Annotated in this window: 57 protein-coding genes, 1 other RNA gene and 1 riboswitch (2 of these 59 only partly in view); of the genes, 21 read left to right on the top strand and 37 right to left on the bottom strand. The window is 60.6% G+C overall.

Annotated features, from left to right (window positions below):
- The 6 genes from QQF73_RS02380 to QQF73_RS02405 all read right to left on the bottom strand — a co-directional run.
- Positions 1–468, bottom strand: the beginning of a protein-coding gene (locus tag QQF73_RS02380; protein WP_285367097.1) for a DUF3426 domain-containing protein. Its footprint begins 795 nt before the window's first position; only the first 468 of its 1,263 coding nucleotides appear in the window; the start codon lies at positions 466–468; its stop codon lies beyond the left edge, outside the window.
- 61 nt (positions 469–529) lie between these two features.
- Positions 530–1,426 (bottom strand): 50S ribosomal protein L11 methyltransferase, encoded by an 897-nt coding sequence (gene prmA / locus QQF73_RS02385; RefSeq protein WP_219867027.1) that lies wholly within the window; start codon positions 1,424–1,426, stop codon positions 530–532.
- Between the two features lie 29 nt (positions 1,427–1,455).
- Positions 1,456–2,802: an acetyl-CoA carboxylase biotin carboxylase subunit gene (accC, locus tag QQF73_RS02390; protein WP_219867026.1), complete on the bottom strand. Its 1,347-nt coding sequence runs from the start codon at positions 2,800–2,802 to the stop codon at positions 1,456–1,458.
- Between the two features lie 18 nt (positions 2,803–2,820).
- Positions 2,821–3,282, bottom strand: a complete 462-nt coding sequence (accB, locus tag QQF73_RS02395; protein WP_219867025.1) for an acetyl-CoA carboxylase biotin carboxyl carrier protein — start codon at positions 3,280–3,282, stop codon at positions 2,821–2,823.
- 27 nt (positions 3,283–3,309) lie between these two features.
- Positions 3,310–3,750, bottom strand: coding sequence for a type II 3-dehydroquinate dehydratase (gene aroQ, locus QQF73_RS02400; RefSeq protein ID WP_218635672.1), 441 nt, complete (start codon positions 3,748–3,750; stop codon positions 3,310–3,312).
- A gap of 298 nt (positions 3,751–4,048) precedes the next feature.
- Positions 4,049–5,662 carry a diguanylate cyclase gene (locus QQF73_RS02405; RefSeq protein WP_219867024.1) on the bottom strand — a complete coding sequence of 538 codons (1,614 nt, stop codon included), beginning with the start codon at positions 5,660–5,662 and terminating at the stop codon, positions 4,049–4,051.
- 194 nt (positions 5,663–5,856) lie between these two features.
- On the opposite strand from QQF73_RS02405, the gene QQF73_RS02410 reads away from it, so the two are divergent.
- Positions 5,857–7,842: a bifunctional diguanylate cyclase/phosphodiesterase gene (locus QQF73_RS02410; RefSeq protein ID WP_285367099.1), complete on the top strand. Its 1,986-nt coding sequence runs from the start codon at positions 5,857–5,859 to the stop codon at positions 7,840–7,842.
- Between the two features lie 21 nt (positions 7,843–7,863).
- Complete coding sequence (locus tag QQF73_RS02415; protein WP_219867022.1) at positions 7,864–8,916, top strand: DUF2333 family protein; 1,053 nt, start codon at positions 7,864–7,866, stop codon at positions 8,914–8,916.
- 69 nt (positions 8,917–8,985) lie between these two features.
- On the opposite strand, the gene ppa is transcribed toward QQF73_RS02415, so the two are convergent.
- From ppa to rpiA, 3 genes are all read right to left on the bottom strand, one after another.
- Positions 8,986–9,513: an inorganic diphosphatase gene (ppa, locus tag QQF73_RS02420; protein ID WP_219867021.1), complete on the bottom strand. Its 528-nt coding sequence runs from the start codon at positions 9,511–9,513 to the stop codon at positions 8,986–8,988.
- 115 nt (positions 9,514–9,628) lie between these two features.
- A complete protein-coding gene (locus tag QQF73_RS02425) occupies positions 9,629–10,768 on the bottom strand; it encodes an acyl-CoA dehydrogenase family protein (protein ID WP_285367101.1) in 1,140 nt (379 codons plus the stop codon).
- Between the two features lie 144 nt (positions 10,769–10,912).
- Positions 10,913–11,593 (bottom strand): ribose-5-phosphate isomerase RpiA, encoded by a 681-nt coding sequence (gene rpiA, locus QQF73_RS02430; RefSeq protein WP_285367102.1) that lies wholly within the window; start codon positions 11,591–11,593, stop codon positions 10,913–10,915.
- 137 nt (positions 11,594–11,730) lie between these two features.
- Here rpiA and ilvA point away from each other — a divergent pair, with 137 nt between their 5' ends.
- Both ilvA and QQF73_RS02440 read left to right on the top strand, forming a co-directional pair.
- Positions 11,731–13,266, top strand: coding sequence for a threonine ammonia-lyase, biosynthetic (gene ilvA, locus QQF73_RS02435; protein WP_285367103.1), 1,536 nt, complete (start codon positions 11,731–11,733; stop codon positions 13,264–13,266).
- A gap of 186 nt (positions 13,267–13,452) precedes the next feature.
- A complete protein-coding gene (locus QQF73_RS02440) occupies positions 13,453–13,617 on the top strand; it encodes a hypothetical protein (protein WP_219867017.1) in 165 nt (54 codons plus the stop codon).
- On the opposite strand, the gene QQF73_RS02445 is transcribed toward QQF73_RS02440, so the two are convergent.
- The 6 genes from QQF73_RS02445 to QQF73_RS02470 all read right to left on the bottom strand — a co-directional run bounded on the left by QQF73_RS02445 (position 13,587) and on the right by QQF73_RS02470 (position 17,087).
- The gene (locus tag QQF73_RS02445; RefSeq protein ID WP_219867016.1) at positions 13,587–14,234 is read right to left on the bottom strand and encodes a 5-formyltetrahydrofolate cyclo-ligase; all 648 of its coding nucleotides are present in this window, start codon (positions 14,232–14,234) and stop codon (positions 13,587–13,589) included. The genes QQF73_RS02440 and QQF73_RS02445 overlap by 31 nt on opposite strands.
- A 4-nt stretch (positions 14,235–14,238) precedes the next feature.
- Positions 14,239–14,420: non-coding RNA, 6S RNA (gene ssrS, locus QQF73_RS02450), on the bottom strand.
- Positions 14,421–14,494: 74 nt separating this feature from the next.
- Positions 14,495–14,791, bottom strand: coding sequence for a cell division protein ZapA (locus tag QQF73_RS02455; protein ID WP_219867015.1), 297 nt, complete (start codon positions 14,789–14,791; stop codon positions 14,495–14,497).
- Positions 14,791–14,997 (bottom strand): TIGR02449 family protein, encoded by a 207-nt coding sequence (locus QQF73_RS02460; RefSeq protein WP_219867014.1) that lies wholly within the window; start codon positions 14,995–14,997, stop codon positions 14,791–14,793. The genes QQF73_RS02455 and QQF73_RS02460 overlap by 1 nt, the downstream gene beginning before the upstream one ends.
- A 102-nt stretch (positions 14,998–15,099) precedes the next feature.
- Positions 15,100–16,374, bottom strand: a complete 1,275-nt coding sequence (locus QQF73_RS02465) for an ABC transporter permease (protein ID WP_219867013.1) — start codon at positions 16,372–16,374, stop codon at positions 15,100–15,102.
- Entirely contained in the window at positions 16,371–17,087 is a 717-nt protein-coding gene (locus QQF73_RS02470) for an ABC transporter ATP-binding protein (protein ID WP_219867012.1), read from the bottom strand. Before QQF73_RS02470 ends, QQF73_RS02465 begins: the two co-directional genes overlap by 4 nt.
- A gap of 71 nt (positions 17,088–17,158) precedes the next feature.
- Here QQF73_RS02470 and QQF73_RS02475 point away from each other — a divergent pair, with 71 nt between their 5' ends.
- Positions 17,159–17,680 (top strand): DUF3299 domain-containing protein, encoded by a 522-nt coding sequence (locus QQF73_RS02475; protein ID WP_219867011.1) that lies wholly within the window; start codon positions 17,159–17,161, stop codon positions 17,678–17,680.
- Between the two features lie 2 nt (positions 17,681–17,682).
- Here the strand turns inward: QQF73_RS02475 and QQF73_RS02480 are convergent, their stop codons facing one another.
- Positions 17,683–18,210 (bottom strand): ZrgA family zinc uptake protein, encoded by a 528-nt coding sequence (locus QQF73_RS02480; RefSeq protein ID WP_285367106.1) that lies wholly within the window; start codon positions 18,208–18,210, stop codon positions 17,683–17,685.
- Positions 18,211–18,348: 138 nt separating this feature from the next.
- Between QQF73_RS02480 and QQF73_RS02485 the strand changes: the two genes are divergently transcribed.
- Genes QQF73_RS02485 through QQF73_RS02505 form a run of 5 tightly spaced genes read left to right on the top strand, consistent with a single transcriptional unit; the run spans position 18,349 to position 23,755 of the window.
- Complete coding sequence (locus tag QQF73_RS02485) at positions 18,349–18,948, top strand: UPF0149 family protein (protein WP_219867009.1); 600 nt, start codon at positions 18,349–18,351, stop codon at positions 18,946–18,948.
- A gap of 26 nt (positions 18,949–18,974) precedes the next feature.
- On the top strand, positions 18,975–20,294 hold the full coding sequence (gene pepP / locus QQF73_RS02490) for a Xaa-Pro aminopeptidase (protein WP_219867008.1): 1,320 nt from the start codon (positions 18,975–18,977) through the stop codon (positions 20,292–20,294).
- Positions 20,295–20,298: 4 nt separating this feature from the next.
- Positions 20,299–21,579 carry a 2-octaprenyl-6-methoxyphenyl hydroxylase gene (gene ubiH / locus QQF73_RS02495; RefSeq protein ID WP_219867007.1) on the top strand — a complete coding sequence of 427 codons (1,281 nt, stop codon included), beginning with the start codon at positions 20,299–20,301 and terminating at the stop codon, positions 21,577–21,579.
- Entirely contained in the window at positions 21,572–22,795 is a 1,224-nt protein-coding gene (locus QQF73_RS02500) for an FAD-dependent monooxygenase (protein WP_285367108.1), read from the top strand. Before ubiH ends, QQF73_RS02500 begins: the two co-directional genes overlap by 8 nt.
- 39 nt (positions 22,796–22,834) lie before the next feature.
- Entirely contained in the window at positions 22,835–23,755 is a 921-nt protein-coding gene (locus tag QQF73_RS02505) for a DUF808 domain-containing protein (RefSeq protein ID WP_285367109.1), read from the top strand.
- 1 nt (position 23,756) lies between these two features.
- Here the strand turns inward: QQF73_RS02505 and QQF73_RS02510 are convergent, their stop codons facing one another.
- The 9 genes from QQF73_RS02510 to ubiE form a co-directional block, all read right to left on the bottom strand.
- Positions 23,757–24,476 (bottom strand): 16S rRNA (uracil(1498)-N(3))-methyltransferase, encoded by a 720-nt coding sequence (locus QQF73_RS02510; protein ID WP_219867004.1) that lies wholly within the window; start codon positions 24,474–24,476, stop codon positions 23,757–23,759.
- On the bottom strand, positions 24,473–25,258 hold the full coding sequence (gene tatC, locus QQF73_RS02515; protein ID WP_219867003.1) for a twin-arginine translocase subunit TatC: 786 nt from the start codon (positions 25,256–25,258) through the stop codon (positions 24,473–24,475). The genes QQF73_RS02510 and tatC overlap by 4 nt, the downstream gene beginning before the upstream one ends.
- Positions 25,255–25,734, bottom strand: coding sequence for a Sec-independent protein translocase protein TatB (gene tatB / locus QQF73_RS02520; protein WP_285367110.1), 480 nt, complete (start codon positions 25,732–25,734; stop codon positions 25,255–25,257). Before tatB ends, tatC begins: the two co-directional genes overlap by 4 nt.
- Before the next feature lie 11 nt (positions 25,735–25,745).
- Positions 25,746–25,982, bottom strand: coding sequence for a Sec-independent protein translocase subunit TatA (gene tatA, locus QQF73_RS02525; RefSeq protein WP_219867002.1), 237 nt, complete (start codon positions 25,980–25,982; stop codon positions 25,746–25,748).
- A 90-nt stretch (positions 25,983–26,072) separates the two neighbouring features.
- Entirely contained in the window at positions 26,073–26,402 is a 330-nt protein-coding gene (locus QQF73_RS02530) for a phosphoribosyl-ATP diphosphatase (protein ID WP_219867001.1), read from the bottom strand.
- Positions 26,403–26,414: 12 nt separating this feature from the next.
- Positions 26,415–26,831 carry a phosphoribosyl-AMP cyclohydrolase gene (gene hisI / locus QQF73_RS02535; protein ID WP_285367114.1) on the bottom strand — a complete coding sequence of 139 codons (417 nt, stop codon included), beginning with the start codon at positions 26,829–26,831 and terminating at the stop codon, positions 26,415–26,417.
- Positions 26,832–26,858: 27 nt separating this feature from the next.
- Positions 26,859–28,502 carry a ubiquinone biosynthesis regulatory protein kinase UbiB gene (ubiB, locus tag QQF73_RS02540; protein WP_285367115.1) on the bottom strand — a complete coding sequence of 548 codons (1,644 nt, stop codon included), beginning with the start codon at positions 28,500–28,502 and terminating at the stop codon, positions 26,859–26,861.
- Positions 28,499–29,140, bottom strand: coding sequence for a ubiquinone biosynthesis accessory factor UbiJ (locus tag QQF73_RS02545; protein ID WP_285367116.1), 642 nt, complete (start codon positions 29,138–29,140; stop codon positions 28,499–28,501). Before QQF73_RS02545 ends, ubiB begins: the two co-directional genes overlap by 4 nt.
- Positions 29,140–29,931 (bottom strand): bifunctional demethylmenaquinone methyltransferase/2-methoxy-6-polyprenyl-1,4-benzoquinol methylase UbiE, encoded by a 792-nt coding sequence (ubiE, locus tag QQF73_RS02550; RefSeq protein ID WP_219866997.1) that lies wholly within the window; start codon positions 29,929–29,931, stop codon positions 29,140–29,142. Before ubiE ends, QQF73_RS02545 begins: the two co-directional genes overlap by 1 nt.
- 125 nt (positions 29,932–30,056) lie before the next feature.
- On the opposite strand from ubiE, the gene QQF73_RS02555 reads away from it, so the two are divergent.
- On the top strand, positions 30,057–30,335 hold the full coding sequence (locus QQF73_RS02555; protein WP_219866996.1) for a polyhydroxyalkanoic acid system family protein: 279 nt from the start codon (positions 30,057–30,059) through the stop codon (positions 30,333–30,335).
- Positions 30,336–30,353: 18 nt separating this feature from the next.
- On the opposite strand, the gene QQF73_RS02560 is transcribed toward QQF73_RS02555, so the two are convergent.
- A complete protein-coding gene (locus QQF73_RS02560) occupies positions 30,354–31,103 on the bottom strand; it encodes a DUF8198 family protein (protein ID WP_219866995.1) in 750 nt (249 codons plus the stop codon).
- Between the two features lie 79 nt (positions 31,104–31,182).
- Complete coding sequence (locus QQF73_RS02565) at positions 31,183–32,106, bottom strand: alpha/beta hydrolase (protein WP_219866994.1); 924 nt, start codon at positions 32,104–32,106, stop codon at positions 31,183–31,185.
- Positions 32,107–32,429: 323 nt separating this feature from the next.
- On the opposite strand from QQF73_RS02565, the gene QQF73_RS02570 reads away from it, so the two are divergent.
- The 4 genes from QQF73_RS02570 to QQF73_RS02585 all read left to right on the top strand — a co-directional run bounded on the left by QQF73_RS02570 (position 32,430) and on the right by QQF73_RS02585 (position 38,786).
- Positions 32,430–33,833 (top strand): WS/DGAT domain-containing protein, encoded by a 1,404-nt coding sequence (locus tag QQF73_RS02570; RefSeq protein ID WP_228743336.1) that lies wholly within the window; start codon positions 32,430–32,432, stop codon positions 33,831–33,833.
- Positions 33,834–34,005: 172 nt separating this feature from the next.
- Positions 34,006–35,112 carry a porin gene (locus tag QQF73_RS02575; protein WP_219866992.1) on the top strand — a complete coding sequence of 369 codons (1,107 nt, stop codon included), beginning with the start codon at positions 34,006–34,008 and terminating at the stop codon, positions 35,110–35,112.
- 253 nt (positions 35,113–35,365) lie between these two features.
- Positions 35,366–36,535 carry a nitric oxide-sensing protein NosP gene (gene nosP / locus QQF73_RS02580; RefSeq protein ID WP_228743335.1) on the top strand — a complete coding sequence of 390 codons (1,170 nt, stop codon included), beginning with the start codon at positions 35,366–35,368 and terminating at the stop codon, positions 36,533–36,535.
- Entirely contained in the window at positions 36,513–38,786 is a 2,274-nt protein-coding gene (locus tag QQF73_RS02585; protein WP_285367119.1) for a hybrid sensor histidine kinase/response regulator, read from the top strand. The genes nosP and QQF73_RS02585 overlap by 23 nt, the downstream gene beginning before the upstream one ends.
- Here the strand turns inward: QQF73_RS02585 and QQF73_RS02590 are convergent.
- On the bottom strand, positions 38,764–39,441 hold the full coding sequence (locus QQF73_RS02590) for a response regulator transcription factor (RefSeq protein ID WP_228739507.1): 678 nt from the start codon (positions 39,439–39,441) through the stop codon (positions 38,764–38,766). The genes QQF73_RS02585 and QQF73_RS02590 overlap by 23 nt on opposite strands.
- 265 nt (positions 39,442–39,706) lie before the next feature.
- Here QQF73_RS02590 and QQF73_RS02595 point away from each other — a divergent pair, with 265 nt between their 5' ends.
- The 3 genes from QQF73_RS02595 to QQF73_RS02605 are packed head-to-tail and all read left to right on the top strand — an operon-like array spanning position 39,707 to position 42,151.
- Positions 39,707–40,699 carry an ABC transporter substrate-binding protein gene (locus QQF73_RS02595; RefSeq protein WP_219866989.1) on the top strand — a complete coding sequence of 331 codons (993 nt, stop codon included), beginning with the start codon at positions 39,707–39,709 and terminating at the stop codon, positions 40,697–40,699.
- The gene (locus QQF73_RS02600) at positions 40,696–41,487 is read left to right on the top strand and encodes an ABC transporter permease (protein ID WP_219866988.1); all 792 of its coding nucleotides are present in this window, start codon (positions 40,696–40,698) and stop codon (positions 41,485–41,487) included. Before QQF73_RS02595 ends, QQF73_RS02600 begins: the two co-directional genes overlap by 4 nt.
- Complete coding sequence (locus tag QQF73_RS02605; protein WP_219866987.1) at positions 41,480–42,151, top strand: ATP-binding cassette domain-containing protein; 672 nt, start codon at positions 41,480–41,482, stop codon at positions 42,149–42,151. Before QQF73_RS02600 ends, QQF73_RS02605 begins: the two co-directional genes overlap by 8 nt.
- Positions 42,152–42,179: 28 nt before the next feature.
- Here the strand turns inward: QQF73_RS02605 and QQF73_RS02610 are convergent, their stop codons facing one another.
- The 4 genes from QQF73_RS02610 to QQF73_RS02625 are packed head-to-tail and all read right to left on the bottom strand — an operon-like array spanning position 42,180 to position 45,886.
- The gene (locus QQF73_RS02610) at positions 42,180–42,983 is read right to left on the bottom strand and encodes an ABC transporter permease (RefSeq protein WP_219866986.1); all 804 of its coding nucleotides are present in this window, start codon (positions 42,981–42,983) and stop codon (positions 42,180–42,182) included.
- Positions 42,980–43,705, bottom strand: coding sequence for an ABC transporter ATP-binding protein (locus QQF73_RS02615; RefSeq protein WP_285367122.1), 726 nt, complete (start codon positions 43,703–43,705; stop codon positions 42,980–42,982). The genes QQF73_RS02610 and QQF73_RS02615 overlap by 4 nt, the downstream gene beginning before the upstream one ends.
- Positions 43,702–44,676 carry a YVTN family beta-propeller repeat protein gene (locus QQF73_RS02620; protein WP_219866984.1) on the bottom strand — a complete coding sequence of 325 codons (975 nt, stop codon included), beginning with the start codon at positions 44,674–44,676 and terminating at the stop codon, positions 43,702–43,704. The genes QQF73_RS02615 and QQF73_RS02620 overlap by 4 nt, the downstream gene beginning before the upstream one ends.
- A gap of 34 nt (positions 44,677–44,710) precedes the next feature.
- Positions 44,711–45,886, bottom strand: coding sequence for an ABC transporter substrate-binding protein (locus QQF73_RS02625; RefSeq protein WP_285367124.1), 1,176 nt, complete (start codon positions 45,884–45,886; stop codon positions 44,711–44,713).
- Positions 45,887–46,148: 262 nt separating this feature from the next.
- Between QQF73_RS02625 and pedF the strand changes: the two genes are divergently transcribed.
- The 3 genes from pedF (at position 46,149) to QQF73_RS02640 (ending at position 49,597) form a co-directional block, all read left to right on the top strand.
- Positions 46,149–46,577: a cytochrome c-550 PedF gene (gene pedF / locus QQF73_RS02630; RefSeq protein ID WP_219866982.1), complete on the top strand. Its 429-nt coding sequence runs from the start codon at positions 46,149–46,151 to the stop codon at positions 46,575–46,577.
- A gap of 75 nt (positions 46,578–46,652) precedes the next feature.
- Positions 46,653–47,621, top strand: a complete 969-nt coding sequence (locus tag QQF73_RS02635; RefSeq protein WP_285367126.1) for a substrate-binding periplasmic protein — start codon at positions 46,653–46,655, stop codon at positions 47,619–47,621.
- 200 nt (positions 47,622–47,821) lie between these two features.
- Positions 47,822–49,597, top strand: a complete 1,776-nt coding sequence (locus QQF73_RS02640) for a PQQ-dependent methanol/ethanol family dehydrogenase (protein ID WP_285367128.1) — start codon at positions 47,822–47,824, stop codon at positions 49,595–49,597.
- Between the two features lie 99 nt (positions 49,598–49,696).
- Here the strand turns inward: QQF73_RS02640 and QQF73_RS02645 are convergent, their stop codons facing one another.
- From QQF73_RS02645 to QQF73_RS02665, 5 genes are all read right to left on the bottom strand, one after another.
- Positions 49,697–51,685: a TRAP transporter permease gene (locus QQF73_RS02645; protein ID WP_285367130.1), complete on the bottom strand. Its 1,989-nt coding sequence runs from the start codon at positions 51,683–51,685 to the stop codon at positions 49,697–49,699.
- Positions 51,686–51,781: 96 nt separating this feature from the next.
- The gene (locus QQF73_RS02650; RefSeq protein WP_219866978.1) at positions 51,782–52,942 is read right to left on the bottom strand and encodes a TAXI family TRAP transporter solute-binding subunit; all 1,161 of its coding nucleotides are present in this window, start codon (positions 52,940–52,942) and stop codon (positions 51,782–51,784) included.
- 397 nt (positions 52,943–53,339) lie between these two features.
- On the bottom strand, positions 53,340–54,125 hold the full coding sequence (locus QQF73_RS02655) for an ABC transporter ATP-binding protein (protein WP_285367132.1): 786 nt from the start codon (positions 54,123–54,125) through the stop codon (positions 53,340–53,342).
- Positions 54,125–54,940: an ABC transporter permease gene (locus QQF73_RS02660; RefSeq protein ID WP_285367134.1), complete on the bottom strand. Its 816-nt coding sequence runs from the start codon at positions 54,938–54,940 to the stop codon at positions 54,125–54,127. Before QQF73_RS02660 ends, QQF73_RS02655 begins: the two co-directional genes overlap by 1 nt.
- Positions 54,941–55,006: 66 nt before the next feature.
- Positions 55,007–55,120: riboswitch (guanidine-I (ykkC/yxkD leader) on the bottom strand.
- Between the two features lie 196 nt (positions 55,121–55,316).
- Positions 55,317–55,399: the final stretch of an alpha/beta fold hydrolase gene (locus QQF73_RS02665; protein ID WP_219866975.1), read on the bottom strand. Its footprint extends 949 nt past the window's final position; the window shows 83 of its 1,032 coding nt (coding positions 950–1,032); its start codon lies beyond the right edge, outside the window; it ends in the stop codon at positions 55,317–55,319.

The raw sequence follows: 55,399 nt of genomic DNA on the forward strand, positions 1-55,399 counted from the left end.
TGACGGTTTGTCGGTATCCTCGAGAATGGCCTCAGCCCAGCTCTCGTCGATATCGTTGTTTGGCGAATCGTCGTCGGCGTCGTGAAAGTCCGATTTGCTCTGGCCATCTGCAGTGCGGAAACTGTCGCTGAGCTCATCATCGGAAAACGTCATCTTGCTGCCCGCATACGGGCCTTCGGCCGCATCTTCCTCGGGGTTGTCAGCAAAGACGAAATCTTCTTCGGAGGCGAAGGAACTGGCCGTGGCCGGAGTGGTAGTACCTGCACTCGCGTCCGGCGCCCTGGACGCCGGTTTTGGGGGCGTTTGGGCCCGACTGGTGCGCGGGAGCACCTGGTGATCGATAGCGTTGAACACCGCCATGCAGTTGCCGCAGCGAACCTTGCCCTTGGCAATGCCAAGCTGTTCGTCCGTTACCCGAAAACGGGTCTCGCATTTGGGGCATTGGGTCTGCAGGCTGCTCTGGGTCATGCGTCGTTCCTGAAAGCGACTAGGCTACGAGTGCGGAGTTTAGTCGTTAAGGCCTTGTTCGTCATCCACCGTGGCGTCGTCCTGTGAGGCGGATCCATTCTTCGCGCTGTTCGGGTTCGTCCATCACGAACCAGGGCTCGTAGGCGGCCATGACCTCACGGGCCTGGTGCGACAGGATGCCCGACAGCACCAGGTCTCCACCGGGTTTGGTCCGGGCGGCGAGGTGTGGTGCCAGGCCAATCAGTGGCTGTGCCAGGATGTTGGCCAGCATCACGTCGGCCTTGGTGTCCGGCTCATTGTCCGGCAGATAGAGGTCGAGGCGGCTGTCGTCGACGCCGTTGCGGCGGGCATTTTCGCGGCTGGCTTCCAGTGCCTGCGGATCCGTGTCGACACCGACCACATGATCGGCGCCAAGCAGCAGGGCGGCCAGGCCTAGGATTCCCGAACCGCAGCCATAGTCGGTCACCTGCCGGTTACGGACATCGTGTCCGTCCAGCCACTCCAGGCACAGCGCTGTGGTCGGGTGAGTGCCGGTGCCAAAGGCCAGGCCCGGATCCAGCATCAGATTGGCAGCGTCCGGGTCCGGCGCGTCGTGCCAGCTCGGTACGATCCAGAGACGTTCGCCGAATTTCAGAGGGTGGAAATCGTCCATCCAGGCCCGTTCCCAGTCCTTGTCCTCGACCAGGGTGACCTCGATGTCGGCCAGGGTCTGCTGGGTCGCCTGATGCCAGGCGTCCCGGACGTCCGAGCACAGTTGGTCGATGTCCCGGTCGGACTGGAACAGGCCGGTAACGGTGGTCTGGCTCCACAAGGGGGTTGTCCCCGGATCCGGTTCGTAAAGCGGCTGGTCGGCGGCATCTTCCATGGAAACGGCATCGGCGCCCATTTCCATGAGCAGATCCTCGAGCTGATCCGCGTTGTCCGGATCAGCCGGGATCTGAAGTTGTATCCAGGGCATAGGCGTTCCTGCAGCGGTGATGCAGGACGTTAGTCCCGCATCAGTTTTTCAAGGTAATGAATGGTGAAGTCTACCTGTTTGAAGCCACCATCGCGTACCAGTTTAGCGTGCAGGGGTTGATTCGTCTTGATGCCCTCGACCACCAGCTCGTCCAGAGCGTTTTTCATGCGCCGGCGGGCGATTTCCCGATCGTCGCCCCAGGTGATCAGCTTGGCCACCAGGGAATCGTAGAACGGCGGCACCGTGTAACCACTGTAAAGATGAGAGTCGACACGGACGCCGTTGCCACCCGGGGCGTGGAAATGCTTCACCTTGCCCGGGCTGGGCGCGAAGGTCTTGGGGTCCTCCGCGTTGATCCGGCACTCAATGGCATGACCGGAGATGCGGATGTCCTCCTGGCTGTACTGCAGGGGCAGGCCGCTGGCGATGCGCAGCTGCTCGCGCACGATGTCCACGCCCGTGACCATTTCGGACACCGGGTGTTCCACCTGCACGCGCGTGTTCATTTCGATGAAGTAGAACTCACCATCCTGGTACAGGAACTCGAAGGTGCCAGCGCCCACGTAGCCGATTTCCTTGCAGGCATCGACGCAGGCCTTGAGCGTGCGGGCCCTTGCTTCGGGGTTCACGTTCGGAGCCGGAGCCTCCTCGATGACTTTCTGGTTCCGCCGCTGCATGGAGCAGTCGCGATCGCCCAGATGGATGCAGTTGCCATGCATGTCTGCGAGTACCTGAACTTCCACGTGACGCGGTCGCTCCAGGAATTTTTCCAGGTACACGGTCGGGTCGCCGAATGAATTCCGGGCTTCACTCTGGGTAATCTGGACGCCCTTCAGCAGTGCCGCTTCGGAATGCACCACCTGCATGCCGCGACCACCGCCACCAGAGGCGGCCTTGATCATCACCGGGTAACCGATCTCGCGGGCAATTCGCAGGGTACGCTCATCGTCATCGGTCAGCGGGCCATCCGAGCCGGGCACGGTCGGAACGCCAGCCTTGATCATGGCGTTGATGGCCGAAACCTTGTTGCCCATCAGGCGAATGGTTTCGGCCCGGGGCCCGATGAAGTGAAAACCACTTTTCTCGACTTGCTCGGCGAAGTCGGCGTTCTCGGCGAGAAAGCCGTAGCCGGGGTGGATGCCGACGGAATCCGTCACCTCAGCGGCGCTGATGATGGTCGGAATGTTAAGGTAGCTGTCCAGCGCGTTATTGGGACCGATGCAGACGGATTCGTCTGCCAGTCGTACGTGCATCAGGTCGCGGTCGACCTGGGAATGCACTGCCACTGTTTTGATGCCCAGCTCTTTACAGGCGCGCAAGATCCGGAGGGCAATTTCACCCCGGTTCGCGATCAGAACTTTTTCTAACATGGCCATGAGTAGCAATCACCGAGTTCAGGAAATGACGATCAGAGGCTGATCAAACTCCACCGGCTGGCCGTTCTCGACCAGAATTTCAGTGACGGTGCCGCTCTTGTCGGCTTCGATCTGGTTCATCATCTTCATCGCTTCCACGATGCAGACAACGTCACCAGCTTTCACTGACTGACCCACCTCCACGAATGCCTTGGCAGTCGGAGACGGCGAACGGTAGAAGGTGCCGACCATCGGGGACTTCAAGGAATGACCGCTTGGCGCGGCCGGTGCTGACTCTTCCTTTGCCGGTGCAGAGTGGGCTTCCTGGGCCGGCGCAGACTGCGGCGCCGGAGCCGGGTAGTGACTCACGTACTGGGTACCGGCGACCTGTTCGCGGCGCCGGGAAATGCGCACCGAGTCATCACCTTCATGAATCTCCAGCTCCTCGACATCGGATTCCTCGAGCAGCTCGATAAGTTTCTTGATCTTGCGAATATCCATAGTTAATCCAGTCCCGTTATGTCTGGTCTATCGGTGAATGCGTTGCAGGGCCGCCCGGAGAGCGAGGTCGTACCCCTGGCTACCCAGCCCACAGATAACGCCTTCGGCGATATCGGAAAAATAAGAATGATGGCGGAAGGGTTCCCGCGCATGGACATTGGAAAGATGCACCTCGATGAAGGGGATGCCGGATGCCAGCACGGCATCCCGGAGGGCAATGCTGGTGTGCGTGAAGGCTGCCGGATTGATGATGAGGTAATCCACGCCCTCCGCCCTGGCCTCATGAACCCGCTCGATCAGCTCGTACTCGGCGTTGGACTGTAGGTGCAGGAGGTGGTGCCCCTTTTCCGCCGCTGTCTGCCGGAGCCGATCATCAATGTCGGCCAGTGTCTCGTACCCGTAGACCTCAGGCTCGCGCGTTCCGAGCATGTTCAGGTTCGGGCCATGGAGCACGAGAATTGTCGACATGGTTCAGTCTGCCTTTTTGTCTTTTTTACAGGATCGCCGAAAATAACAGCACGTTCTCATAATGGTGCGTGCTTGTTTCAATCAGATCAACACTTTTTGACAATCATCCATGTTGGCCATTGGTCGTAAAAAGACGGCTTCTGCATCGAAAAGGAAGCTTTCCATTGATGACAATCATTGTCGTCAACAGATGCCGCAAGCGCTATACGACGTTGGTTTCATACTAACGAAGGCGAACCGGCAGGCTCGACCCAACCGGGGTGGCCTTGCGGCGGGGGGTGGGATTGCCGGAGCTGACCTATTCCGAGGACGTGGTGACGCAGTTCCGGCCGGCGTTCTTGGAGTCGTAGAGGGCGCGATCGGCCCGTTCACAGAGGGCCTGTGACGACTCGCCCTGCCAGGCGGCGACGCCGCAGCTGAAGGTTACATTGAATTCCCGGTCACCCGCGGGCTGGTGCAGTTCGCAGAACCGCTCGCGAATCTCGTTCAGGACATTCCGGGCGTCGCTGGGGCGCGTGTTGGGCAGAATGATGGCGAATTCCTCGCCGCCGTAGCGCCCGATGTGGTCGGTCTTGCGCAGCCGCTGTTTCAGGAACATCGAGAGGCTTCTCAGTACCCGGTCGCCAATCGGGTGACCGAAGGTATCGTTCACCTTCTTGAAGTAATCGATGTCGATCATCGCGAAACTCAGCGGCTGGTCTTTCTGACGTGCCCGGACAATTTCCTGATCCAGCAGGTGCAGTGTGTGAGTGTGGTTGTAGAGCCCGGTCAGGCTGTCTCGAATCATCAGGGCCAATAGCGAGCGTGCCCGGCGCCCCCGGTTGTGGATGGTGGCCACGAGGTGCTTGGGGTCGATCGGCTTGGTCAGGAAGTCGTCGCCGCCCAGGCTCATGGCGTGCAGCTGTTTGCTCACATCCTCTTCGGCGGACAGGTAAATGATGGGCACACTGTGGAACCGATCCTGCTGGCGGATCACCCGCGCGATTTCCATGCCGGTGCAGCCGGGCATGTACATGTCGAGAATGATGATCTCGGGGGAGAACTCCTCGAGCGCGTGAATGATCTGCATGGGATCGGTGATGATGTGCGCGGTCATGCCGGCCTTTTTCAGCACCGTTTCCATGTACTTGGCCTGGGCCCGGGAATCGTCAAGCACCAGTACCTTGTAGGGTTCAACCGTGTTGCCGTGGGTGTAGGTCTCGATTTTTTCTATCAGTTGTCCCGGGTCGACGGCCGGATAGAAGAATTCCTCGCCGCCACACCGGGAAGCCCGCAGGCGGGTCTCGATGGAGCCGTCCTCGTCGCTCATGAAGATGATTGGGATCGGGGTGTCGTGACGTTCCTGCAGTTGCTCAATGGTGGCGAGGCCGGCATTTACCGCGTCGCCGAAATTTACATCCATGAGGATGGTTTCGGGTTTGTGCAGGGCGCAGGCCTCAATCAGTTCCTCGGCCGAGCTGAAGGCGGACGCCCGGAAGCCGAAGAATTCCAGTTGGCGGATCAGACGGCCCGCCATTTCCTGATTGGCCAGAGCAATGTACACCGGGGTGCGGCGGAACTGGTGCGGCGCCTCGGTGTTGTCGAGGTCGGTGCGCCGGAGGGTGCTGCGGGACAGCGCCTCAATGGCATCCTGAATCTGTCGCGCCAGTGCATCTTCCAGAGGAGTGTCCGCAGGCCAGTCGGCCAGTAATCCGAGGATTTTCTTGCCGGCATCGGCGTGGCCGGCCATTTCAAAGCGCTGTGCGTAGCGCACCAGCTTGTCGGTGGCGGCGACAAATTCGCCGTGGTGGGCGCCGGAAAGACTTTTGTCTTCATGAATTTTCTGCCAGGTATCCAGAACAACCCGGGCCTGGGTTGTTACACGTCGGGCGAAATGCTGCCTGAGTTTTTCTTTCTGGCTTTCGTCGTTCATGGTGCTCTGGCCTGTCTCTTTTCGTTATAGGTCGCCCGTCCCGATCTGGACGATTTTCCACCTCAGTTCTTTACCAGAGTCTATAGTGTTTAGTGTTGTCGGCGTAGGTTGCTCCATGTAAATGTTTGTCAACTCTGCGGTGCAAGTCACAATCCACCGACCGGCTGGCGTGCAGTCAATCGGAGAAACCTTCCATGGCACGGAAGCATACCTGCATTCATCGAACCCAGTGCGGCGCGGCCACGCTGCGCACGATTCTGCTGTTGTTCACCGGCTCCCTGCTGGTTCTTGTTCTGGTGGTCGGATTCGTGACCAGCTACGGCTACTTTCGCACTTACGTGTCAGAGCAACTGGCCGGACACGCGAGGGATGGTGCGACCGCGGTCGGATTGTCCCTGTCCAATGCCATCGATGCCCGGGATCCGGTTGCCGCGGCCTCGCTGATCGATGCCGTGTTCGACAGCGGGCGTTATTTGTCCGTGCGTTACCTCAACCATCAGGGGCGCGAGGTGGCGGGGCGTGCGATGACGTTGTCCGACAGTGGGGTGCCGTCATGGTTTCGTGCGTTTGCGGATCTTGAGCTGACGGTGGCGGAAGCGGAAGTCGTCCGGGGCTGGAGCCGGTTGGGCAAGGTGGAGGTCGTGAGTAATCCGGGTCGGGCTTACACGGACCTGTGGCGAATTACGATTGGTCTTGTTGCCAGCACAGCGATCATCGGCGGCGTTGGCCTGTTTGCGTTGTTTCTGCTGCTGAAGCGAACCCTTCGGCCCCTGCGGGCCCTGGAGCGACAGGCCCAGGCACTCGGAAACCGGGATTTCCGTCAGCGGGTGACCGTCAAGTCCACCCGTGAGGTAAACCAGGTCACGGCTGCCATGAATCAGATGGCCGACGATCTTGGCCAGCTTTTCGAGGGGCAGGCAAAGCTGATTCAGCATCTGCGTCGGGTAAATAACGAGGACCCGGTCACCGGACTGGCGAGCCGAAGTGCGTTTGATCAGCGTCTGAAAGTTGAGGTGGAATCCGAGGAAAAGGCGGCCCCTGGCGCCTTGATTCTGGTGCAGCTTTGGGACTTTTCCGCCTACAATCAGACCTACGGCCGAAGCGAGGCGGACCGGCTTTTGCTGCGGGCAGCCGTGGTGGTCAACGGGTTTGTCGCTGCCCACATGGGATCGTTTGCCGGGCGCCGCAATGGTGCCGAATTCTGTATCTATGTGCCCGGGGCGATGCCGGCGGATGCGGGCATCTGGTGCCAGGATCTGGTGGCCGAGCTGGACGGGGTCTACGCTGACCTTGCGGCGCCACTGGAAACCGCCGTTCATGCCGGCGTGGCACGTACCGGAGAAGGTCGCGGCATACGCGAGTTGCTGGCGGCGGCCGATGAAACCCTGCGGCTGGCCCAGGCCAACGAAGAGACCGGTTGCCACCTTGCGGAAACGGAAAAGGAGGGGCATCACAACCTTGAGACCTGGCGGGTGATTATCAGCCAGGCCATCCGCGAGCAGAACCTGTCACTCTGGTTGCAGCCGATGGTCAGTGAGCACCAGTCCCAGCCGGTCTACCATCAGGTATTTTCCCGCATCGACGGACCGGAAGGCCCCCTCAAGGCAGGCGCTTTCATTCCCATGGCCGAGCGCTTTGGTCTGATCTCGGACATTGACCGGCTGTTGATGCAAAGGGTTCTGAAGCGGCTGGCCGAACGCCCGGACGAACCGCTGGCGGTGTCACTGAGCAGTGCGTCCGTAGCCAGTGAGTCTTTCCGCAAGGAGATGCTTGCCATGCTGGAGGAGGCCGGTTCGCCCGCGGAAAATCTCTGGATTGGCATATCGGAACACACCATCCACCACCACCGGACCGCGGTAGGTCTGCTGGTCAAGGCCCTGGTTCGCCTCGGGGTGCCCGTGCTGGTGGATCGCTTCGGCGTGGGTGGGGTGCCCTTCAGCTACCTGAGGAATCTGAGCGTCCAGGCATTGCGTATTGATAACTCATTCATCCACGATATAGACACTCACGATGACAACCGCTTTTATCTGGAATCCGTGGTGTCCATTGCACACAGCCGGGGGGTGAAGGTGTTCGCGACCGGTGTGGAAACGTCAGCGGAGTACTCGGTGGTCACCAAACTGGGTATTGACGGGGCCATGGGGTACCATCTTGGTCGACCATTTGCTGCTGAACACTAATCGACAGGGGAATAAGAGTCTATGCCAGGCAAACTCAGACAGTATTTCAGGGACAAGAAAGACGACGTTCAGGATTATGCCGGCGGCCGCGGTATGATTGGGAAATTCATTCTGATCGTGTTGGTGGTGTACCTGTTGGTGACCATCGTCCTTGGCATGTACTGGAGTAGCGAGCCGGAAGAATTCTCGGTAAGGGAGCATACCCGTTCGGTGGCTAAAGAGATGCAGCGGGAGCCGATCACCGGGTTTGCAACAACGGTGACCATGATCCGCATTGCCGAGACACTTCTGGACAAGCCGGGTGGCTACATTTCTAACGATATTTTTCCGCCGGGCCTGTGGTTGGACAACACGCCGAACTGGGAGTACGGCGTGCTGGTCCAGCTGCGGGATCTGTCCCGGGCCATGCGCAAGGACATTAGCCGGTCCCAGAGCCAATCCGCCGAGGATCGGGACCTCACCATTGCCGAGCCACAGTTCCATTTTGACAGCAACAGCTGGGCGATTCCGTCGACCGAAGCCGAGTACCGTCGCGGAATCCGGGGGCTCAAGCGCTATCTCAACCGCCTGTCGGATCCGGAGCAGCCTGATGCCCAGTTTTTTGCCCGTGCCGATAACCTGAGCAACTGGCTGGCTGACCTGGAGACCCGTCTGGGCAGTCTGTCCCGGACTCTCGGGGAAAGCGTTGGTAAAGCGTCGGTATCCGATGCGGTCGCCAACGTTAACCAGGACGATCCGCTGGACGAGGAAACCGGTTCCATTGATGTGAAAACGCCCTGGACACGGATCGACGACGTGTTTTACGAGGCTCGCGGCAGTTCCTGGGCCCTGCTGCACATCTTCCGCGCCATTGAAGTTGATTTTCGCAAGGTGCTGCAGGACAAGAATGCCATGGCCAGCGTGAAGCAGGTCATTATCGAACTCGAAGGGGCGCAGGGTTCGATGTGGAGCCCGGTGGTGCTCAACGGCAACGGTTTCGGGGTGCTGGCCAATCACTCCCTCACCATGGCGGCCTATCTGTCCCGGGCCAACGCAGCGATCAGCGACATGCGGGATCTGCTCTCCCGTGGCTAGTTAAGGGGGCCACGAAAACAAAAAAAACCGGGCTTCTGCCCGGTTTTTTGTGCGTCAAAAGTGGGTTGATCAGCCCTTGTAGGCCTTGATCGACTCTTCGATGGCTTTCTTGGCGGCAGCGGCGTTATCCCAACCCTGTACCTTGACCCACTTGCCGGGTTCGAGCGTCTTGTAGTTCTCGAAGAAGTGCTTGATCTGGTCGCGCAGCAGCTCGGGCAGGTCGTCGATTTCCTTGACGCCATGGTACGTGGTGGTCAGTTTGTCGTGGGGTACCGCCACCAGCTTGGCGTCACCGCCGGCTTCGTCTTCCATGTTCAGCACACCCACCGGGCGGCAGCGGATAACCGAACCGGCCTGGACCGGGTACGGGGTCACGACCAGTACGTCCAGTGGATCGCCGTCGTCGGCCAGAGTGTGCGGGATGAACCCGTAGTTGGCCGGGTAGAACATTGGCGTCGCCATGAAACGGTCGACCAGCAGGGCACCCATGTCCTTGTCCAGTTCGTACTTGACCGGTGAGCTGTTGGCCGGGATTTCGATGGCAACGTAGATGTCTTCAGGCGGATTCTTGCCTGAGGGAATGTTCGAGAATTGCATAGTCGATCCTTCCAGGGTGCGTTTAGATAGTGTGTTTAACTGCGGCTAAAAAGTGGGCGCAATTATACGGAAGTATCCTGCAGTTCGAAACTAAACGTTGGTCTTGCCCGGCGAACTAGAATTTGAGCTGTTTGCTGATCAGCTCCTTCATGATCTCGGTGGTGCCGCCGCCGATGGACAGGATCTTGCCGTCACGGTACAGACGTTCGACCACCGACTCCCGCATGTAGCCCATGCCCCCGAAGATCTGCACCGCCTCCCGGGTGACCTTTTCGCACACATCCACCGAAAAGTTTTTCGCCATGGCGACCTGTTTCACCGGGTTCTTGCCGGCCTGCATCAGATCGGCACAGCGGTAGGTGTATTCCCGGGCAACGTCGATCTGGGTAGCCATGTCCACCAGTTTATGGCGGGTAACCTGAAAGCCGGTGAGGTTGCGACCGAAGGCCTCGCGCTGGTTGGCATACTCCAGGGCAGCTTCGTACGCCAGTTGGGCGGTCATGTACGCCATGATCGACAGGCTCAGCCGTTCTGCCAGGAAATTACTCATGATGGCGATGAAACCGGCGTTCTCGGCGCCGATCAGGCGGTCGGCGGGCACCCGACAATCCTCGAAAAACAGCTCCGCGGTGTCGCTTGCCCACCAGCCCATCTTGCGCAGCTTCCTGCCGGTCGAAAAGCCTGGCATGTCCCGGTCGACCAGCAGCAGGCTGATGCCGCTGTGACCCTCGCCGCCGGTGCGCACCGCCACCGTGTAGTGATCGGCGCGCAGCCCGCTCGTAATGAAGGTCTTGCTGCCGTTGACGATGTAATGGTCGCCGTCCCGGACCGCACGGGTTTTCAGGTGAGCGACGTCGGAGCCGCCCCCGGGCTCGGTGACCGCCAGGGCGGCAATTTTTTCGCCCCGCAGGACCGGTGGCACGATCTGTTCCCGGATTTCCGGGCGCGCCCACTTGGCCACTGGGGGCAGGCCGATGTCGAGAGAGCCGAGGCTGGCCACTAGGCCGCCGGAGGTGGATCGCATAAGCTCTTCCGAAACGGCCACGCGCAGGAAAATGTCGCCTTCGCCGGTGCCGCCGAGTTCCTCCGGGAAGCCGATGCCCAGTAGGCCCGCGTCGCCCGCCAGCCGGTACAGCTCCCGCGGGAATTCGCCGGCTTCTTCCCAGTCGTCGATATGGGGCAGGACGTGGGCACTGATGAATTTCCGGGCGCTCAGGCGCGCCTGTTCATGGACGTCGTTGAAGTAATCGGACACGGTAAGGCTCCCTGTGATCTGGAATCATGGGATGCAGTGTTGCGCACTTTCGGCTACCAAGCAAGCGCTTGGTTATGGTTGATCGGGACAATAAAAAAGCTGGCCCGGAGGCCAGCTTCAGCTCGAATTCGCGCGCGTTGCCGGTCAGGTACCCGGGCGGGAAATGCTGTTCACCCCGGTGCTTGTGCCCAGCAGGAGGAGATCCGCAGGGCGGCGGGCAAACAGCCCGTTGGTTACCACACCAACGATGTTGTTCAGTTTTTCTTCCACGTCGATCGGGCGCGAGATGTCGAGGTTGTGGACGTCAATAATGATGTTGCCGTTGTCGGTGACCACGCCCTCCCGGTAAACCGGATCACCACCCAGTTTCACGATTTCGCGGCCCACATGGCTGCGCGCCATCGGAATGACCTCCACTGGCAACGGGAAGCTACCCAGCACGCCCACCATCTTCGATTCGTCGGCAATGCAGACAAAGGTCTCCGCGACCGCGGCCACAATCTTCTCGCGGGTTAACGCAGCGCCCCCGCCTTTGATCAGCTCCAGACGCTCGTTGGCTTCATCGGCGCCGTCAACATAGAATTCCAGCGAGCCGGCACTGTTCAGATCATACACCGGAATGCCGTGGCTTTTCAGACGTTCGGCAGTCGCCTCGGAGCTGGCAACGGCACCGTCAAACTCGTTTTTCAGATCTGCCAGCATGTCGATGAAGAAGTTGGCGGTGCTTCCAGTCCCCACGCCAATGATGCTGTCGCTGTCGAGGCGAGGTGCGATGTAGTCGACGGCGGCTTTTGCCACGGCTTTTTTGAGTTCGTCCTGGGTCATGGAGGGGCTCCGGGTGCAATTCTGGATGAGTTTCGCATCATTATAGCGCTTCCGGGCGGTCTGCTTATAGACGGCTGCCGTGCAAACTTTCTACACTGTTGGTTTTTCCCAGCCAACCACCAACGACCGGAACCGCTATGCCGCAACGCTACATCAAGAAGATTCTCGATGCGCGCGTCTATGACGTGGCCATCGAAACACCTCTGACTGAAGCCCGCAGTCTGTCCAAGCGTTTTGGCAATAACATTCTGCTCAAGCGCGAAGACCTTCAGCCGGTGTTTTCTTTCAAGATTCGCGGTGCGTACAACCGGATTGCGCAACTGTCGGAAGAACAGAAGGCCAAAGGCGTGATTTGCGCCTCGGCCGGCAACCATGCCCAGGGCGTGGCGCTGGCGGCCAAAAAACTGGGGATCAAGGCGGTGATCGTCATGCCGCAGACCACGCCGGAGATCAAGGTGCGCTCGGTGCGGGACCATGGCGCCCGGGTGGTGCTCAGGGGCGACGCCTTTGACGAAGCCGCGGCCCATGCGCAGGAACTGATCCAGAAGCATGGGTACACCTACATTCCCCCGTTTGACGATCCTGACGTGATCGCGGGGCAGGGCACCGTGGCCATGGAAATCATGTGGCAGTTCAGTCAGCCCATTCACGCCATCTTCATCTGTGTTGGCGGCGGTGGCCTTATTGCCGGCATGGCGGCCTACATCAAGTACCTGCGCCCCGAGATCAAGGTCATTGGAGTCGAGCCCGAAGACTCCAACTGCCTGCAGGCTGCCATGAAGGCGGGCAAGCGGGTGGTTCTGGATGAGGTGGGCATTTTTGCCGACGGCGTGGCGGTCAAGCAGATTGGCAAATACCCCTGGGAAATCTGCAAGGATCATGTCGACGAGGTGATCACAGTATCCACAGACGAAATCTGCGCCGCCATCAAGGACGTGTTCGAGGATACCCGGTCGATTGCTGAGCCTGCGGGGGCGCTGGGTGTTGCCGGCATCAAGAAATACATCCAGCGAGAGCAGATCGAAGGCGAAAACATGGTGGCCACCCTGAGTGGTGCCAACATGAACTTCGACCGGCTGCGTTACGTGTCTGAGCGCACGGAAATCGGTGAGCAGCGAGAAGCGATTCTCGCCGTGACCATTCCGGAGAAACCCGGGGCGTTCAAGACGTTTATCAACGCCCTGCACAAACGCAGTATCACGGAATTCAACTACCGTTTCGCCGATCGCGAAGAGGCGACGATTTTCGTTGGTATCCAGATTCAGGCCGGTGGCCACGGCCGTGAGGACCTGGTGCGGGACCTCCGGGAGTCCGGCTACGGTGTGATTGACCTGACCGACAGCGACCTCGCCAAGCAGCATATCCGCCACATGGTCGGCGGCCATGCGCCGAGCATCACCAATGAAAAGGTCTTCCAGTTCGAGTTTCCCGAGCGTCCGGGTGCGCTCCTGAAATTCCTGATGTCCCTCGGTACCCGCTGGAATATTTCAATGTTCCATTACCGCAACCACGGTGCGGCCTACAGCCGGGTTCTGCTGGGAGCCCAAGTGGATGACGGGGAAGTAAAAGACTTCGAGAAGATGCTCGACAAAGTCGGTTTCCGGTATGAGAACATGACCGACAACGAGGCGTACCAGCTGTTCCTTGGCGCCGGCAACAGTCAGGGCGGGTAGCCCAGGCCACGGTCCGACCGGTCAGAGGCGGGCCGGTTGTTGTATTCCGGAAATATTACAAAACAGTAACCTGTCAAAAATTGTAAAAAGCGGGATGCGTGTTAATCTTTCGATTAATTCTTGGAAACAGAAATAGCTACCTGATTTCAAACATTTTAATAACCAACTTTGAAGGAAGCGAAAACCATGGGCGGCAAGCCTGACATTATCAAAGCCGTTGTGCTGATATTTGCTGTCGGCCTTGTCATCACCGGGTTCACGTCGATTCACGCTTCCGAAGATCAACCCCGCATCGAGGCTGGCGTCACCGTTGGAGCGCTTCAGGTCGCTGAAGGTCGCCTGAACCGGTAACACCTCCGGTCGGTTACCACACCGTGCAGCGGTACGTCCCACGGCTCAGTGGGTAACTGTCGCACCCTCTGGAAATCGTGGGCAAGCCCGATCAATTTGGGGGCCAGCCTCGGCCGAAGCCGGCAGAAGGCGAAGGTCCGGTCATAAAATCCTCCCCCCATGCCCAGTCGTCCCCCGTCTTCATCAAATCCCACCAGCGGAAACAGTACCGCATCCAATGCCCAGGCCGGGCGCCTGAGTCCGTCGCTGAATGCAGGCTCCGGTATGCCAAAGCGGTTGGGGCGTAACTCGACGTCGTCGGAGTAAGGGCTGAAGGCCAGTCTTCCCGGATGAATCGGGTGGAGAACCGGCAGATAGAATCGGATACCTTTGCGTCGACCCAGATCCATATACAGTCGTGGGTCAATCTCGCCGTCATTCGGCAAGTAGATGGCAATGTGTCGGGCCCGGTGCAGATCGGGGTTATTCAGCAGATTCAGGGCGAGGTGTTCGGATGCCTGTTGCTGTTGTTCGTACGACAGGGAGCGGCGCTGCTGGCGCAAGTGCTTGCGGAGTTCGCTGCGCGAAAACGTATCGGACTGGGAATCGAAAGGTTGGGGATCGATAAACTGGCTCAAAATAAAGCTTCCCGGGCTGCCGTTATCGGATGTTGCCCTTGAACCCAAAGTTCAAGGTCGGTGGCCGCTGTGACATATTAGGCTTTCCCCTGTCGGGGACGTGCTCACAATGCCCTGAAGTAGCCACCTGGGTAATGCGCATCGGCTCGAGGACGTATCCGACTATCGCGAACAGCCCAGGAAGTTGACTTCATTATACGGGCACAGCCGGGGCCGATTGCAACACCGATTCTGTAACCCTTGCCGAGAGTTAAGAATGCCTACTGGCCGGAGGGCTCGCCCAGGGCGTTGTCCAGCTTGCTTCCCATGGCCTGCAGAAGTGAGCTGGTGGCATCAGACATGGTGTCCCGTTCCAGCAGTTCATGTGTGATGTTGAGGGCGGCCATGACCGCTATACGCTCGGTGCCGAATACCTTGCCGCTGGAGCGGATTTCACGCATCTTGTCGTCCAGATGCCGGGCCGCGCGCAACAGGGCTTCGCGTTCCTCCTCCGGGCAGGCGACCAGGTATTCCTTGTCGAGAATCTTCACCTCTACGGTGGTGGATTGCTGAGACATCAGTGGTGCTCCAGCGCCCTCAGGCGGCCAATCATGGCTTCGATCTTGTTTTTGGCAAGATCATTCTTGTGCATCAACTGGGCCCGCTCACGGTTCCAGTCATCCTGCAGGTCCCGCAAGGTAGCGTTATCCCGCTCCAGTTTTTCACAGTGCTCGATCAGCTTATCCAGCTTGTCCGCTAATGCCTGTACTTCGGACTGTTCCATCACGTGCCCAACATCGGTTGTTGTGGTTGCAATCAACTATAAGTCTGGACGCTAAGTTGGTCAATTTACAGGGTTGTCATTACGGTGCCCGCGTGACGCCTGTCACTCCTCGCCACTGTCGCCCAGTCCCAGGGCACGACTCTTGCGCCAGGCGCTGGCCGCGGGCAGCAGTGCAACCAGGAGAGCGGCCAGTGGCACGGCCCCAAGCAGGCTCCATTCAACGGTATTGAGGGGCCGCAGGCGGGTTTGCAGGCCGTAGGCTTCCTGAAGCCATGGACTGAGAGCAGAAACCGCGACAGCACCGAGGGCCACCGCCAGGAGGCAGGCCACCAGGGCCAAGGCCACACATTCGATCAGGTACAGGGCGGCTATCAGGCCGGGAGACGCGCCGGTAGCCCGAAGGATCGAAATTTCGTGGGTGCGTTGGGCCTGCAGGGTCAGCAGAACCGCAATCAGACCGATCAGGCTGGTAACGACCACAAATCCCGTGATGCCCAGCAGGGCGCGTTCAAACTGGCTCATGAGACGCCACAGTTCGCTGAGGGCGACACCGGGCAGAATGGCCGAAAGGGGCTCCCCGGCGTACTGATTTAGTTCGCGCTGGACCCGGAAGGTCAAAAGCTTGCGCTTGAGGCCGGCGAAGGCGGCGGTGATGGCGTCCGGGGTGAAGTCCCGACCCTCGGCCTGTTCGGGCGTCAGTGTCCGGCCGGGAATGGCGACCCCGGATTCCCAGCCGACGTGCATCGCTTCAATGCCTGCCAAGCTGATATAGACCGCCCGGTCAACCGGGGTGCCGGTGTTTGCGAGGACCCCCGTAACGCGAAAGGGCGTGTCGTCATGATTGGAGAAACTGGTGCGGCCGCCGCCGTGGGACAGCACGATACTGTCACCCACACCGTGTCCCTGTTCGCGGGCGACACCGGCGCCGAGGACGACGTCAAACACCTTATCGAACCAGCGGCCATCGGCCAGTTCCAGGGGCTGACCCTGGCCAAAGCGGAAATGCTCCAGAAAGGCGTCGTCGGTGCCTACAACCCGAAAGCCCCGATAGCTGTCCCCCAGCGAAATCGGTATCAGCCAGTCAATGCGAGCGTCCTTGCGCAGCTCCTGAAAGGTCGACCAGCGGATGTTGTTGGTGGCATCGCCCATGTGGAACACCGTGTAGAGCAGGAGGTTCAGCTGGCCACTCCGGGCGCCAATGATGAGGTCGGTGTCGCTGATGGTGCTGGTGAACGAGTGTTTGACCTCGGTACGGAAATACTGGATGCCAAGCAACAGGGTAACGCTGAGGGTCAGGGTCAGGCAGACCAGTCCGAGGACCCGCCGTCGATACCAGAGGCTGGCGGCGGCGAGGGAGAATGCCAGCTGCGCTCTCATAGCTCCGGCTCCGTCAGTCGGACCTGGTGGGTGAAGTGCTGTGCCAGGCTGCGATCGTGGCTGACAAACAGTACGGATGTGTTTCGTTCTTCGGCCAGGGTAAGCAGGAGATCGAGGAAACGGTCGCGGTTGTCGCTGTCCAGCGCAGACGTGGGCTCGTCCGCCAGAATGATTTCCGGGCCGCCGATCAGGGCCCTGGCGGCGGCAATACGTTGTTGCTGGCCAATGCTCAGGCGGGTGACGCTGCGTGGCCAGCAGTCCTTCGGAATCGCGAGCGCTGTCAGTAACCGGTGTGCTTCCCGGGTCGGATCCGGGTCGGTGGCGTCACGCCTTGACGCCGATAGCCGGCATGGCAAGGTGACGTTAGCCTCGGCGCTCAGGTAGGGCACCAGATTGAACTGCTGGAAAATGACGCCGATGTGGTCTGCTCTGAATCGGTCCCGGTCACCGGCATTGAGCTGATGTATCGGGGTGCCAAGGATCCCGATGCCACCAGTCGAGGGTGATAGCATCCCGGACAGCAGGCTCAGGAACGTACTCTTGCCACTGCCGCTGGGGCCATGGAGAAACAGGTGCTCACCGGCAGGTAGGGTCAGGTCCGGAAAGGTAATCGGTGAGTGCTCGCTGTCCCAGCAATGGCTCAGGCCAGTAGTTTCGATCGCAGGGGCGGGGCCCGGGGCGCGGTGAGGCGCAGATTCTGTCGTGGGGGTCATGTTGATTGCTATTTGTCCGGTGTATGATTGCCGAAAATCAGATTCCTCGATCCAATGGAGAACCCGTGCTGATGTCCCATTCTGTTTTTGGCCTGCAAGTGCCATGGCTCCTGTCGGCTTTGCTGACGCTCACGCTGGGGCATTCGCTGTCGGCCTATGCCGAACCCCGGGAAATCGACTGGCTGGAACTTATGCCGGCTGAAGATCTGGCACTGTTGGAAAATATGCCAGAAGTTGTGCACGAGGGCGATGGTGCGCCCCTGCTGCCTGACGAAATCATGACCGGCCGAGTGGTGTCGGACATGGGCAATGTCCAAGGCCGGATTCCCGGCTTCGTAGTCCCCCTGAAAACCACTCAGGACATGCGGATTCTGGAGTTCTTTCTGGTGCCATACTACGGCGCCTGTATCCACGTGCCTCCACCACCGCCCAACCAGATTATCCACGTGAAATACCGCGAAGGGTTCAAGCTGGAAGCGCTCTACGATCCGGTCTGGATCGAGGGGACGCTGATTATCGAACGGACCGAAAGCGATCTCGGCACATCCTCCTACTCCATGGTTGCGGACGCCGTGTCGCCTTATCAGGAGTAGATTCAGGGCCGAAGACTGAATCGGTTGCCGTCCCCCTCAAGTACGACGGCGCCCTGGCCATCCGGCCCGGTCCAGGCAACGTCGAGGTGTTCCAGTCCGGGGAAGCGTTCGGTCAGCGGTGTGGTCAACGCTTCCGCACTTTGGAGGCCGGGGCAATCCAGCAGCTGGCTGATCTCGAAATCGGCGTGCTGGCCGTGTTCGGGCTTGCTGGCGTTACCGGCAAATTCGGATTCAATGGCGACGCTTTCGAGAATGCAAGTGATTGAGGACGTGTTAATCAGCGGCGTCTCGCTGAGCCATTCGACCACCGAATCGATCGTTTCCTGCTGGTCCGGGGTGTGGGCTCGGTGCTCGAATCCGAGCAGGTTCTGAGCCGGCGACTGGAAGTGCAGGTCTACCTTCTGCCCGGAAATGGCCAGCTGCAGTTCTGCATGACCGTGCTGGTGAGAGCCAGGGTTATCGGCTGCGACAGTGACCCCCGTGATGACCAATGGTGCAACCAGAAGGGGCAGGCATCGGCCTGAAATCATGATCAAGTCCCGAGATTGAAAGTGATATGTTATAACATTTTCCGGTTTTGCTGCCTGAAAAGCAACCGGGTCGTGTCTTGAAAGCGCCTGAATGCTAGGATAGAAGCTCCATTCAATAACACAGGAATGTCCTGGTTCATGTCCGAGACCGACACAACCGGAGCTGCCCGAGCCGCTGAATTCGAGCGCTGGGCCAACGTTTTTACTGCCCACAAGGCGTTTAGCCACCCCTCCGAATTGCACGGAGTTCTTTGTGGTCGATTGGCCGCCGGCTCCCGTATTGAAGAGCCGGAATGGCTGGATATGGTCTGTGAGCATATGGGATTGCCCGAAAGTGCGGCCGAGGAGTCCGGCGATCTGGCGCCGTTCATGAATAAGGCGTATGAACAGACCCTGGCGCTCTTGAAATCGGCCGACATGAGTTTCCATCCTTTATTGCCGGATGATGACTATGCCATCGAGCAGCGTCTGGAGGCCCTGGTGGCCTGGGTGCGCGGCTTTCTCGAAGGCATGGCGTTGTCGGCCGGTGAATCGCTCGGGCAGGCGCCCGATGAGATCCGCGAACTGATCGAAGATCTGGTGGCAATCAGCCAGCTTTCGGCCGATGAAGAAGCCGATGACGAGAGCGAGCAGCAGTTACTGGAAATCACCGAATACGTCCGGCTGGGGGCACTGGCGGTCTTTACCGAGTTTAACGCCCCGGAGAAGCCGGCTTCTCAATCCCCGACCCTGCACTGAGCAAGGTCGACACTGCGGGAGAGTTTATGTCGTCCATGATACCCGTTAAGGAATTCGCCGAGCGCCGTCGAAAGCTGATGGAGCGCATGGCGCCCGACAGCATTGCCATTATCCCGGCGGCGCCGGAACGCGTGCGCAACCGTGACGTGCTGCACCCGTTCCGTCAGGACAGCGATTTTCAGTACCTGAGTGGTTTTGGTGAGCCCGAGGCGGTGCTGGCACTGATTCCGGGCCGCGAACACGGCGAATCCGTGCTGTTCTGCAAGGAACGCAATCCTGAAAAAGAACTCTGGGACGGTTTCCTGGTCGGGCCTGAAGGCGCCATTGAACGCTTCGGTCTCGACGACGCTTTCCCGATCTCCGACATCGACGACATCCTGCCCGGCATGATCGAGGGCCGCAGTCGGGTGTACTACCCCCTGGGCAAGGATCAGCAGTTCGACAGCAAGGTGATGGGCTGGGTCAAGACCATCCGCAGCAAGGTGCGGACCGGCGCTCACCCCCCCGGAGAATTTGTCTCGCTGGAGCACTTCCTGCACGACCTGCGTCTGTTCAAGAGTGCCAACGAGATCAAGGTCATGGCGAAGGCGGGCGAGATCAGCGCCGAGGCCCATTGTCGGGCCATGAAGCGCGCGCGCAAGGGTGGCAGCGAATACAACCTGGAGGCCGAACTGATCCACACCTTCATGGATCACGGTGCCCGGTCGACGGCCTATCCATCGATCGTGGGTGGTGGTGCCAATGGCTGCATCCTGCATTACATCGAGAACAGTGCGCCGTTGAAAGACGGCGACCTGGTCCTGATCGACGCCGGCTGCGAATACGAATGTTACGCGTCGGATATCACCCGGACCTTCCCGGTGAGCGGCAAATTCAGCCCTGAGCAGCGGGCGCTCTATGAGGTTGTGCTGTCGGCCCAATACGCGGCCATTGATGCGGTGCGGCCGGGCAACCATTGGAACCACCCCCACGAGGCGGCGCTGCGGGTGCTTACACAGGGTCTGATTGATCTCGGCCTGCTGTCGGGAACCGTGGAGGACGCCATCGCCAACGAAGCCTACAAGCCCTTCTTCATGCACCGGACCGGCCACTGGCTGGGCCTGGATGTCCATGACGTCGGCGACTACAAGGTCGGCGATGCCTGGCGCCTGCTGGAGCCGGGCATGGCGCTGACCGTGGAACCGGGCCTGTACATTGCCCTCGACAATACCAGCGTCGATGAAAAGTGGCGCGGTATCGGTATCCGCATCGAGGACGATGTGGTCGTGACCAAAGAGGGGTGCCGGGTACTGACCGATGGTGTGCCCAAGACCATCCCAGACATCGAAGCGTTGATGGCGGACTGACCCCGTGAACCGCTTCGATACCGATCTGATCATTGCCGGTGGCGGCCTGGCAGGAGCCACGCTGGCGCTGGCCCTCGCCCGCGTGGTGCCTTCCCTGCGGGTCACGGTGGTCGAGACCTTCCCCCTGTCGGCGGATGCCCTCCCGGAACACTACCAGCCCAGTTATGACGCCCGCTCGACCGCGCTGGCCTGGGGCTCGCGGCTGATTTTTGAGGAGCTGGGGTTGTGGCCAAGATTGTCGGAACACGCCACGCCGATCCGCCAGATTCACGTATCGGATCGGGGGCATTTCGGCGCCACTCGTCTGAACGCCGGGGACCATGGTCAAGAGGCCCTTGGTTACGTGGCAGACAACCGCTGGATGGGTCTCTGCCTGATGCGGGAACTGCTGGAAACCGGGGTGCAGTGGCAGGCGCCGGCGGAGGTCGTCGATATGACCCCCGAGACCGAAGGCGTCCGCGTCGCCCTGAAACGCGGAACCGAAACCTGGAGCCTGAGCGCCCAGTGTCTGGTTGTTGCTGACGGTGGCCGGTCCGGACTGCGGGAGGCACTCGGATTCCAGACCCGCAACCACAGCTACGGTCAGAACGCGCTGATCGCGAATGTCTCGACCGGCGAGAGCCACCGATTCACAGCGTTTGAACGGTTCACTGACGCCGGCCCCATGGCCCTTCTTCCCCACGGCACGACAACCCGGGCCGGTCATCAATCGGCGCTGGTCTGGACCTTGACCGACGAGGCCCTCGACGAGGTGCTTGCGTTATCCGACCCACAGAAGTGCCAGCGTCTGCAGGAGCGGTTTGGCTGGCGGCTCGGTCGCTTCACGCGTATTGGCGAATGCAGTCACTACCCGCTGAAACTGACCACCGTGGATGAGGCCGTTCGGCCGGGCGTGGCATTGGTCGGCAACGCTGCCCATGCCCTGCACCCGGTGGCTGGCCAGGGTTTCAACCTGGCACTGCGGGGGCTGATGACTCTGGTGGAACAGCTCCGGCAGGCGGTCGAGCAGGGGCAGTCGCTGGGTGATCTTCAGGTTCTGGGCCGTTATCAACGTCTGCATCGCCAGGACTGGCAGCAGACCGTGCAGTTCTCCGACTCCCTGATCCGCATATTCGGCGATGCTCCGGCACCCGTAGCGGCGGCCCGCGATGCCGGACTGGTCGGGCTGGATTTGCTGCCCGGGGCAAAACGCTGGTTTGCCCGCAAAGCCATGGGCCTTGGCGGGCGCCGGGCGGTCATCAGCAAGCCAGGGGTTGCACGCAGGGAGCCGGCAGGGCATGAGTAAGATCGGGACGTTCGATGTTCTGGTGGTAGGCGGTGGCATGATCGGGGCCGCCCTTGCTCTGGGGCTGTCCCGGCAGGGCTGGCGGGTCGGTCTGGTTGAGGGCAGTGATCGTGCGCCACTGGTCAGTCGAATGCCCCCGGCCGACGGAGTGGCGGATTTTGAACCACGGGTCAGTGCCATCTCCGTCGCCAGCCAGCAGTTGCTGCAGGAGCTGGGCGTCTGGCAGGAGGTGGTTGCCGGCCGCCATTGCCCCTACCAGAAAATGACCGTCTGGGATGGGGATGGCACCGGTCGCATTCACTTTGACGCCGCCGAGCTGCAGGCAGGGGCCTTAGGTACGATCGTGGAAAACCGTGCAATAGTCCGGGCCCTGTTTGAGGCGCTGGAAGTCAGTGAGGTCGAGCTGATTGACGGAGTCAAAGTGACGGGCTGGTGGCAGGATGGCGACCAACAAGGCATTGAACTGGCGGATGGCCACAGCCTGGGTGCCCGACTGGTCGTGGCCGCCGATGGTGCGAACTCGCGCCTGCGTCAGTGGGTGGGCCTGCCGACCCGGGAATGGGATTACGATCAGCAGGCGATTGTCTGCACCGTACAGACTGCCCAGAGTCACCGATTTACGGCCTGGCAGCGGTTTTCACCGACTGGCCCACTGGCGTTTCTTCCGCTGCTGTCGGAATCGGGCGACGAGCATTTCTGTTCCATTGTCTGGTCCCAGGACACTGAAGAGGCCAGGCGCCTGATGGCGCTGGATGAAGCCCGATTTGTCGCCGAACTGGAGGCGGCCATCGAACGGGAAATGGGCGCCGTGGTGTCCGTCTCCCGCCGCTTTGCCTTCCCGCTGCGCCAGCGCCATGCCAAGGACTATGTTGCGCGCGGTTTTGCGCTGGTGGGGGACGCGGCACACACGATACACCCGTTGGCGGGCCAGGGCGCGAACCTCGGTTATGGGGATGTCCGGGCCTTACTGGATGAACTGTCCCGGGCCCGAGGCGCAGGCCTGAGCCCGGCCGAGCCGCTGGTTCTGGCCCGTTACCAGCGCCGCCGAAAGGCCGAGAATCTGGCCATGATGGCGGCAATGGAGGGGTTCAAACAGCTGTTCGCGCGGGATGAATTGCCGCTGCGATGGTTGAGAAATACCGGCATGAGATGGCTCGATGGCCTCGGCCCGGTCAAGCATCGGCTTGCCGCTGAAGCCATGGGTCTGAACCGCTGAAGGCCGATGCTCCCATTCACACATTAAGGAAACCAGACCATGGCTGGAAGTAGCCTGCTCGCCCTCATCGATGACATCGCCACCATTCTCGATGATGTCTCGCTGATGACGAAAACCGCCACCAAGAAAACCGCAGGCGTACTGGGAGACGATCTTGCCCTCAACGCCCAGCAGGTCACCGGGGTAAAGCCTGCCCGGGAACTTCCGGTGGTGTGGGCGGTGGCCAAGGGGTCACTGCTGAACAAGGCGATTCTGGTTCCGGCTGCCCTGGCCATCAGTTTCTTCGTGCCCTGGCTGGTCACCCCGCTGCTCATGCTGGGCGGTGCCTTTCTGTGTTTCGAGGGCTTTGAGAAGCTGGTTCACAAGTTCCTGCACCGGCAGGAGGATGAGGCCCACAAGAGCGAACTGCACGAGGCTCTGAAGAATCCCGACGTCGATATGAAGGCGCTGGAGAAGGAAAAGATCAAGGGCGCCATTCGGACCGACTTTATCCTGTCGGCGGAGATCATCGCCATTACCCTGGGCACCGTGACCGACCAGAGCATTGGAATGCAGTTCCTGGTGCTCACCGTGGTGGCGATCATGATTACCGTGGGTGTTTATGGCCTCGTTGCCGGCATTGTAAAACTGGACGACGGTGGCCTGTACCTGAGCCAGAGGGACAGCGAGGTGTCACAGAAGATCGGGCGGGGGATACTCTGGCTCGCGCCCTACATGATGAAAACCCTGTCAATTCTCGGCACCATCGCCATGTTCCTGGTTGGCGGTGGCATTCTTACCCACGGCCTGCCCCCGATCTATGATGCCATTCATCACTTTGCCGAGGGCTTCGGTGGTGTTGGCCTCGCCGAGGCGCTTATCCCGACCCTGGCGAACGGATTGTTTGGCGTGGTGGCTGGAGCTGTCCTGGTCGCGGTCGTCACACCCTTGCAGAAGCTCTGGGCGGCGCGCTCGGCCTGACTCAGAGGCAGGCGTCAAAGAGACGGCTGACCAGAACCGGGACGGCCGTCTCCACTCGCAGGATACGTGCCCCCAGGTGCACGGCGCCGCAGCCGGCTTCTTCAAGCTTGCCAACCTCATACGGGGTAAACCCTCCCTCGGGTCCGATACACAGGGCAGTGGGTTGGTTCAGGTGCGTGGGGCAGGGGGTGTCGGTACCGGGGTGGGCCACCAGGGCTCGCTTGCCCGCCAGCAGGGCCGGCAGCTCATCTTCCACAAACGGCTTGAACAGCTTGCGGATATGGACCCTCGGCATCACCGTGTCCCGGGCCTGTTCCAACCCCAGGGTCAGGTTTTCCCGCAGACTTTCCTCAGACAGCCAAGGCGTTTGCCAGAAGCTCTTCTCGACCTTGTAGCTGTTGATCAGCCAGATGTCCTTGACACCCAGCGTCGCGCAGGTTTGCAGTACCCGGCGGAGCATCTTGGGCCGGGGCATCGCGAGTATCAGGGTCAGTGGCAGAGCGGCAGGTGGTGGCAGGTGGAACGACACGCGCAATTCGGCTTCGGTATCGGTCAGGTGCAGTACCTCAGCGGTGCCTATATCGCCGTCGACGCGGCCGACGGGGATGCGATCGCCAGTGCTGACCCGGATCACCGAGTGGAGGTGGGCCAGGCGTCGACCGGTCAGTCGCACCCGGTCGCCACCGATAAAGTCTTCCTCGAACAGGAGCGCCAGATTCATTCGCCGGCAGACTCGTCGGCGTCCGGTTCGGCGGTTTCCCGCTTGGCGAGGCGCCCGAAGATGATCCCGAACTCAAACAGGATCCACATGGGCACGGCCAGCAGTGTCTGGGAAATGATGTCCGGAGGTGTCAGCAGCATGCCAATGATGAAGCAGGCGACCACCACATAGGGGCGTTTGGCTGCCAGATCCTGCGGGGTGGTGGCACCGGTAAGGATCAGCAGCACCGTGGCAATGGGAATCTCGAAGGCCACGCCAAAGGCAAAGAACATTTTCAGCACGAAATTCAGGTAGCTGCTGATGTCCGGCAGCTCCACGATGCCTTCCGGCCCGATGGCGGTGAAGAAGCCAAACACCAGCGGGAAGACCACGTAGTAGGCAAAGGCGGCACCGGCGTAGAACAGCAGGACCGAGGTGAACAGCAGGGGAAACGCCAGCCGTTTTTCATGGGTATAGAGGCCGGGTGCGACAAAGCTCCAGAGCTGGTACAGGATCACCGGTATGGCCACGAACACGGAGAGTACGAGGGCCAGCTTCAGGGGCGCAAAGAAGGGCGACGTGACGTCGGTGGCGATCATGGTCTGTCCGACCGGCAGCAGTGAACGGATTGGCTCGGACAGCCACAGGTACAGCTCATTGGCAAACGGATAGATGGCGGCGAAGCAGATGACTACGGCCAGAACCATCTTCAACAGACGGTTGCGCAGTTCCAGCAAATGCTCAATCAGGGGCATTTCCTGCTGATCCGGGGGAATGTGGTTGCCGTCTGGCTTTGAAGTCATGAACGGTTATCCGACGGGCCTTGCTCTGAGCCGGGCTGTCCCTTGCCTGCGGACTCGGTGCTGTTCGTTGATTCGGGCGCCGGGTCAGCGGGCTCCGGGGGTGCATCAGGGCTGCTGTTCGTTGAGTCGCCGGTGTCCTGGCCCGCGACACGGCGGGTTGCGGGCGCGGGGCGTGAACTGCGGTCGGCGCTGTCGGGCAGGATCATGTGCTCATAGCGCTTGGCTTCATCCAGCGCCCCGCGCACGGTCTTCTGGACGTCATCAAGCCCGACGTCGCCGGCCTTGCGCAGTTCTTCCCGGAGCTCTTCGGCCTTGAGCTGGCGGTCCAGTTCCGACGTGAACTGGCCCACCATGCGCCGGGCACCACCAATCCAACGCCCGGCAGCGCGGGCGGCAGTAGGGAGGCGCTCGGGGCCGAGCACCAGCAATGCAATGACGCCGCAGATCAGCAGCTCAAGAAAGCCAATATCGAACATTCAGCCAGCTCTCAGCTGTGGGACTTGTCCCGTGGCTTTTCTTCGGTTTCGGCCTGTTGGCTCTGCGCGTCGTTTTTTTCCTGCAGAGACTCCTGATCGGCGGCCTTGCTGTCTTCATCGCTCATGGACTTCTTGAAGCCACGAATGGCGCCGCCCAGATCGCTGCCGATGTTGCGCAGTTTCTTGGTTCCGAATAACAGAATCACAATGCCGAGTACGATTAGGAGTTGCCAGATACTTATACCCATCACGGGATCCTCGTTTTAATGTTGTTGCTTTGTTGTAGTGTACGTTAACCAACGGGCCGGGCGGTAATCCTCCAACGGGGTAGGTGCCGGCTATTTGTTCCGCGAAGCTTTTTCTTCCAGTCCGGACAGGTCAAATCGACGCGCCAGCTCATCAATCACTTCGCCCGGGCCAAGGCCCAGTCGGGATAACATGACCATGCTGTGAAACCAGAGGTCGGCGGTCTCGTAAATCACATCCCGGGTGTCGCCCGAGTGTTCCGCGTCCTTGGCGGCCAGCAGGGTTTCGGTGCACTCCTCGCCGACCTTCTCGAGAATCTTGTTCAGCCCTTTGGCATGCAGGCTGGCAACATAGGAGCTGTCCGGATCGGCCTGTTTGCGCTCTTCCAGTACCTGTGCCAGCTGGTTCAGTACGTCACTCACCTTGGGTACTCCTCAGTTGCCGCCATAGATGGCATCGGGGTCCTTGAGGACCGGTTCCACGCTGGCCCACTGACCGTCTTTCAGGGTCCGGTAGAAGCAGCTGCGCCGGCCGGTGTGGCAGGCGATGCCACCTTTCTGCTCAACCTTCAGCAGGATCACATCTTCGTCGCAATCCAGGCGGATGTCTTTCACCACCTGTTGGTGTCCGGAGGTTTCACCTTTACGCCAGAGTGTGCCTCGGGAGCGGGACCAATACACTGCGTGGCCCTCTTCGGCCGTCAGGCGCAGCGACTCCCGGTTCATCCAGGCCATCATCAGGATGTCACCGGTAGAGGCATCCTGGGCAATGGCGGGAACCAGACCGTCGGCGGTCCAGCGGATGGCGTCCAGCCAGTCAGGGTTGTCGACGTTATCGGATGAGTCTTTCATTTCTGTGAATCCTGAATTCGTAATCGGTTACCGGCTGCCGCGCAGCACCAGACCGCCGGCTGCAGCCAGCAGTGCCCAGCTCCAGGCGGGCACGTTTTCGAGCCAGGCCTGGGCCTCGGGTCGGGTGCCGATAACGGCTGCCGCAACCAGAATGATGACCACCAGCCCGCGCCGCCAGCGACGATCCGAGCGAACCTGCTGTTCCCGCAGCAGCTCCAGTGTAGCCTGATTCTGTTGCTCGGTGGGACCGGCCTCGCGCAGTTGCATGAGTGCGTCATGCACCAGCTGCGGCATTTCGGGCGATTGCTCCAGCCAGGAGGGCAGGTGGGTCTGCAGCGATTTTAACAGGCCCGAAGGGCCAATGCGTCTGCGCATCCAGCTTTCCAGGAATGGCTGGGCTGTGCTCCACAGGTCCAGCTCCGGATACAGCTGGCGCCCGAGGCCTTCGACGTTCAGCAGGGTTTTCTGCAGCAGTACCAGTTGCGGCTGCACCTCCATGTTGAAACGGCGGGCGGTCTGAAACAGGCGTAACAGGAAGTGGCCGAAGGAGATGTCCTTCAGCGGTTTCTCGAAGATGGGCTCACAGACGGTACGGATTGCAGCCTCGAATTCGTTCACCCGGGTATCCGGCGGGACCCAGCCTGACTGGATGTGCAGCTGGGCGACCTGCCGGTAATCCCGGCGGAAGAACGCCAGCAGGTTGCGGGCCAGATAGCTCTGGTCGTCCGGGGCCAGGGTGCCGACGATACCGAAATCGATGGCAATGTACTTCGGATCGGCCGGGTTGGAGACATCGACAAAAATATTGCCCGGATGCATGTCGGCGTGGAAAAAGCTGTCCCGGAACACCTGGGTGAAGAAGATCTCCACCCCCTTTTCGGCCAGCACCTTCATATTGACGCCGGCGGCCTGCAGGGCGGGTACATCGGCAATGGGAATGCCGTGAATGCGCTCCATGACCAGTACCGACTTGCGGGTGTAGTCCCAATCGATAAAGGGGATGTAGATCAGTGACGAGTTCTCGAAATTGCGGCGCAGCTGACTGGCGTTGGCGGCCTCCCGCTGCAGGTCCAGCTCGTCGTGAATGGTGGAGTCGTAGTCTGCCACCACCTCGACCGGGTGCAGGCGCTTGCCCTCGGACCAGTACCTTTCCAGCAGTCCTGCCATCAGGTACATGAGCGAAAGATCCTGCCGGATGACCCGTTCGATCCCGGGGCGCAACACTTTTACCACCACCTGCTGACCGTTGCGCAGGGTGGCCGAATGCACCTGGGCAACCGATGCCGAGGCCATGGGGTCCGGTGTGAACTCCTTGAACAACTCGGCCACCGGCGCGCCCAGGGAAGATTCAATGATCTCCCGGGCCAGATGGCTGGAAAAGGGCGGTACCCGGTCCTGGAGGTTTTTCAGGGACTCGGCCATATCGTCCGGTAACAGGTCGCGACGGGTCGACAGGATCTGGCCAAACTTGACGAATACCGGCCCCAGCTCTTCCAGGGCCAGCCTCAGCCGATCCCCCCGGCTCAGCTTGGGTTTCGGGAACAGGTGCCAGGGGGCCAGCAGGAAGAACACCTTGAGAGGCGCAGGCAGTTCCGCCAGGGGCAAAAACGTGTCCAGCCGGTAACGGCAGAATACCCAGGCAATTCGGAACAGGCGTTGCAGGCGGGTCACGGATTCTCCCGTTCGTCAGGTGTGGCCTGGTTATCCAGACGGGCTATACGCGCTTCCAGGCGTTCGGTCCGGAGGCTGACGTCGTCGATGTCCTCAAAGGTTGCTTCCAGTTCCCGGCGCCCGGGAAGGGTTCGGCTTTCCTCGTGCACATACTCTTCGACGTTGGCGTTCAGGGAATGGAAGGCCTGGCGGCTCCACTCTACGGCGCCGCGGATGCGTTGGCCCAGGAAGTGGGCGGGCACGTCGCCGATGTGGCGGGCCATGGCGGCTTCCCAGTCCGGTTCAAGCTGATTCAGCGCCCGTTGCAGCTGGTGGGCGAGGGCGGTGTCGCCCGCGACCGTCAGCCGGCCGTCGCTGAATACCCGGTCATCACCGGTGGCCAGAGCGGCAAAGGCCACGGGTTTGCCGCTGATTTCAAGGACAGGGCCGTCCGCAGGCTGGCTACTGACCCGGACCCGGTCACCGGCGCCATGCAGCGAGTAGGTGAGCGGCAGCGGCGCGATCAGGCTGATCTGTACCGGGCCCTCCAATGCTTCCATCAGGGCCCGCCGGCCCGCCGGATCCAACTCGAGGGCGTGGTTCAGCGCACCCTCGATGATGGCGGTAACGGCAGCAAGCAGCGTCGGACCCGGGAACATCAGGGCTTGATTCCCACGTGCAGGGCGACGATGCCGCCGGTCATGTTGTAGTACTTGCAGTTCACCAGGCCGGCGTTTTCCATCATTGCCTTCAGGGTGTCCTGATCCGGGTGCATGCGAATGGACTCGGCCAGGTATTTGTAGCTTTCGCTGTCGCCGGCGATCAGTTGTCCCATCAGCGGCAGCGCGGTAAACGAGTAGGTGTCGTAGGCCTTGCTGAGCAGAGGGTTGGTGGGCTTGGAGAACTCCAGCACCATCAACTTGCCGCCGGGCTTGAGGGTCCGGGTCATGTCACGCAGGGCCTGGTCCTTGTCGGTGACATTGCGCAGGCCAAAGGCGATTGAAACGGCATTGAAGTTGTTGTCCGGGAACGGCAGGTGTTCGGCGTCGGCCTGAACGTACTCGATATTGCCGGCATAGCCACGGTCAATCAGGCGTCCGCGACCGACCTGCAGCATGGAGGCGTTGATATCGGCCAGGACCACCTTGCCCGACGGCCCGACCAGGTCAGAGAACTTCATGGTGAGGTCGCCGGTGCCGCCGGCGATGTCGAGCACCTGATGGCCCGGGCGCACTCCCGACAGTTCAATGGTGAACCGTTTCCACAGGCGGTGGATGCCCATGGACATCAGATCGTTCATGAGGTCGTATTTGCCGGCCACGCTGTGGAACACCTCGGCCACCTGGCTCGCCTTCTGGCTCTTGGGCACGTCGCGAAAGCCGAAATGGGTGACGTCATCCGGGCCCTGGCTGGTCTGGGCCTGATTGGCCGACGGTTGCTGCTCGCTCATGAGAGAAATCCTGTCTGAATCTGAACCCCGTATTCTAACGGCTGGCGGGGTTGCTACAAGGGTGGCGACAAGTTTAATACCACCCTAAACTATAAAACGGTCATTTTTTGAGAGAAAGCTGATATATGTCTGTCATTGACGTACACCGTCCGCACAGTCTGGACAAAGAGCACGCCCGCGAAGCCGCCGAAATCCTGGCGAAAGACCTGTCACAGCAGTTCGACGTGAACTACCAATGGGAGGGGGATGTGCTCCGCTTCAAGCGCAGCGGTGTCAAAGGCCAGCTGAACCTCAGTCATGCCGACCTGCACATTCACCTGGAGCTGGGCATGATGCTCCGGCCTTTCAAATCCCGAATCGAGCAGGAAATCCATTCCCAGCTGGATCAGATCATCAAGGCCTGATCCGGTCCGCCCAGGGGGTCAAAGATCGCCCGGGAGCCGAAACGGCTCCGGGTGTCCGCGCACAATGTTTTCCATGACCTGGCGTTCCCGGGTGACCAGCCGGTCAATCAGGAGCTCGACGTCATCCATCTTTCGAAAGGCACTGAACCCCCGGTGCAGGAAGCTGTGAAGATCGGTCAGACCGGCCATTTCCGCCGGTGTTCGGGTCATGGATAACAGCCAGCCCAGGGTGCGGTTACGTACGTACCGGTCCAGTTGCAGGCCAACCTCGGCCACCAGGCCAATCTGACGCTCCCGCAACGCCAGCTGTTCGCTTTCGCGAAACGCCAGACAATAGTCGTCCACCGTCAGTGCGTCCGCCGCGACCTGATAGCGGTGGATCCGCTCGGTCAGTTCCAGATCGAGTCGCTGGGTGATCAGGTTCAGCTCCACCAGACCGGCAAGGGTGCCCAGCAGGTGGTCCGGGAGCCATTTCACCATTTTCGGAAAGACCCGGTCGATGTTGTCGTCCCGGTGCGTCATGGCCGTCGGCGCATACAGGTCAGTTAACAGGAATTCGAGGCCGGTGTGGTAACCGGGATGGTCATACAGGTCCCGGTGAGTGGCTTTCAGCCGCTCGGCCTGCCAGTCGGCGACCCGGAAAGTGTCGTCTAGCAGCGGGTGCGCGGCCTTGTGCTGTCGGAAATCGTGGTACTCCAGCAGCAAACGCTTAAGCCGGCGGGCACTGTCGGACGAGACCTCGGTGGCGACAAGGCGCTCACGGTACATGATGATTGGCTCCGTTAAACCTGTGGGGCAGGGCCCGTTGAGAGACCCGGTAGTTTAACGGAGGTTGGCTGGCAGAACACTAGCCTTGGGCGGCGGCCGGCAGGGTTTCAAAGCCGGGTACCCATTCCTTGCTGTCGAGGGTGATGAAGTGGCTGGGTGCCTCGGTTTCGACAATGCGCATGGTGGTCGGGCTCTGGCGGGCGCTGGCCAGCATGGCGGTCCGGTCGAGAATGCGGTCCACCGCCGGGATCAGGAAGGTGCCGTGGCGGATGTTGTTGTACACGCTGGTATCCGTGCGTGCCATCCAGTCCATGATGTTCTCGATGTTACGGACGATGGTCAGGTGGTCCTTGGTGGCCGAGAACAGTTTGCTGAGCAGCTGTTTCTTGCGCGGATTCATCTTGCCAAAGAAGGTCTGGCCATAAGCCGAGGACGGGGCGGTGTTGATCAGGCGAATCAGCCAGGGCCACATGCCGTGACTGACCGGCTCCAGCAGCGTTGTCACCAGGGCGTGGAGTTTCGCCTGGGGCAGTACCGGAGCTTCCAGCACCACTTCCACGTCCTCGTAGAGTTCCGGCCACTGTTGCATCGCTTCCAGGATCACTGCACCACCGCGGGAGTGGCCATGAACCCGGATGTTCCGGGTGCTGGGCAGGTTCGACAGTGCCTGGTTCAGGATACAGGCGTCGTACTCGATGGTGCCTTCCAGATGCTTGATCGGCACCTCCCAGTACGGTGTTTCGGGGGTCACACCGTTGACCGGAATGTGGTAGTTGCTGCAGGTGAGCAGGATCAGTTCGGTGGTTGGTCCTTCGTAGGCCTGGGTAAAGTAGCAGTGGTTTTCCAGAAAGCCATGCACGCCCACAACGGTCTGCTCCGCCTCGCCGCTGTGATTTCGAACCGAAACGGCACCTTTGCCGACACGGTATACCCGACCGGAGAACATCTCCGAGTAGGCATTCTCGATGGGCTTGATCAGTTTGCGAACGTGGCTCGCTTTCATTTTGGCTCTCCTAACCAGCGCTGCAATGGCCTGTTGTTGAAGTTGGAACCTGCTGGTAACCCTTTTCTACCCCAAACCGGTCAGAAAGTTATTGGCGCTGACATCTTTATTTACGCTGAATCAGGGCCAATCGATGACAGTTCAAGGGCCGTGCTAACCATTGCATCAAGGCTTACTGGGAGTATAGATCTGAACAGTTGTTCACAAGTAACTTTTTGTAATGCTGTGCACAGGCACCTTATATGGAGACCATGCGGGTTGTCTGGCACAATGCGGAGTTCGGTTTTTACGTATCTTCACCATCCACCCGGGGACGTTCAGGTTTGAGTCACGAGCAATCGCATCTCCTGCTGCCTGCGGATTCAGCCTGGCTGGCCCTGGAAAGACCCGAAAACCCGATGACCATCACGGTCATGCTGCGGGTTGAGGGGCTGACTGCGCCCCGCTTCCGGGAGTTTCTGCGAGTGTACTGGATGGCCTGGGAACGCTTCCGGTTCCTGCCAGTGAAGCGGGCCCCGGCCTGGTGGTGGGAACCGGACCCGGTGTTTGATCTCAAGCACCATCTGGATGTGGTGATCGACCGTTTCACTCCGGATGAGCTGCAGGAGTGGGTTTCGGCCCGCCTGAATCAGCCCCTTGCCCTTTACCGCCCGCGCTGGAAATTCTGGCTGGCGCCCAATGCCGAGGGCGGTGCGGCACTGCTACTGCGAATGCACCACTGCTACGCGGACGGTCTGTCCCTGCTCGGCATCTTCGAACGGCTCTGTCCACCCTCGCCGCAGCAGCATCCTGCCATCTACGGTGCGGCGGAGACCGCCGAACTGTCGCGCTGGACCGACGCGGCCAGGGTCTGGCTGGAACAGCTGGTTTCGACTGAGATGGCACGGGAAGGTTCGGTCGGGGAAGCCGGTCCGGGGCCTGCCGGCCAGGGCCAGTCGACGGGCTGGTGGCTGGAGCGGGCGGCCCAGAACAGTCTCAGGCTGGTTCATGAAGTCAGCGAGTTTCTGGTCGAGCCGGAAGACAGCCCCTCCAACCTGACACGTCCGCTGCTGGGGCGGCGGCAATGTCGCTGGTCCCGGCCGGTGGCACTGGACCTTTTCCGGTCGGTCGCAAAGGCTACCAACGTCACCATCAATGACGTCTTGCTCAGTTGTGTCGCCGCCGCCGTGCGTTCCCGGCTCGGGATGGTTGGCGATGCGTTGGAGGATGCGGTGTTGCATGCGGCTGTGCCCGTGGACATCCGCGCCCGGCTCCCGGACGAACTCCAGCCGGAGCCCGGAACCCTGGGCAACTACTTCGGGACGGTGTTCGTGCCCCTGCCGGTTGACGGTGAAAGCCCGCTCGAGCGCCTGTATCGCATCAAGCATGAAACCCGGCGCCTGAAAAAGAGCTGGCAGCCGGGCATTGCCTGGGGGCTGGCGGCGACCGCCTCGGCCATTCCCGAACCCTGGCGGCAGCCGGTGGCCGATGTGTTCTACCGCAAGGCCAGTGCCGTGGTTTCAAACGTGCCGGGTACGCCCGAGGCCCGATACATCGCCGGATGCCGGATCACCGAGCAGATGTTCTGGGTACCCCAGGCCGGAGACATTGGTCTGGGCGTCAGTATCGTCAGCTATGCCGGCCAGATTCAGTTCGGCGTGGTGGCGGATGAGGCCATCATGGTCGACCCGGCGGATTTTCTTGCTGACTGCCTGCAGGAACTGCAACGCTTCCCGGGCTGGTCGTAATCCCAAAGTTCTGTTTCTGATGCCTCCCAATTGAGCAGGAAACCTGCTCCCTTGGCGCATTTCCCCGCACTTTCCCTTAACCGACCATGGAATTCAGGCGACAGACCACGCCTGGGGCTGCCGGATATCCCGGTACCCCGATCCCAGATTTCCAAAAACAACCGGGGGAAGTATGAACAACAACAATTTCAGAAAGTCAGGCCTCGCGATTGCGATGGCCGCGACCATGGGGGCCAGCGCTGGAGCCCACGCGGCGGTTGAAGTCTACAACCAGGACGGCACGTCCTTTTCCGTGGACGGCTACTTCAACGCCTTCTATGTGAATCGTGATGACAAGCTGGCCGATACCCGCAACTCCGACGTCAAAATGGGGTTCCTGCCCAACACCATCGGCTTTAACTTCAGCAAGGAAATCGGCGATCTGACCATGGGCGGCCGTTCCTCGTTCTGGTCGACCATCAACGACAGCCTGCAATCGCCCACCGACACCGCGATCGATGTTCGTCAGCTCTACGCCACGGTTGACGGCTCCTTCGGTCAGGTATTGATCGGTAAGGATTTCGGCCTGTACGCCCGCTCCAACATCTTCCTGGATGAGATCCTGATGGGCTTTGGCTCTCCGGGTGCGCCGACGGGGGTTTCCTTCGGGAACATCCGCACGGGCTACCCCTACCCGAACCCTTCCGCACAGATCACCTACCGGACGCCGGATATGGGTGGCCTGAAGGTCGCGGCAGGTATCTTCGAGCCTGCCAACACAACCCCTGGCGCCCAGTCCGAACAGTCTGCGCCGCGGCTCGAGGCCGAGGTAACCTACAGTGCCGACCTGAGTGGCGTGGCGCTGACCGGTTGGGTCAATGGTCGTTCCCAGAAGTCCGAGAACGCAACCACCTCGGTCGATTCGACCGGACTTGGCTACGGTGTCCGTGCCGCCATCGCCGGTTTCTCCCTGACCGCCTCCGGCTTCACGTCTGAAGGCGATGTGCCGGTGCTGATCAGTGACACGGCCGCGCCGCTGGCGGAAGAGGATGCCGACGGCTATCTGGTTCAGGGCTCGTACACACTGGGCGCCAACCGGTTCGTGCTGTCCTACGGCGAAACGGATTCCGACCAGGCGGACTTCGAGACCGAAAACACCTCCGTGGCGGTGTTCCATGACGTCAACAGCAACTTCAAGCTGGTCGCGGAATACAACATGTTCGAGCAGACCACCAAGTCAACCGGCGCTGATGCGGCCGAGATCGACACCATTGCACTGGGTGCCGTCGTCACTTTCTGAACCGGAGCGTGACGACGATCGGATGCCGATGCCGGGGCTCTTCTGCCCGGCATCGCAACCCCTGACTAGGACTAAAGTGCCGGTTTGCCGGAAAGCAAACCTGTAGCGCCACCGTGCATTGATTCGGGAGGTATTTAAATCAATGGCTTACGATCACTTTGGCGCGCCAATTAAAAGCACTGAAGTCGCATTGGCTGCTTTCACGGATGCCGTAGAATCGAAAAGGATTCATTCATTTCCGAAGCCGGCCTTTATGAAACCAGTGACGACACTGCCCGCGGCGCGGGTGGCCAGTTCCAGCGTACGGGATCCGATGCTGGCAGCCACCAACCTCGCCAGCCAGCTCAGACACGAGCACCTGGGTTGTGTGCTTTTCTTCTGTTCTGCGGAGTACGATCTCGGTCGCCTGGGTATTGCCCTTGAGCACGAGTTTCGTCACGTTCGCGTGTGTGGCTGTACCTCGGCCGGGGAGATTACCCCGGAGGGCTATGGCCGTGGCTGTATTACCGCTATCGGTTTCGACCGTCGCTATTTTGCCATCGACTGCGCCCTGATTCGGGAGTTGGATCAATTCACGCTGCAGGATGCGCAGGGAGTGATCGACGGACTTCTGGCCACCTGCCGGGATGCGCGGCTGGCGCCGATCAAGGGCAACACCTTCGCCATCACGTTGCTTGACGGTCTGTCCGCTCGGGAAGAACTGGTCCTGGCAACCCTTAACGCGGCGCTGGGTACGATACCGCAGTTCGGTGGTTCTGCCGGCGACGATGAACGGCTGGCCAATACCCACGTGTTCTTTGATGGCCAGTTCCACACCGGTGCGGCCACCGTGTTGCTGGTCAACACCCCGCTGGATTTCCGCGTGTTCTCGACCCATCACATGGTTGAACGCAACCAGAAGCTGGTGGTAACCGACGCCTGTGCCGAGAGCCGCACGGTGTTTGAGCTGAATGCCGAGCCCGCGGCCGAGGCCTATGCCCGGGCAGTTGGCGTCGAGGTGGATGATCTCGATCGCAAGGTGTTTGCGCTTCGGCCCATGGGCGTGAAGATTGGTGGGCACTACTTCGTGCGATCCGTCCAGCGCGTAAACCCCGACAGGAGTCTGACGTTCTACTGTGCCGTTGAAACCGGCATCGTGATGACTGCGATGGAGCCCGAGTCGCTGCTGGACAGTGTTCGTACCCAGATCGAGGCGTCCGAACGGGTGGTGGGGCCGCCGTTGGTGACCATTGGCTGCGACTGTTTCCTGCGTCGCCTGGAGGCAGAGCTGACCGGAGAGGTGGATGCCGTCTCGGAATTCCTGCGCCACCACAAGGTGATCGGCTTCAACACCTATGGCGAACAGTTTGACGGCATGCACATCAACCAGACCTTCACGGGGGTTGTCATTGGCGCACCTGATGTCCATTCCGAACCACGCTGAGCCCCTCTCCGACGCGCGCCGGGACGACCGCATCGCGGCGCTGGAAGCGGAGAACGAGCGCCTGCGAAAGATCCGGGATGCCCTGATCGAGCGGGTGGAGTCGGGCTCGGCCCACAAACCCGAGCCCTACGCCGCGTTTGAGCACTCGGTGGTGCTGGCGGAACAGGTGCGCGAGCGCACCGACGCCCTGAACCAGGCGATGGAGGAGCTCAAGGGCAGCAACAAGGCGCTCAATCGGGCACGGGAGGAGGCGGAAACCACCCGTCAGCGCCTGAGTGATGCCATTGAAAGCATTGCCGACGGCTTTGTGCTGTTTGACCATCAGCATCGGCTCATCCAGAGCAACAGCCGGTTCCGCAGCTATTGGCGCCAGGCCGGCCTGGCGCCGCCCGTTGCCGGGACTTCGATCGTCGATGTGAAGGCCCAGGCCCTGACCTCGGGACTGATCCAGGAGGAACATAGCCACCCGGATTCCGAGGGCGTGGTGTTTCTGTTGGCCAACGACCGCTGGGTCCAGATGACCGAACGGCCAACCCGGGAAGGCGGGCTGGTGGTGCTCTACTCCGACATTACCGACGTCAAGAACAGCGAAATGGCACGCCGGATCAAGGCGCTTGAGGAAAGCGAACGCTGGATTCGAGTGGTTACCGAACATGTCCCGGCATTGATAGCCTATGTTGGCGCCGATATGACGGTGCAGTTCTGCAACAAGGTCTACGAGTCCTGGTACGGCCGTAACGGGGAATCGCCGTTAGGCAAGCGGCTGGACGAGGTCCATGCCCCGGACCTGTACCAGCGCCTGCTGCCACAGGTCCGGCAGGCCCTGGACGGCAAAAGCATCACCTTCGAGTTCGAGGAAACCGGTGAGCAGGGGGACGTCCGGTACATGCTGCGCTCCTACGTGCCCAATCATGACGCCGACAACGTCATTACCGGCTTTTTCGTGCTGATTCGCGATATTACCGACCGACGCAAGACCGCCTTGGCACTGGAGCAGGCCTACGATCACCTGGAGCGGCGAGTCAAGGAACGGACGGCGGCGTTGACGGGCCTGAACAACCAGTTGCGCCAGGAAATAGACGAGCGCGCGGCGGTGGAGGCGCGGTTGCGGGATGCCAAACTGGAGGCGGAGCGGGCGAACCTGTCCAAGACCAAGTTCCTGGCGGCGGTCAGTCACGACCTGCTGCAACCGCTGAACGCCGCACGGCTGTTCACCAGTGCGCTGCTGGAGCAGTCCTTCGGACCCAAGGCGGAAAGCCTGGTGCGCTCGGTCAGCACCTCGCTTGATGACGTCGAGAACCTGCTCGGTACCCTGGTGGACATTTCCAAGCTGGATGCCGGTGTGATCAAGCCGGATGTCACCGCCTTCGACCTGCGGGATTTGCTCAATAACATTGCCCGGGAGTTCCGCCAGATGGCGGTCGCCGAAGGCCTGGAACTGGACTTCGTGCCGTCATCGGCGGTGGTGGAGTCGGATTCCCAGCTGCTGGCCCGGATTCTGCGTAACTTCCTGACCAACGCCATTCGATACACCGGCTCCGGGCGCATCCTTCTGGGCTGCCGTCGCCGTGGTGATCATGTTCTGTTGCAGGTCTGGGATACCGGCCCCGGGATTCCCGAAGACAAGCTCACGGAGATCTTCCAGGAGTTCAAGCGCATTCGTCCATCCGGGTCCCAGGCGGATAAGGGGCTGGGGCTCGGGCTGGCCATTGTCGATAAAATCTCCCGGATGCTGGGCCATGAGGTTCGGGTATCGTCGGTTGAGGGGCGGGGATCGGTGTTCAGCGTCCGGGTTCCGCTGGGCCGGCTACTGCCACGGCGACCGTCCGGCGATGACAGCCTTATCGCCGTGCCGGACACCGGTCTGGGCGGCGCCCGTATCTGGGTGATCGACAACGATCATGCAATTTGCGAGGGCATGCAGACCCTGCTTGAAAATTGGGATTGCCAGGTCATCACGGCGGTGTCGCTGGTGGATCTTGAGCGCCAGCTCGACCCGGCCACCAGTCCCGTGGATCTGATCCTGGCGGATTATCACCTGGATAATGAGGAGACGGGGGTCGATGTGGTGGCGAGTATCAACGGGCGTCGGGCCCGCCCTGCGCCGGTGGTCATGATCACAGCCAACTACACCAACGAGCTGAAACAGCACATTCGCGGGCTGGGTCACCTACTCATGAACAAACCGGTGAAGCCGCTCAAGCTCCGCAGCACCCTCAATCATCTCATCAGCGCTTCAGGTACTGGCTGAAGTCCACATCGCTGGCGGACAGGATGGCCTGGACCCGGTTGTGCACGCCCAGTTTCCGGAGTATCGCCGAGACATGGGCTTTGACCGTGGTTTCGGCAATGTTGAGGTTGTACGCAATCTGCTTGTTGGATTCGCCCTTGGACATGCGTTCCAACACCAGAAGTTGGCGTCGCGTCAGGGAATTCAGCAGCTCCGGTGATATCGGGTTGTCGTCGTTGCGGTGACGGCGGCTACTGCTTTCCTTGCCGGTCCGGATGATGTCCGACGGCAGGTACACATTGCCGTTGAGAATCTGCTGGATGGCCTCGGTCATCTGGGCCCGGGGCGATGATTTGGTGATGAAACCCACCGCGCCATAGGTAATGGCCTGCAACACCACCTGTTTGTCTTCCTCCGCCGAGACGATGACCACCGGAATGGTGGGCGCTTCGTTGCGCAGCGTGATCAGGCCGTTCAGGCCGTGCATGCCCGGCATGTTCAGGTCCAGCAGGATCAGGTCCAGGTCATCGTTCTCCCGGGTGATGGCCAGGGCGCTGTCGAGATCATCGGTCTCGACGATCTCACTGCCTGCGAATCCGGACGCAATGACACTGCTGATGGCTTCGCGAAATAGAGGGTGGTCGTCGGCAATCAGGATCTTGTAAGCCGGATCCATAACTACATCTACCTGTTTGTTGTCATTATCGAGGTGTGTTTCCGACTCATGATAGCGGGTTTCGGATGAGAGTGCGGCATCGGGCTCGTTCAGCATGGCGGCCTCCAGTGCGTAAGGGACGGCGTGGTCTCGCCTGACCTCTGGTTATTTTTGTGATGGTTTCATTACACGCGATACCGGCCGCCGGGTGAATGCGACCATCGCACCAAAAAACAGGCACCAAAGTACTATTCTTGCCCGGCGACGGGGTTCGTATCGTGGAGGGATGAACCGATACCAACAAAAATACGGGTTGTGCAGGCTCTCGATTGACACCCTGCTGATTCTGTTCCTGTCGTGGCAACCGTTGGTCGTTGCCGATCAGGGCGACGGCTTGCCAACGGTGTCTGTGAGCGTGCTGCAGTTTGGCACCGCGCACTGGGAGCTGAACCACATTGTCGATCGACAACTGGATCGCCGGCACGGGTACACGCTGGCGCTCAGGCCGGTGGCGAACCTGCCGGCGTCGCACCTCGCCGTGACCAGTGGCACGGTCAACGGTGCGGTCGCGGATCTGCTCTGGGCGCAGTCGCGGTATCAGGCGGGCAGCGCCTTCCTGTACGTGCCCTTCTCGTCCAGTATCGGCGACATTGTTGTGGCCGAGGAGTCGCCGGTCAGAACGGTCAGCGACCTTGAGGGATTGCGCATCGGGGTGGCCGGCGGCCCCGACAGCAAGGGCTGGATCCTGTTGCAGAAAGTGGCGGCACAACAGGGTATCAATCTGATCAAGGTCGCCGAGGTGCAATACGCTGCGCCACCGTTGCTCAGCCAGGCGCTCAGGCGTGGGCAGATCGATGCCATCGTCACCTATTGGCATTTCGCCGCCCGACTCAAGGGCGAGGGCGGCTGGCGTTCGGCGTTTGGAATGGCGGACCTGCTCACTGACATGGAACTGGCCAGCGACCTGCCCGTCCTCGGCTACGTCTTCCCGGAACCCTGGGTCCGGGATAATCCGCAGTTGCTTGAAAGCTTCGCGAGGTCTGTTGCCGAGGCGAAAGCCGAACTAGCGGAACAGCCCGTTTATTGGCGACGTTTGCGGCCGTTGATGCGGACGGCGGACAAGGGTGTGTTTGAAGCACTGCGGGCCGGGTTTATCGCCGGTAATCCCCAACCCCTGACCGACCAGCGCATCGCCGATCTGCGGGAGCTGCTGGTGCTGACCGGGGTGGAGTCGAATACGCTGATGCCGGACACCCTGTTTTACCGGGGCCAGCCATGACGCCCGGGACCGGACCCCTGCGCCGCAGCCGGCCTCCGGTCTGGAGCTATTGGGTGGTTTTGCCGGCGATTATGGTGTTGTGGGCCGTGGTAGCCGGGCTGATCCAGTCGCCCCTGTTGCCCGCTCCAGCCGAGGTGCTCGACACCCTTGTTCGGGAGGCGGGCTCCGGAGAGCTGTGGCACCATCTAGGCGCCACCCTGCGGCGGGTCGTGTTGGCGTTTGCGCTGGCCATGACGTTGGGCGCCCTGATCGGTATCGCCATGGGCCGTTCTGCCCTGACCAACGCACTGTTCGACCCCTTGCTGGTGCTGCTCCTCAATCTGCCAGCGTTGGTCACCATCATCCTGATGTACGTCTGGTTCGGACTGGTGGAAGTGGCTGCGGTAATGGCCGTGGTTATCAACAAGGTCCCCAACGTTGCGGTTACCGTGCGTGAAGGTGCCCGGAGTCTGGATTTCAGGCTTGAACAGATGGCCACCGTGTACCGGTTCTCCCGCTGGCAGCGGTTCCGGGAGGTTTGGGTGCCCCAGCTGTTCCCCTACCTGATGGCGGCGACCCGCGGGGGGCTGGCCCTGATCTGGAAGATTGTTCTGGTGGTGGAGTTGCTGGGCCGCTCAAGCGGCGTCGGTTTCCAGTTGCACATGGCGTTTCAGGTTTTCGACGTGGCCGCCATCCTCGCTTACAGTCTGGCGTTTATCGCTGTGGTCCAGCTCATCGAGCTGGGCATCCTGCAGCCATTGGAACGGCGCTCCAGCCGTTGGCGCCAGCCGGAGGCGGCCCATGCTTGAACTCCGGATTGCAGGCCGCGATTTCGGTCAGCCGGTGCTCGGCGAAATCTTCGCCACGGTAGAGCGCGGTGACCGGATCTGTCTGCTGGGTCCGTCCGGTATCGGCAAGACAACCCTGTTGAATGCGATCTCAGGGATCGATCAATCCGTTCCCAAAGAGGCCGTCCTCGGACGTGACAAGGTGCGGGTGGGTTACCTGTTCCAGGAGCACCGCCTGTTGCCCTGGCGGACCCTGAGCGCCAATCTCCGGCTGGTTGGCGCCAGCAGTCAGCAGGCCGACGACCTGCTGGGCCAGGTTGGCCTGACCGGGTACGGTCACTACCTTCCTGACCAGCTTTCCCTGGGCATGGCCAGACGGGCGGCCCTGGCAAGGTGCCTGGCCGTCGAGCCGAATCTGCTGTTACTGGATGAGCCGTTTGCCTCGCTGGACCCGGTGATGGCGGGGGAACTGAAAAAACGGATAGTGGGGATTCTGGATGCCCACCCCGACATGGCGATGATTTGTGTGACCCACGACGGTGCTGATGCGGAGATCCTGGCCAATCGGCTGTGGTACCTGGCTGGCTCGCCGGCACGACTGCAATGGGACGACGCCGTGGGCGAGCCCAGATCGATAAAAGAATTACTGGGCAAACTACGCAATCTGGATTTAGCGGGTTCCTAACGGCTACCCCATCGCCCACTTGCTCCGTTCACGCGGGCTTGGTCCCAAGAATCCTGGTTCGCTGGGGCCGGAACCCGGCCGTCGCCAACAAGGTCAGCACCACGGTGATCGCAGCGGTGATGCCGTAGGCCATCGGATTCCATTCCAGGTAAAGGGAAAAGCGGATTGCCTCCACCGCATGGGTGAATGGGTTGAACTGGCAGATCCAGTACAGCCAGGGGCTGGCCTCGTTCATCCGCCACAGTGGGTACAGCGCCGAAGACATGAAAAACATCGGGAAGATGACGAAGTTCATCACCCCGGCAAAGTTCTCCAACTGCTTGATCCAGGTGGCAATCAGCAATCCCAGGGCTCCGAGCATCAGGCTGGTCAGTACCAGCGCGGGCAGGACCGCCAGGTAGCCCCAGAGTGGTGGTTCCACGTCCACCAACAGGGCCAGGACCAGGAACACATACACCTGGCCCACCGACACCACGCCCATGGCCAGCAGCTTGGTCACCAGCAGGAAGGGCCGGGGCAGGGGGCTCATCAGCAGCACGCGCATGCTGCCCAGCTCGCGGTCGTACACCATCGAGAGTGCCCCCTGCATGCTGTTGAACAGGATGATCATGCCGCACAGCCCGGGGGCGATGTAGGTTTCGTAGGTAATGTAGGTGTCGTAGGGCGGAATGATGGAGATACCCAGCACCGCCCGGAAGCCGGCGGCAAAGACTACCAGCCACAACAGCGGACGCACCAGGGCACTGGCAAAGCGGGTGCGCTGTTGCCAGAAACGCAGCCATTCCCGGGTCTGGATGCCGACAAAACAATGCCAGTACTGGGCCGGGCTCATGGTGCTGCTCCTGTCAGAGCTTCGAAGGTTTCGGCCAGGTCCCGGGCGCCCTCGGCCTCGCAGATCGCACGGCCGGAACCATTGGCCAGCAACTGGCCCTGATGCAGGATCAGCACGTGGTCATCCGGTCGCACTTCTTCTATCAGATGGGTTGCCCAGAGCACGGTCAGGCCGTCTTCCTCGCACAGCGTTCGGACATGGTCATTAAGGGCCCGCCGGCTGGCGACGTCCAGGCCAACGGTGGGTTCGTCCAGCAGGAGCAGAGACGGCTGGTGGAGTAGGGCGCGGGCAATTTCCACCCGGCGCCGGTGGCCGCCGTTGAGCTTGCGCACCGGGTCATCCGCCCGGTCCAGCAAGCCGAAACGTTCCAGCTCGCGGTCACCACGGGCACGGGCCAGCTTTCGGGACAGGCCGTGCAGGGCGCCGTGGTACATCAGGTTTTGCCGTACTGTCAGGTCCAGATCCAGGGCATTCTGCTGGAACACCACGCCGATCTTGCGCATGGCCTCCGATGGTTGCCGTTTCAGGGACTGCCCGGCCATCAGGACGTCTCCCTGCTGCAGCGCCAGCAGCCGGGTCAGCAAACCAAACAGCGTCGACTTGCCCGCGCCGTTGGGGCCCAGCAGGGCATGGAAGTGACCGGGGGTCAGGGCAAAGCTGACCTCCTTGAGGACCGGCTTGTCGCCGTAGCGGAAGCTGAGGTTGCGGGCTTCTATGGTCATGTCGTCGGATCGATTACCACACCCCAGGGGTAGCGGCCTACCTTGATGGATTTGATGACTTTCAAGTCGTCCACGTCGATGATCGAGACATCGCCGGAGACCCCATTAGTGGTATAGAGGTGTTTCTCGTCTTTATCCAGATCCAGTTGCCAGACCCGGGCGCCGACCAGCAGGTAGTCCAGCACCTCATAGGTTTTGGCATCGACCACCGCCACGTGATTGGAGGGGCCTAGGGCCACGAACGCGTATTTGCCATCGGAGGTCAGCTCGATACCCACCGGTTGCACCCGGTCCTGGTTGACCCCGGGCACCTTGAAGGTCATCTCGTGGATCTGTTCCAGCTTGTCGACATCGATGATGTGCACGGTGCCGCCAATTTCGGCGGAGGCCCAGGCGATCTTGCTGTCCTTGCTGAATTCCACGTGCCGAGGGCGCTGGCCCACCACAATGTTTTTCTCGATCCTGAAAGTTTCGGTATTGATCCAGTGCAGCATGCTGGTGGTTTCGCTGGTGTTGACGGCCCATCTGCCGTCGGGGCTGACCGCCATGCCTTCAGGCTCGATGCCCACGTCGATTTGCGCCAGCACCTCCTTGCTGCTGACGTCCACCACGGTCACGATGGCGTCGTCCTCGTTGGAGATGTACAGGTGCTTGTTGTTGGGGTGCAGTGCGAACTGCTCCGGGTCTTCGCCAGAAGGCAGGGTGTCGATAATCGTGCGCGTGGCCAGGTCCAGCACCTGTACGGTGTCGTCGTCACTGGCACAGATATACAGCCGGGTGTGATCCTTTGAGAGCAGTATGCCCCGCGGGCGTGCCCCGACATCAATGGTCTCCACCACCTCCCGGGTTTCGGTGTCAATGATGGAAATGGTGTCGTCTTTTTCGTTCGAGACATAGGCCAGGCTTGCCAGCGACGGTGCCGACAGACCGATCAAAGCGGCCAGTGCGGTGTGTTTGAGCAGTGCTTTCATTGGGGCTCCTTGGTCTCGGGACTCGGTATGAAGGTCAGTTGTTGATGCGGCATTTGCTCTCGGGTTTGTCGAAGCCGAGGGTGTCCATGTCCGTATTGGGGTGCAGGTAACCCTCGAACGGCGCCCGAGCGACCAGCCCGCGGGGGTGAACCAGCGGGATGGGCTGGCGCAGTTGGCCATTCCAGTCGCGATAGGTCAGCTTCCGGCCCTTGAAGGCGGCGAGCTGGAACCGGTCGCTAAAGAGAAATTCCCGGATGGCTCGGGGGTCCGCTGTCCCGAGCTCGGTGACGGAGGTGCCAATGGAGCGAACGGCGGCCCACGCCGCGTAGTCAGCTCCGTTCATCTGGCGCTTGGCCAGGTCCCGGAACCGGTTCTGCAACTGGGCCGCACCCCAGCTCTCCACGACCCGGTGCCAGGCCACGGGTGACATGCCCTGGGTGCCCACCACCGGGCGCGGAAGCCAGGTGTTGAATGGTACGTATTCGCCAAAATCCCCGCGGACGTCGGCGACCACCACCGCGTCATAGTCATCCGCCTGGGTAAACAGCGGCAGCTCCTTCGAGGCGGTACGCCGGAGGTCGGCGTCGAAGGTCCATGGCTTGTCTTCCACGATGTCCAGACCAAAACGCCGGGCGGACCGGCGGAACGCGCTGGCCCAGGCAATATCGGCCTCAGTCGGGCCGGTGATCAGGAACAGCTTGTTCCAGCGCCGCTGGTTCAGCCATTGGCCAAGGGCATCGGTGAGCATGGCATGGCTGGGGATGGTGTGAACGAGGTTGGCCGGACAGTCTGCCGTCCGCAGTGGATCGTCTTCGGCACCGGCGTTGAACACCAGGGTCTGTGCGCCGGCCCTGGCCATGAATGTCCGGATCGTGCTCGCCGGCACGTTCACCACAAACAGTTCAATGCCACTTTGCTGCAGGCTGTCGAACGCCGCGACTGCAGCCTCTTCCGAGTCGGTTACCTGGCTCGTCAGGGCGTAGGTGTGGCCCAGAAACCTGCCAGTGGTGCTGTTGTCCTCCAACGCCAGTTCGGCCCCCCTGAGCCCCGCATCGTCGGGTTCCGGGGTCACGTTGGACAGAACGGGGCCCTGATCCGGAATCCACTGGACGTAGCCGATGGAGACGTCAACGGGCTGCGCGGCCAGTGACGCGGTGGACAGGGCGATAAAGGCCCCCACGGCGAAACTCCGCAAATACCTGCGGTACATAGGCGCTCCTGATTCTTGTTGTCTTTCCCACGAGCTTAGAGAACCCGGACGGGGGCGGATATATTCAGAAAGTCGCAATCCGGCAGTACTAAAGGATGAGAAAGCTCACCACAGACCTCCCATCTACTACCAAGGAACTACGCCAAATCCTCCAAAGTGGCATTCGGATTGGCGAGCGGGATTCCTAGACTAAAGGTCAGAAAGCTGGCAACTGACAAATCCAACAGCCAGTGCACGGGGAATCAACACAGAGGTAGCAGCAATGGCAATGTCCTTTTCACTCAAAACCCTGATCACGACGGCCCTGCTCGGAGCGGCCGGACTGGTAGTGGCCCATGGCAATGTCACTCCCCAAGAGGTTGACACCGGAAACCTTCCGACGCTGGGTGAGGAAGTCCTGGCCCAGAACCCGTTCCGCGAAGGCAATCAGCACGGCGATATGAACGGCCAGGCGGTGGAGATCGGAGAGAGCGCCTACGCCGGTAACTGCGCCGGTTGTCACGGTATCCGTGCCATGTCCGGCGGCCTGACTCCGGACCTGCGGGAGCTGACGGAGTGGGACGACGAGTATTACATCACCCGGGTGCGTAACGGCACCGACCGGGGTATGCCGTCCTGGAAGAAGACGCTGGACCAGAACGCCATGTGGGCCATCAAGACCTACGTGGAGTCTCTGCCCAAGCCTGAGTGAACGGTCGGCTCAGGTGATCTGAAGGTCTGTTTCCGGGCCGGCCATGTGCCGGCCTGATGGCGTTGAGGAAAAACAATGAAAGCACTGTCTGGCGTTATCATCCTGCTTCTGGTCTTCCAGTTGGCCTTCGCCCGGGAAGTGGACGACGGGGACCCTCTGCTCAACCGTCCGGCCGACCGGACCTACGACATTATCATTGAATCCGGCTACCTCAAGGTCGGCGTCTACGAAAATTTCCCTCCCTATTCCTATCAGGTCAACGGCGAACCTCGAGGGATCGACGTTGAAATCGGCAAGCGCATTGCCCGTGAACTGGGCGTGGAATTCAGGGTCCACTGGATCGTGCCGGACGAGAATCTGGGTGACGACCTGCGCAACAACGTTTGGAAAGGCCACTACCTGGCCAAGCGCCGGCTCGCCGACGTGATGATGCGCGTACCCTATGACAAGGAATACGCCTACATGCAGGACTCCACCGGTGAGTACATCAATGAGCAGGTGGTGCTGTTCGGACCCTACCAGCAGGAAACCTGGCAGATTGCCTTTGATCCGGAAAAGCTGGACTCGGTGGCGACGGTCGCGGTTTTCCAGTATCACCCCATCGGTGTCGAGATCGACACCCTGCCGGACTTTTACCTGACCTCCGGTCTGCAGGGGCGCATGCGGGAGAAGGTGCGCCATTACCCCAATGTGACATCCGCCTTCGAAGCGATGCGGGCAGGGGAGGTCAGTGCCGTCATGGGCATGCGGGCGGAGATCGACCATGAACTGGCCAAACCCGAGAACGCTGCGTTCGAGCCTGCCAGTAACGGCTTTCCCGGTATCGGCAAGCAGGTGTGGGATGTGGGCATGGCCATCAAGCATACCCATCGCCAGCTGGGTTACGCCCTGGAGGAAATCATCGGCAACCTGGTGAAGACCGGCGAGCTGGATACAGTGTTCGCCAACCTCGATCTGCAGTTCAGCGTGCCCCAGTACTACCGGGAGTTTCTCAGTGAGGAGGCGATCGCGAGGGCGGAGGGTAAGCCCCAGGGTCCCCAGTGACCGCCCGGAACAACATCGTGTATCGAAGCCCGCGCCCCGTCGCGGGCTTTCTTTTGGGAAGTAGTACTACCAAGTGATGAGAAAACCAGTGCCGGCGAGTAATTGTTGGTTTTTCGTTCAAAGCCAAGAATCAGTACAGAGGCGGGAAACTTTCCCGGTTCACCGAAAAACCGAAAACAAGAGAATTGGAGAGCGCAACCATGAGATCGAACAAGTTCGGGATTCGCATTGCTGCCAGCGCACTGGCACTGGCAGTGTCGTACGGGGCCCAGGCGGTTACCGACGAAGACATCATGAACGATGCCAACACCCCTGAAGACATTGTCAGCTATGGCATGGGCACCCAGGGTCAGCGGTTCAGCACCATCGATGACCTGAACGCCAGCAACATCAAGTACCTGCAACCGGTATGGGCCTTCTCATTCGGCAGCGAGAAGATGCGCGGCCAGGAGTCCCAGCCGATGATCAAGGATGGCGTGATGTATGTGACCGCCTCCTATTCCCGGGTGTACGCCATTGATGCCAGGACCGGTGAGGAAATCTGGCAGTACGACGCCCGTCTGCCCGACGGCATCATGCCGTGCTGTGACGTGGTCAACCGGGGTGTGGCGCTGTACGACGACAAGGTGATTTTCGGTACCCTGGACGCCAAGCTGGTGGCCCTGAACAAGGACACCGGCAAGCCGATGTGGATCAAGAAAGTGGCCGATTACCAGGCCGGTTACGCCATTACCGCCGCACCGCTGGTGGTCAAGGGCAAGCTGATCACCGGCGTCTCCGGTGGTGAGTTCGGTATCGTCGGCAAGGTGGAAGCCTACGACCCCAACACCGGCGAAAAGCTCTGGACCCGCCCGACTGTCGAGGGCCACATGGGTTACGTCTACAAAGACGGCAAGGCCATCGAGAACGGCATTTCCGGCGGCAAGGCCGGCGTCACCTGGCCGGGTGACATGTGGAAGAACGGCGGCGCGGCGACCTGGCTGGGCGGCACCTACGATCCGGATACCGATTCCCTGTTCTTCGGCACCGGTAACCCGGCACCCTGGAACTCGCATCTGCGTCCCGGGGACAACCTGTTCTCATCCTCCCGTGTGGCCATCGATCCCGAGGATGGCAGCATCAAGTGGCACTTCCAGACCACGCCCCACGACGGCTGGGACTACGATGGCGTCAACGAGCTGATTTCGTTCGATTACAAGGAGAACGGCAAGACCGTCAAGGCGGCCGCCACGGCCGACCGTAACGGCTTCATGTACGTCCTGAACCGTGAGAACGGCGATTTCATCCGCGGCTTCCCGTTTGTGGACAAGATCACCTGGGCCAAGGGGCTCGACCCCAAGACCGGTCGTCCGATCTTTACAGAAGATGGCCGTCCGGGTGACCCCAATGCCACCAACGGCACCAAGGGTAATCCGGTCGTGGCCCAACCGGCCTTCCTGGGCGGCAAGAACTGGATGCCCATGGCCTACAGCCAGAACACCGGCCTGTTCTACGTGCCGTCCAACGAGTGGTCCATGGACATCTGGAACGAGCCGGTTTCCTACAAGAAGGGTGCTGCCTTCCTGGGCGCCGGATTCACCATCAAGCCGGCCAATGACGATTACATCGGCGTGCTGCGGGCGATGGATCCGAAAACCGGCAAGGAAGTCTGGCGTTACGAGAACACCGCGCCTCTGTGGGGTGGTGTCATGACTACCGCGGGAGACCTGGTGTTCACCGGTACGCCCGAAGGCTACCTGAAAGCCTTTGATGCCAAGACCGGCGAGGAGCTGTACAAGTTCAACACCGGTTCCGGGGTCGTGGGCACGCCGGTTACCTGGGAAATGGACGGCGAGCAGTATGTCTCCGTAGCTTCTGGCTGGGGCGGTGCCGTACCACTCTGGGGTGGCGAAGTCGCCAAGGTGGTGAAGGAGTTCAACCAGGGCGGTATGGTCTGGACCTTCAAACTGCCGAAGGATCGGGTTGCCAGCAACTGATCCAGCCATCACATCACTGTGATGTTTATTGCAAAGAGGGCAGTCTTCGGACTGCCCTCTTTTTGTTTCGAAGCGCCATCGGTTTCAATGCAGCACCCCCTAGACCATGGCCTTGTTCTCGTTCCGGTTGGACCACCACACCAGTGCCAGCACTGGTGTGATCAAGACCGCGCTGACCATCGTCAGTTGCAGGTTGCTGAGGGGGACCGGGCCACCTCCCGGGATCGCCAACAGCATCCCGCCAGCGATCAACGACAAGCGGATGGGCCACTGGAGCCTTGGATAAAGTGACAGGTTGCCGATACCCAGCAGGTAACCTTGCATCCCGCCAGCGATCAACGCGACACCCAGGATGGCCTGGGTCAGCACGACCAGAATTTCTTCCCAGGCCCCCTGAAGGATCAGCGCCGGATTCAGTACGAACAGGAATGGAATAAAATAAATCACGCTGCCCAGTTTCATGGCCTGGAATCCGGTTTCCATGGCCCGCGCACCCGCGACTGACGCAGCGGCAAAAGCGCCCAGGGCGACTGGCGGAGTAATGAAGCTCAGCATCCCCCAGTACAGGATGAACAGGTGAACAGCCAACGGGTCCATGCCGCCGCCGTTGATCAGCGCCGGGGCCAGTGCCACAGCCAGGAAAATGTAGGCAGCCGTAACGGTCATGCCAATGCCCAGAATGAAACTGGTCGCCGCTCCCATGAGCAACAGCACCAGGGTATTGCCGCCGGCCAGGAAGATGAGGTCGTTGGCGATGGTGCCTGACATTCCGGTAACCGACAGCGCCCCCACCAGCAAACCGACGCCAGCCAGAATCGCTATGAGCTCTGCGAACAGCTTGCCGGCACTGGAGAAGAAGTCTTTCACTTCCTTCCAGTGCCACCGATGGTAGGGCAGGACCTGATTGATTACCAACAGCAGGGCCGTGGCATAGAACGGTGCGGTCGCCTCCCGTCGAAGGAAGAACAGTAGCCAGATCAACAGCACGAACACGAAGATAAAGTACCAGCCTTCCTTCAAAGTCTGACGAAGGGTTGGCAGCTCGACTGCCGGCAAACCTTTGAGGTCATGACGTGCCGCGTAGGCGTCAATCTGGATAAACAGTCCCAGGAAGTACAGGATGGATGGCACGACGGCCGCCAGCGCAATCGTACCGTAAGGAATATTCAGGAAGCTGGCCATGATAAAAGCGGTCGCGCCCATAACCGGCGGCATCAAAACACCACCGGTAGACGCGCAGGCCTCGACGCCAGCTGCATATGAGCGCCCGAAACCTACTCTTCGCATAGCCGGAATGGACAACACACCGGTGGTGAGCACGTTGGTGATCACACTGCCGCTCATGGATCCCATCAGGCCGCTTGAGAATATCGCAACCTTGGCCGGGCCACCCCGGACATGGCCCAGCAGGGCAAACGCCAGGTTGATAAAGAACTTGCCGCCACCGGTTTGCTGCAATGCCACGCCGAACAGCAAAAACCCGATGACCAGATTGGCAAATGCCTGCAACGGGATCCCCATGACGCTCTCACGGCTCATGGCGTGGTAGATGGCAGTTTGGGCGGGTGAGGATGGGAACCCCTGAATCGGCCCCGGCACCACATCGGCGAATATCGGATAAAGGCTCGCAATCCCGACGATGATACCGATTGGCCAGCCGCCGGCTCGTCGCGCTGCTTCAAGGATCACGCCCCACAACAAGAAGCTCATCACAATGGCGTAGCCTGGTGCGTCGTACTCCCACCCGCTGTCCAGAATCCGTTCCGCGTTAACCACGAAAAAGCAGCACACCGCGGTCGCAAACAGGAAAAGCAAAACGTCGTACCAGGGCACTGTTGACCGTGAAGCTCTGCCTGCGGCTGGCCAGAGCAGAAAAACCAGAGGCAGCATCAGCGCCACCACCGTATAGAAGAACTGGCTTTCAACCGATGTCACGATGGTGAACATGCCAAGATTGAACAGGTAATCGATAGCCAGCAGTGCCAACGCCATGGTTGCCACACGGGGCACCCAGAGCCAGAATCCCTCCAGCCTGCGGATACCGGAGATTTCACCCGTATTGACGGGCTGTTGCTGAGGCGAGCTCATAGGGTCAGAGCCTTCGGTGCGATAAAGAAAAAAATGGGAAACGCCGGAGCACCGCTGCAATCTCGGCAACGGAACTCCGGCTCAGTGGGGCAGGCTTTAACGGAAAACCGGAGCCATACCCTCTGCCTGAAGTGCTTCGGCACGGACTTTCATCCAACTGCTGCGGAACGCATCTTCGTCTTCTGGCGGGTTGGAATCCAGGAACGATTTCCAGGTGGTCTGCAGGATTTCCTGACGTTTGATCAGCTTATCCTGATGCGCTTGCATGGCATCGGTCCAGTGCCCGATTTCTTTATAATACTCGACGACTGCATCGTGGTAGGGAATCACCCACTGCATATTCTGATTCTCAAGAGCGTAACCCGCATTACCGGGGGCGGCGTCCTTGTACTTGTCATGATCCTCGATCAGTACACGGATAAGACTGCTGGCGGTTTTGTCATCCAGGCTTTTGTTACCGACGAGAATCGGATATGGATAGCTGGCGCCGATCCAGGGGCTGTCTTTGCCATAGGCCTCACCGGCGGCGGACGTGGCCTTGTGGGGCTGGAAATACGGCGCTACGTTCTGGAGTCGCTTCCAGCCCTCTTTATCGGCAGGGTCCAGCTCTGGCCATACGATTCCCCTGGGGCTGGCAGCCAGTTGTTGCGCTGGCGGAGCCACACTCATGGTAAACGCAGCGTCGACTTGGTTGGCTACAATGCCTTCGAAGGCGCGGCCATAACCCGGAAATTCCACCCGTTCGACGTCATCCCAGGTCAGGCCTCCAAAGGCCAGGAAGGCCTCAGTTCCGACATTCAGGGCATCGTCACCACGGATGTAGGCCACCCGCTTTCCTTTCAGGTCCGCTGGTGTTTTTACGTTGGTATCACCGGCGACGGCAACACCCAGGCCAAAGCTGGCCGTGGATGTACTGATCAGGCGAATGGGCTGTGGGCCCCAGTCGGGGTCTGCGAACAGCAATACGCCTTCCGATCCATAGTAACTGGCAATACCGCAGGCGCAGAGTGGAACCCGGCCCATGCGTAGCGGCGTCATCCGGGATACGTCATTTTCACCCGGGAGAATGCGGACCGAGGTGTCATATTCGTTTTTTAGCAGGTTGCCGATGGAGACCATCTGGGTGTAACCCGCTGAGCCAGTCCCATATGCGGTCATGGCAAGAGTTCCAGGCAGTTCTACGTTTTCTGCACTGTGGGCGAATAGTGGTGCGGCACTCAGTACACCGACGAGCAGGCTTTTGTTGATTTTATGCATCGTTCTTTGTCCTGTGTTTTTGTCCGGCCGCGCCCCTTGTCTGCCAGGAAAGCAGAGTAAGGTGGCGGCCGGCGGAAAACCGACAACACTCCGCAAAGCGCGCGGGTGATGGATGACACTACAAAAATGAAGATGAGTTGTTTGGCAAACGCCGAGACCACTCAACCAAGTTTCGCATTGCGGTACTGGGATATGTTGATGTTCCGCAATGCAATACCTATTTTTGTAATTTCAATATAGAGAATGTCCGATCTCACAGCAACCCTCCAGAAACGTAATTCTGGCTAACGTCCGACGGCCGGTATTTTGTTAGGGCTTCCGTGAATTACCCACGGCAAGAGCCCGCTTTCCCGGACGGAAAGTGGGCCTTGGTGGTTCTCTGGTAGGGGGCGGGCGTTCAGGCCGCCTGATGCCTTGCCGTTTCGGCGACTGACTGGTTGATGTCGTCCAGCAGCTTGCGGTCGGTCCGGCCGATGGGCAGGTCGTAGGTGATGGTAGCACCGAATGCCTGCGGGTCGTGGGGGTCGTTACGGACCTTGTCGAAGACCAGCAGCCGGGTACCGAGGTAGAAGCCTTCCTGGAGATCATGGGTCACCATGAAAATGGTGGTGCCGGTCTCCTGCCAGAGCTTCAGCAGCAGGTCGTGCATGTCACCGCGAATCCCGGGATCGAGGGCGCCAAAGGGTTCGTCCAGCAGCAGCACCCGGGGCCGCATGATCAGGGACTGGGCAATGGCCAGCCGCTGCTGCATGCCGCCGGACAGTTCGTGGGGCCATTTGTGGGCGGACGGAGTCAGCCCCACCGACTCCAGCATGTCGTCCACATTTTCCAGCGCCTCCCGGCGAGCGGCACCGAACAGTTTGCCGAGCCAGGGTTTCTGTTCCAGCTCCAGGCCCATCAGCACATTCTGGCGCACGGTGAGATGCGGAAACACCGAGTAGCGCTGGAACACGATGCCCCGGTTGCGGTCCGGCTCGCCCGGAAACGCCTCGCCGTCCAGCAGCAGTTCGCCACGGCTGGCAGTCTCCTGGCCCAGCAGCATCTTCAGGAAGGTGGACTTGCCGCAACCGGAGGCGCCGACCAGCGTGCAGAATTCCCCCTGTTTGACGGCCAGGTTCAGATTTTCCAGAACCACCTGGTCACCGTATTCTTTCCAAAGCTTGTTGACGGTAATGAAGCTCATCAGTGGCCTCCTGCGTTGTACCACGGGAACAACCTGCGGTTGGCGAGGCGCAGGCACTGGTCGATGACGATGGCGAGAATGGTTATCCAGATGACGTAGGGCAGGATCACATCCATGGCCAGGTAACGGCGGACCAGGAAGATCCGGTAACCGAGGCCTTCGGTGGAGGCGATGGCCTCGGCGGCAATCAGGAACAGCCAGGCCGGCCCCAGGCTCAGACGTACGGCATCGATCAGCCGGGGCAGCACCTGGGGCAGGGCCATCCGGGTGATGACCTGCCAGGAATTCGCCCCCAGGGTCTGGATCTTGATCAGCTGTTCGCCGGGCAGCTCGCGCACCCGCTGGGCGACATCGCGCATCATGATCGGAGCGGTGCCGATGACGATCAGCATCACCTTTGACAGTTCACCCAAGCCGAACACGATGAACAGAATCGGCAAGATCGCGAGCGGCGGCACCATGGACAGGGCCGAGACCAAGGGGGCCAGGTTGGCCCGAACCAGCGGCAGCACGCCATTGAGAAGGCCGACGAAAAGCGCCAGCAGGGCGGCAATGCCAACCCCCATGCCCAGACGGGCAAGGCTGGCGGTGGTGTCCTGCCACATCAGGATATCGCCGCTGCGACGGTCCTCCTGGAACGCCATACGGTCGACCGCGGCGGTCATCTGTTCCAGGCCGGGCAGCAGTTTGTCGTTCGGGTTGTCTGCCAGTCGCTCCTGGGAGGCGAGGCTGTAGACCAGCATGATGAGCAGGAAGGGGAGCAGGCCCAAGAGGGTGGCCGAGATCCGCCCGGGGCGGCGGTTGATCAATCGCATGTGTTCTCTCCTCTGGTCACACAACACGGCGTGGTCATCGCAGATAAAGCAAGTGCGTGCGATTCTGTCTCCCGGGCTTTTGTCCCGCCGTGTAACCTCCCAGAGGTCGGTAACTCTCGGACCAGCCACCCCGGCTGGAGATGTATCCCTGCCCGGATCGGAACCCTAGTCACCCATTGTGTCCGTTGTCTTGGCCGCACCGTCTGCGGTGTTCTGTGAATGGCTGCTGTGCACGGATAAGGGTTTGGTAAACCGTCACTGCTTTCACTGCAGACTGCGTGCCAAGCCTCCACGAACCGCATCATCCGGAGCCCTTCGCAAACGGGCCGATCCAAACAGGGCACCAATACGGGGCGCTGAGAGTGGCTGTGCACCGTTACCGCTCCCGCCGGGCCAGCAGTGCGGCGGCCGCCGACAGGATCTGGCGGTGACTTGCCGCTTCCCGGCCGGCGCCACCGG

It is taken from the genome of Marinobacter albus, assembly GCF_030238305.1.
Lineage (GTDB): Bacteria > Pseudomonadota > Gammaproteobacteria > Pseudomonadales > Oleiphilaceae > Marinobacter > Marinobacter albus.

Excerpts from the sequence above, each read along its gene's own strand:
- prmA (WP_219867027.1), bottom strand. The coding sequence starts at position 1,426 with ATGCCCTGGATACAACTTCAGATCCCGGCTGATCCGGACAACGCGGAT.
- accC (WP_219867026.1), bottom strand. The coding sequence starts at position 2,802 with ATGGCCATGTTAGAAAAAGTTCTGATCGCGAACCGGGGTGAAATTGCC.
- accB (WP_219867025.1), bottom strand. The coding sequence starts at position 3,282 with ATGGATATTCGCAAGATCAAGAAACTTATCGAGCTGCTCGAGGAATCC.
- aroQ (WP_218635672.1), bottom strand. The coding sequence starts at position 3,750 with ATGTCGACAATTCTCGTGCTCCATGGCCCGAACCTGAACATGCTCGGA.
- QQF73_RS02405 (WP_219867024.1), bottom strand. The coding sequence starts at position 5,662 with ATGAACGACGAAAGCCAGAAAGAAAAACTCAGGCAGCATTTCGCCCGA.
- QQF73_RS02410 (WP_285367099.1), top strand. The coding sequence starts at position 5,857 with ATGGCACGGAAGCATACCTGCATTCATCGAACCCAGTGCGGCGCGGCC.
- QQF73_RS02415 (WP_219867022.1), top strand. The coding sequence starts at position 7,864 with ATGCCAGGCAAACTCAGACAGTATTTCAGGGACAAGAAAGACGACGTT.
- ppa (WP_219867021.1), bottom strand. The coding sequence starts at position 9,513 with ATGCAATTCTCGAACATTCCCTCAGGCAAGAATCCGCCTGAAGACATC.
- rpiA (WP_285367102.1), bottom strand. The coding sequence starts at position 11,593 with ATGACCCAGGACGAACTCAAAAAAGCCGTGGCAAAAGCCGCCGTCGAC.
- ilvA (WP_285367103.1), top strand. The coding sequence starts at position 11,731 with ATGCCGCAACGCTACATCAAGAAGATTCTCGATGCGCGCGTCTATGAC.
- QQF73_RS02440 (WP_219867017.1), top strand. The coding sequence starts at position 13,453 with ATGGGCGGCAAGCCTGACATTATCAAAGCCGTTGTGCTGATATTTGCT.
- QQF73_RS02455 (WP_219867015.1), bottom strand. The coding sequence starts at position 14,791 with ATGTCTCAGCAATCCACCACCGTAGAGGTGAAGATTCTCGACAAGGAA.
- QQF73_RS02460 (WP_219867014.1), bottom strand. The coding sequence starts at position 14,997 with ATGGAACAGTCCGAAGTACAGGCATTAGCGGACAAGCTGGATAAGCTG.
- QQF73_RS02465 (WP_219867013.1), bottom strand. The coding sequence starts at position 16,374 with ATGAGAGCGCAGCTGGCATTCTCCCTCGCCGCCGCCAGCCTCTGGTAT.
- QQF73_RS02470 (WP_219867012.1), bottom strand. The coding sequence starts at position 17,087 with ATGACCCCCACGACAGAATCTGCGCCTCACCGCGCCCCGGGCCCCGCC.
- QQF73_RS02475 (WP_219867011.1), top strand. The coding sequence starts at position 17,159 with ATGTCCCATTCTGTTTTTGGCCTGCAAGTGCCATGGCTCCTGTCGGCT.
- QQF73_RS02480 (WP_285367106.1), bottom strand. The coding sequence starts at position 18,210 with ATGATTTCAGGCCGATGCCTGCCCCTTCTGGTTGCACCATTGGTCATC.
- QQF73_RS02485 (WP_219867009.1), top strand. The coding sequence starts at position 18,349 with ATGTCCGAGACCGACACAACCGGAGCTGCCCGAGCCGCTGAATTCGAG.
- pepP (WP_219867008.1), top strand. The coding sequence starts at position 18,975 with ATGTCGTCCATGATACCCGTTAAGGAATTCGCCGAGCGCCGTCGAAAG.
- QQF73_RS02500 (WP_285367108.1), top strand. The coding sequence starts at position 21,572 with ATGAGTAAGATCGGGACGTTCGATGTTCTGGTGGTAGGCGGTGGCATG.
- QQF73_RS02505 (WP_285367109.1), top strand. The coding sequence starts at position 22,835 with ATGGCTGGAAGTAGCCTGCTCGCCCTCATCGATGACATCGCCACCATT.
- QQF73_RS02510 (WP_219867004.1), bottom strand. The coding sequence starts at position 24,476 with ATGAATCTGGCGCTCCTGTTCGAGGAAGACTTTATCGGTGGCGACCGG.
- tatC (WP_219867003.1), bottom strand. The coding sequence starts at position 25,258 with ATGACTTCAAAGCCAGACGGCAACCACATTCCCCCGGATCAGCAGGAA.
- tatB (WP_285367110.1), bottom strand. The coding sequence starts at position 25,734 with ATGTTCGATATTGGCTTTCTTGAGCTGCTGATCTGCGGCGTCATTGCA.
- tatA (WP_219867002.1), bottom strand. The coding sequence starts at position 25,982 with ATGGGTATAAGTATCTGGCAACTCCTAATCGTACTCGGCATTGTGATT.
- hisI (WP_285367114.1), bottom strand. The coding sequence starts at position 26,831 with ATGAAAGACTCATCCGATAACGTCGACAACCCTGACTGGCTGGACGCC.
- QQF73_RS02545 (WP_285367116.1), bottom strand. The coding sequence starts at position 29,140 with ATGTTCCCGGGTCCGACGCTGCTTGCTGCCGTTACCGCCATCATCGAG.
- ubiE (WP_219866997.1), bottom strand. The coding sequence starts at position 29,931 with ATGAGCGAGCAGCAACCGTCGGCCAATCAGGCCCAGACCAGCCAGGGC.
- QQF73_RS02555 (WP_219866996.1), top strand. The coding sequence starts at position 30,057 with ATGTCTGTCATTGACGTACACCGTCCGCACAGTCTGGACAAAGAGCAC.
- QQF73_RS02560 (WP_219866995.1), bottom strand. The coding sequence starts at position 31,103 with ATGTACCGTGAGCGCCTTGTCGCCACCGAGGTCTCGTCCGACAGTGCC.
- QQF73_RS02565 (WP_219866994.1), bottom strand. The coding sequence starts at position 32,106 with ATGAAAGCGAGCCACGTTCGCAAACTGATCAAGCCCATCGAGAATGCC.
- QQF73_RS02575 (WP_219866992.1), top strand. The coding sequence starts at position 34,006 with ATGAACAACAACAATTTCAGAAAGTCAGGCCTCGCGATTGCGATGGCC.
- nosP (WP_228743335.1), top strand. The coding sequence starts at position 35,366 with ATGAAACCAGTGACGACACTGCCCGCGGCGCGGGTGGCCAGTTCCAGC.
- QQF73_RS02585 (WP_285367119.1), top strand. The coding sequence starts at position 36,513 with ATGTCCATTCCGAACCACGCTGAGCCCCTCTCCGACGCGCGCCGGGAC.
- QQF73_RS02590 (WP_228739507.1), bottom strand. The coding sequence starts at position 39,441 with ATGGATCCGGCTTACAAGATCCTGATTGCCGACGACCACCCTCTATTT.
- QQF73_RS02595 (WP_219866989.1), top strand. The coding sequence starts at position 39,707 with ATGAACCGATACCAACAAAAATACGGGTTGTGCAGGCTCTCGATTGAC.
- QQF73_RS02600 (WP_219866988.1), top strand. The coding sequence starts at position 40,696 with ATGACGCCCGGGACCGGACCCCTGCGCCGCAGCCGGCCTCCGGTCTGG.
- QQF73_RS02605 (WP_219866987.1), top strand. The coding sequence starts at position 41,480 with ATGCTTGAACTCCGGATTGCAGGCCGCGATTTCGGTCAGCCGGTGCTC.
- QQF73_RS02610 (WP_219866986.1), bottom strand. The coding sequence starts at position 42,983 with ATGAGCCCGGCCCAGTACTGGCATTGTTTTGTCGGCATCCAGACCCGG.
- QQF73_RS02615 (WP_285367122.1), bottom strand. The coding sequence starts at position 43,705 with ATGACCATAGAAGCCCGCAACCTCAGCTTCCGCTACGGCGACAAGCCG.
- QQF73_RS02620 (WP_219866984.1), bottom strand. The coding sequence starts at position 44,676 with ATGAAAGCACTGCTCAAACACACCGCACTGGCCGCTTTGATCGGTCTG.
- QQF73_RS02625 (WP_285367124.1), bottom strand. The coding sequence starts at position 45,886 with ATGTACCGCAGGTATTTGCGGAGTTTCGCCGTGGGGGCCTTTATCGCC.
- pedF (WP_219866982.1), top strand. The coding sequence starts at position 46,149 with ATGGCAATGTCCTTTTCACTCAAAACCCTGATCACGACGGCCCTGCTC.
- QQF73_RS02635 (WP_285367126.1), top strand. The coding sequence starts at position 46,653 with ATGAAAGCACTGTCTGGCGTTATCATCCTGCTTCTGGTCTTCCAGTTG.
- QQF73_RS02640 (WP_285367128.1), top strand. The coding sequence starts at position 47,822 with ATGAGATCGAACAAGTTCGGGATTCGCATTGCTGCCAGCGCACTGGCA.
- QQF73_RS02645 (WP_285367130.1), bottom strand. The coding sequence starts at position 51,685 with ATGAGCTCGCCTCAGCAACAGCCCGTCAATACGGGTGAAATCTCCGGT.
- QQF73_RS02650 (WP_219866978.1), bottom strand. The coding sequence starts at position 52,942 with ATGCATAAAATCAACAAAAGCCTGCTCGTCGGTGTACTGAGTGCCGCA.
- QQF73_RS02655 (WP_285367132.1), bottom strand. The coding sequence starts at position 54,125 with ATGAGCTTCATTACCGTCAACAAGCTTTGGAAAGAATACGGTGACCAG.
- QQF73_RS02660 (WP_285367134.1), bottom strand. The coding sequence starts at position 54,940 with ATGCGATTGATCAACCGCCGCCCCGGGCGGATCTCGGCCACCCTCTTG.